This window comes from Acinetobacter yuyunsongii (assembly GCF_041021915.1).
Lineage (GTDB): Bacteria > Pseudomonadota > Gammaproteobacteria > Pseudomonadales > Moraxellaceae > Acinetobacter.
Genome location: NZ_CP157435.1, coordinates 1,672,471 through 1,730,141, shown reverse-complemented (window position 1 = coordinate 1,730,141; position 57,671 = coordinate 1,672,471). Strand labels below are relative to the sequence as shown.

The window sequence follows — 57,671 nt, the reverse complement described above, 5'->3', positions numbered from 1 at the left end:
GTAGAAGGCAAAACATTACCTGCGGTGGCTGTGTTACTTGAGCGTGCTTAAGTCAGGTTTAGCTTCCGTTATATAACAAGTGATTAAAAAAAGAGTCGATATCAATCGGCTCTTTTTATTGTGTCATTAAAATGTCATATATTTGCAATATAATCGTCATCAACTTAACCAAGTAACTGTGGAAAGCCGTGATGAAAATGAAATTAACCCTTGCCGCTTTAATTATTGCTCCAATCATGTTAACTGCATGTGGAAAGAAAGAAGAAGCAAAAAATGTTGAACAGCAAGAACCAGTAGCTTCAGAAGTATCAGCACCGACTACGCCAGAGCAACAAGCTGCGATCAACGCAATTGATAAGCCAGAATTACAAGATAAGAAAAATGCTGAAGCAGTAAGCCCAGCTTCAGAAGAGGCTGCGAGCGAAGCTCACTAAGCTGAATGTAATAAAAAAGCCGATATTAATATCGGCTTTTTTATATTTATGAATTTGCTTTACAATAGAAAGTCAGCGTTGTTTGATAGTCATCATCTTTGGCTAATGATGCATTTTTACCTGTAATCGTTCCAAGTACACCCGCAGCAGCTTCAACCAATTTGCCTGTTTGTTCATCGACTACACCTTTTAAAACGCCTTGATATGCGGTTTTCTCATCAACCACGATTGGTGATGTATTGCGGGTGCAAGTTTTTTGAGCGGCACTAATGGCATTATTTTTAGCGATCAAATTGGTTTTACCAATTCCTGTTACTTCATATTGATTATTTTCTTTTTGGATCGCTAGGGTGTTGGTTGGAGTTGATGCACATGCGGTCAGCCCAAGTACCAATCCGCCTAATAAAGTCATGATTAACGTTTTTTTCATTGCTTGTTCTCAAGTAGTTACCTAATTGGATTATTTGAACATATTATTTTTAATTGCTTTTGCAGGTTATGTACAGTTTGTAGTAGCGCTCTGTTAAATTTCTCAAATTGATGATTAAGCAAGGATTAAACGTGGTGGAAATTGGCTAGATTATGCTAATCTAAACAAATCCTTGTGTTAGTTAGATTCATGTCAATGACGGACTCAAATATAGAGACAATTCATCAAAATATTCATCAACGTCAATCTATTGGTCAGCTTGTTGAACCAGCGCCAAATTTACAACAACTCGAAAAAGCAGTACAAGCTGCATTAACCGCACCTGATCATCATCGTTTGAAACCAACACGTTTTGTGGTTGTAATACCTGAGCAACGAGCGGCTTTTGGTGAGTTTTTAGCAAATGCTTTAGCTGATATGGGCGAAAATGACCCTGCACAATTAGAAAGAGTGAAGCATCATCCATTTCGTGCGCCACTTTTGGTTTTAGCACTTACGACAATTCAGGATCATCCGAAAGTCCCGCATTTTGAACAAATTTTAAGTACGGGTGCAGCCATTCAGAACTTTTTATTGTCTTTGCAAGCACAAGGTTTTGCGAGTATGTGGCGTTCTGGTGCAGCTGTAGAATCCAATTGGCTTAAACAACAGTTGGGCTTAAAAGAGCAAGATTTGATTTCTGGTATTATTTATATTGGAACAGCTGCTAAAACGATTGCACCTCGTGCAGAAATAGAGAGTCAAGATTTTTTAAAAGTATGGCAACAAGTTTAATCCTATTGATGAATGATTAAAGAAAGAAATTGGTTTCAGGAAAAAAAATGACAGAGTTAAAATTTAGTGATTTAGTTGAGCCTGTGGCTGTAGATCAAAAAACAGCATTAAGAATTACTGTATTAGGTGGTGGAAGTTTTGGTACAGCAATGGCAAATTTAGCTGTACGCAATGGTTGCGATACCATGATTTGGATTCGAGATGCGGCTGTAGCAGAAGAAATTAATCAAACACATATTAATAAACGTTATTTACCTGATTATCCATTAGAGCCAGCTTTGCGTGCTGTTGCTGATTTAGAATTAGCAGTAAGAGATCGAGATATTATTTTGGTCGCAATTCCTAGTCACTCATTTCGTGATGTTTTAAAACAGATTGCGCCGTTTATTACAGCCCAAGCAGTAGTTTCATTAACCAAAGGCATTGAAGCAAAAACCTTTAGTTTTATGAGTGAAATTATTCGCGCAGAATTACCAGAAGTCCCTTATGGTGTTTTATCAGGTCCAAATCTAGCAAAAGAAATTATGGCAGGTATGCCATCAGGAACCGTGATTGCAAGTGAATCGGAATTGGTTCGCTATGCGGTACAACATGCTTTGCATAGCGCATTGTTCCGTGTTTTTGGTAGTGATGATGTACACGGTGTGGAACTTGGTGGTGCATTAAAAAATATCTATGCAGTTGCCATGGGAATGGGCGCAGCTTATAACATTGGTGAAAATACCAAGAGTATGATTTTGACCCGTGCTTTGGCTGAAATGAGCCGTTTTGCAGTCAAGCAGGGTGCGAATCCTTTGACTTTCTTAGGGCTTTCAGGTGTAGGTGATTTATTCGCAACTTGTAATAGTCCATTAAGTCGCAACTATCAAATTGGTTTTGCACTCGGTTCAGGCAAAACACTTGATCAAGCAACCAAAGAGTTAGGTCAAACAGCCGAAGGGATTAATACCATTGTCCAAGTACGTGCTAAAGCACAAGAACTGGATGTTTATATGCCGATTACCAATGCCTTATATGAAGTTATTTTTGAAAATGCACCACCAATGACGATCGCTTTATCATTGATGAAAAATGGTCATCGTAGTGATGTAGAATTTGTTTTACCACATCATGAAGTTTAATCAGAAAACTGTCATCAATCATTGTTAATATATAGGTATAAATAATAAGGTCGTTATATGCAGTTAACTTTAGTACGTCACGGTGAAGCATCTCCAGCAATCAACGGTAATGATACTCAACGCCCATTAACAGTGCGTGGACATCAACAAGCTGAGCAAACAGGACATTTTTTAAAAGATGTCATTCAGCCTGAAATTTTTATTGTTAGTCCGCTATTACGTGCCCAAGAAACTTTGGCACACATCAAGGCTCATTTTTACGGCATTCCTGTTTTAATTTGCGATAAAATTAAACCTGATGATGATGCTAAAGATGCAATTGAATGGTTATCTAAATTACCCTATGAATCTATTGCTGTGGTCTGTCATATGAATGTTGTGGCACATATTGCAGAGCAATTGACCCATGAGAATTTTAATCCGTTTGCATTAGCAGAAGCACGTATTTATGATCAAGCTGTGATTGCTAATGGTTTATCAACACAAAAGAATCGTTTTATACCAACACTATAATTTATATATCCGCGATAGGATAAGGGTACTGAACACCGATGCTGTATATATGGATGCCCGAAACCAATGGAACATGGTATTGGTCGGCAGGGGAAAATTGGTTGCAGGCAAATAGTCTTGAGCAGTTGATTCAGGACTTACAAGTGCATAATGGAAAAGAGGCAGTGGTCTATTTTCCAAGCCGTAATGCGCAAATCTTGCAACAGCCTATGACAAAAATGCACTACAAGCAGTTAGGGCAAGAAGGGCTTAAATACTTATTAGAAGAATATGTAACTTTGCCAATCGATCAAATGAAGGTGGTTCATCATTTTCAAAATGATCAGCTTAGTGTGATGGGCGTGGCTCATTCCACAGTTGAGACATGGCAACATGCGCTTAGTCTTTTGCCAATTCAAATTGCAGCGTTCTTACCTGATTTTCTAATTTTGCCAACGCCAGAAGAAAACCAAGTGGTGATTGCAAACCTCTATGATCACTTATTGGTAAGAGAATCGGAATGGTCTGGTAATTCAGTGGATGACTTGGGATTATTCCTTGAGTTTCAAACACCTGAAACGAATTATAAGCTGGCAAATCTTAGTTCAACTGAATTAGAAACAGTTATGGCTGCTTCAACCCAAGATCAATACACTGAATTTAGTTACCAATTTCAGCCCTTGGCAAAGGCAAAACAGCATCCATTTAATGTTTTGCCAAAATCCAAGAATGCAGAAGTTCAGTGGTCAGGTTATTGGAAAGCTTCAGCATTGGTTTTGGTTGCCGTCATTTTTGTTCAATTGGGTTATGACGCTTTACGTTGGTCTAAACTAAAAAAAGTGGCTGATCAGACATCGGCTCAGGCGATAGATCAATATAAATTGTGGTTTGGTGAAAATAGTCGCGTTACTGAGCAAAACATTAAAAGTCAGTTCGAAAGTCAATTACGAATGAGTCAGCTGGGTGATACACAAGCACTTTCGCTGTTGAGTCGAGTAGGACCGATTTTAATGCAGAAACAGATCATTGCTCAGCAAGTCAATTATGATGCTTCGACTTTAGCAATGTCATTAAAAGCTAAATCTGCAGATGACTTACAAGGATTAACTCAACAATTAAACCAACAAGGTTTCCAAGCTGAATTGGGTAATGTTCAAGCAGATTCGATTGGTGCGATTGGGGTGGTAAAAGTAAAATAATGAAAGCATTAACAAGTCTACAAAATAGTTTCGATCAAAAAATTGAAACCTTAAATCAATATTTACAGAGCTTATCTGTACGTGAACGCGTGATGGTAATTTTCACAACAGTTTTTTTAGTTGTTGTGATTATTGGTTTTGCATTATGGAAAATGCATGCTTTGGCCGAGCAACAGCAAAAACGTTTAAATGAATTAAAAGATTTAATGGTTTGGATGCAAAGTAATGCAGCAACAATGAAACCTGCAAATGATCTGGAGCTATCAGCAGCAGATAAAATTCAACGTACGGCACAACAACAAGGCTTATCAGTTTCTTCACAGCAGAATGGTGAGCAAATTCAAATTGTCGCTGAACATCAAAATTATGCTGTTCTTGCAAACTTCTTAATGCAACTTTCTCAAATGGGGTTAAGTATCCAGAAAATGGACTTGGTTTCAAATAACAATCAAATCAAGTTAACTGCGACCGTGCAATAACTATAAAGGAGCTTAAAGCTCCTTTATAGTTATAGACTCATCATGATGAGTATGATTAACTCTGAATGACTCTAATGATGGTTTGACCACGCTTGGATTGAACATCCATGACAGAATGAATTTTCTCAAGACGAATTTTCATGCTACGCAAACCAATATTGACATTTGCACTATTCACTTCATCGATATTAAAGCCGATACCATCATCTTCAATCTTAGGACTTACGCATTGACGGATTCAAAAAAGTATTAAAATAGTTTATAAAGTATCTGTGATCAGACGAACTAAACATGCTTCTACAGCAACTTGTACATTACCCATTTATATGGGCTTTCTCATGACAGAACCGAACTCTATTAGCTGCACACAACTTGCCGAGACTTATAATATCTCGCATGATAGTGTAAATCGCTTTCTGGAGCGTGAAGACTACACACCTCACGACCTATATCAAGAAGCAATTCAACATATTGATAATAATAAACTTATAGTCAGTATTGATGATACTGTTTTAGATAAACCATATAGTCAACATATGGACTTGGTTAGCTATTTTTGGTCAGGCAAACACCACCGATCCGTCAAGGGGATTAATCTCATTACCCTGTATGCGACAGATCAGAATGGTCAAAATATTCCAATTAATTTCCGAATTTATGACAAATCTGAGGGTAAAACCAAGAATGATTACTTTATGGATATGTTAAGTGAAGTACTTAGTTGGGGTGCAAAGATTCAATTTATTACAGGTGATAGTTGGTATTCATCGACTGGAAATCTAAAAACCATAAGAAAATATGGTATTCGATTTATGTTTGGTATCGACTGTAACCGTAAGGTTTCCCCAGAAAAAGGACAATGGTTTCAACTGCGTTTATTGCCAGATTTTCATCAGGGTCAAGTGGTCTGGCTCAAAGATTTTGGCTTTGTACAATTATTTAAGACTCAGTTAAAAGAACAGCAGAGGTTTTATATTGTGCATCAAGATGAAGATGATTTATTGTCCTTTGAGGGTTTTCATGAATTACATTCAAGTCATTGGAAAATAGAGCAATATCACCGAGTGATTAAACAGGTTTGTCATATTGAAAAGTTTCAAGTAAGACGATCTAAACTGATTTTGAATCATATTTTTGCAGCCTTGATGGCCTACGTCGAGATACAAAAGAACCAGTTTGAGCGGATCTTTGAAAATGTATATCGTTGGCAGAAGAAATTATTTAGACCAATCATCAAAGACTTCATTGATGACTTTATTCTCGATAAAAATCATCTCCTACCACAGAGAATCTATAAATAATAGTGCGTAAGTCCTAAATCTCTAAAATAATTTTTTTAAGATCAGAAAAATACAAATGAACAATGACTTTTTTGGCCTAGCTATGTTTGATGACGTTGGTAAGTGCTTCTTCTGTAATCCGCAATAATGTCAAACATTCCAATGCACTAGGTTGTGAATGCCAAAGTTCTGCAAAATCCCAAACAGAGACTAAGATTAAAAATTTGAATAAAACCAGAAAATTGTTTAATCAAGAAGCACTGAAGCAAAGACTCTACAAAATAAGCCTATGTCAAGCATGGTGTTTTGTTGAGCCTATGCCTATAATACGGCTACTTGAAAAATCAGTAGACTGTGATTGGTATGTTATATTCATTGGCTCGCCCTTTGTTGTTTACTTTGGCACCAGAGCGTGCACATGAACTCACACTTTCTATGCTCGATACAGCGCATAAATTTGGATTGATGCATCAGAAAACTGCACATAAACCAGTGAGCTGTATGGGTATCGAGTTTCCAAACCCTGTTGGTCTTGCTGCTGGTTTAGATAAAAATGGTGCGCACATTGATGCTCTAGCTGCTTTGGGTTTCGGTTTTATTGAAATTGGTACCATTACACCACGTCCACAAGCAGGTAATCCTCAACCACGTTTATTTCGTATTCCAGAAGCGAAAGCAATCATCAATCGCATGGGATTCAATAATGACGGTGTTGATCAACTGATTGAAAATGTTAAAGCTGCTAAGTTTAAAGGCGTTTTAGGAATTAACATTGGTAAAAATGCAGATACTGCCGTTGAAGATGCGGTTTCTGATTATTTGATTTGTTTAGAAAAAGTTTATAATTACGCATCATATATTACAGTTAATATTTCCTCACCGAATACAAAGAATTTACGTAGTTTACAAAGTGGTGATGCACTTACAGAGCTATTACAAACTTTGAAACAACGTCAACTAGAACTTGCTAAAGAAAATAATCATTATGTTCCTTTAGTACTCAAAGTAGCGCCAGATTTAACGCCTGAAGATATTACATTTATCGCTAAACAATTATTGAAATTTAAGATTGATGGCTTAATTGTTACCAATACAACATTAGGGCGAGAAGGCGTTGAAAATTTGCCAAATGGTAATGAGGCAGGTGGTTTGTCGGGCGCACCCGTTTTTGAAAAAAGCACCGAATGTTTACGTCAGTTCGCCGATGTTTTAGATAGAAAAATTCCTTTAATTGGTGTCGGGGGAATTGTTTCAGGTGAGCAGGCCGTAGCAAAACAAGAGGCGGGCGCGAGTCTCGTTCAAGTATACAGTGGCCTTATTTATACAGGCCCAACACTAGTAAAAGATTGTGTTAACGCGATGACTGTGTGACATGAACACACTTGATATCATCATCCTGATCATCTTGCTCATTGGAGGGCTGAACGGTTTGCGTCAAGGATTTATTAAAGCCTTTGCGAACTTGATCGGGTGGATATTCGCATTGGTCATTGGGGCTAAATACGCGGTCATTTGGGCACCTGCGATGAGCAGTCTAAGCCAAGACCCAGTTGTGCAAAAAATTGCTGCTTTTGCTTTTATTGTATTAGCCATCGTGATTTGCACTTGGGTTATTACCGCATTCCTGAATGGGCTCTTGAAAAGTTTAAAATTGGGCCCATTAAATCGTCTAGCAGGCGGTGCATTTGGTTCACTAAAAGGTTTATTAATTGTCTTGATTGCGATGCAGGGTGTCGGTCCTTGGGTGAATAGTTCACCGCATTGGAAACAATCAAAATTTGTACAGATCTTGTTGCCATACGCGCCATTAGCGACCGAAATATCAAAAGATGCTGCAAATGAAGCGATACATCAAATGACATCTGAAGGTGCGTTATTACATCGCCCTTCGACTGAAATGGAGGAGTCAGAACGCGCTTCAGTAGATCAACGTTCTGATCATTCCACGAAAAATCCTTTTTATTAATTGGGGTTAAACCCCGTTCCTAGCTTGTCGCGAGGTTGCTATGTGTGGAGTTGTTGGGATTGCCGGTAAATCGCCAGTAAACCAAATGTTATTTGATGCCTTGACGATGTTACAACATCGAGGACAAGATGCAGCAGGGATTGTAACTTGCCATCAAGGGCGTTTATTCCTCCGCAAAGATAATGGTATGGTGCGTGATGTATTCCATACCCGTCACATGCGTGCTTTGCTTGGTAACTATGGGATAGGACATGTTCGTTATCCAACAGCAGGTTCATCAAGTAGTGCTGAAGCACAGCCGTTTTATGTAAACTCTCCATATGGTATTACCCTTGCACACAATGGTAACTTGACCAACGCCGCAGAAATTCATGATGATCTGTTTAAAACAGATTTACGTCACATGAATACTGATTCTGATTCTGAAGTTTTACTCAACGTGTTTGCACATGAGTTACAGAAGATCGGTACACTCAACCCAACGCCAGAAAATATCTTCCACACCGTATCTCGTGTTCATGAGCGTTGTAAAGGTGCTTATGGGGTTGTTGCGATGATCACAGGTCATGGGCTTGTTGGTTTTCGTGATCCAAACGGGATTCGTCCTTTGGTTTATGGTTCTCGTGAAACTGAGCAAGGCACTGAATATATTATTGCCTCTGAATCCGTTGCGATTACAGCGCTAGGTTTTAAAGTTGAGCGTGATATTGCACCAGGTGAGGCAATTTTCATTAATTCAAATGGTGAATTGTTTACTAAACAATGTGCAGTAAATCCAGAATATCGTCCATGTATTTTTGAATATGTGTACTTTGCTCGCCCAGATGCAACAATTGATGGCATCTCAGTTTATAAAGCTCGTTTAAAAATGGGTGAAAAGCTGGCGTATAAAATTTTGAAGGAATGGGGTGAAGAGCACGATATTGATGTGGTCATTCCAATTCCAGATACCAGTCGTACTTCAGCATTAGAATTGGCTAATATTTTAGGCGTGAAATTCCGTGAAGGTTTTATGAAAAACCGTTACATCGGACGTACCTTCATTATGCCAGGTCAACAGCAGCGCAAAAAATCAGTTCGTCAAAAACTAAACCCAGTTGAGCTTGAATTTAAAGATAAAAATGTACTGTTAGTGGATGACTCGATTGTACGTGGTACAACGTGTAATGAGATTATTCAAATGGCACGTGATTCTGGCGCGAAGAAAGTATTCTTTGCTTCGGCTGCACCTATGGTGAAATATCCAAACGTGTATGGTATCGATATGCCAGCAAAATCTGAATTAATTGCTTCAGATCGTACAGTTGAAGAAATTCGTGAGATTATTGGTGCAGATCGTTTAGTTTTCCAAGATTTGGAAGATTTAAAGAACGCAGTGCGTACCAGCAAAGTACCTGATTTAAGAGAATTTGATTGTTCTGTATTTGACGGGATCTATGTGGCTGGTGGGATTGATAATGACTATCTGATAAATCTCGAGCAGAAACGTAATGATTCAGCAAAAAAGAAAGCAGATGGTTATATTGATGTAAATATCGATGCTTCTTCTGTTGATTTAACAGGTATTAAAGAAGAGTAATCATTTAAATCTATAGAAAAGCGGGAAATTCCCGCTTTTTTATTTTATGATACTTAAGGTTTCGAAGCCTCTAAGATCAACAATGTAATCAGGAAAATTTACATTGAAAGAAATGAGCCATTATTTAATTGAAAATAAAAATATTGCATGGTCGGTAAGTTTTTGCTTGCTCGCTATGTTGTCGACAGTTTTTATTCTCAATTTGATTTTGGGTTTAGTCGTTCATTTCTTTGACTACACTCAAGCCATTTGGTGGCATGTTCTTAGTCCATATTTTATCTTTCTTTTATTCTTCGTGATGGTTTGGTCGGTTGGTGCTGAACTGTATGTCTTACGTGAAGGCGGCCATTCACTTGCAAAACAACTTAAGGCAAGACGCCTTGTTTTTGACGAAAGTACGCCCGAAGAAAGCACAGCATTAAAAGTCGTAGAGCAAGTTGCTCAAAGTTTTGCGATCGATACTCCCGCTGTTTATGTGCTCCCAAATGAAGTTGGTGTGAATGCCTTAACCGCAGGCTTCAGATCTCAAGACATCGTAATTATTTTAACGTGGGGTGCTCTACAAAATTTGGATGAGCTAGAGCTATATGGCTTATTGAGTTATGAATTCAACCAGATTTTATCAGGCGAAGCAGTCGAAAATACTAAATTAAAAATCTTATACAGTGGTTTAACTACCTTTAGTCAATGGGGGAGTAAATTAGCTCAAGCAGGCTACAATCCTTATGCAACCTCTTATCGGAACAAATTCGAAACTATTTTTGTTGCGATTGGTGGAGTGATTTGGCTGATTGGTAGTTTAGGCATCTTAATTACGCGTTTAATTAAATATTTGACCTTAAGTGGGCGAACCTTTCGTAATGACCTGAAAACTATGCGTTTGATGAATAATAATGCCAATATTCAAACCTTGTTACGTATCTATGTCCACCATTCAGGTTCGCAAATTCATAGTGCGTATTCAGAATCGATTTCACATATGTGTTTCGCAAATTCTCTTAGTCCGCAAAGTTGGATGAATATTCATCCAAGTATCAAAGATCGAATTTATGAACTAAATCCTACTTTGCTACAGGATTTGCAATTAGAAAATTTAAAAAAGCTACGCAATCGTCCTTTATTTAGTCTGTTTCGTTCTTTGGAAGAGGAAATGACAGATATGACGTTACCTTGGAGCTCGCCACAGCCTTTACCTTTATTGCGTTTATCGCCGATCAGTTTTGCCTTGAATGATGCAATTAAGCCTTTAAACTCTGAAATGCGGAAGAATAAAAAGCGCCCAGAATTAATACAAAGAGCGATGCAAACGGCGACAGGTTCAAGGGAAGTGATGGTTGCAATTCTAATGATTCGTCAATATCGTGAATTCATTCCTCAAGAAGCTGCTGTAAGTCATGCAATTGTAGATTCTTTATTGAATTTAGATGGTCGTATTCACGTTCAAATCTTCCATGATGCCTGTAAGAATATTGGACACATGCCGACAAGTATTGCTCGTCAATTTTTGACTAAATTGGCTTGTATTATCCAAGAAGATGGTGAGGTGGGTTTGCTTGATGCCTTATTATTGGAGCGAGTAAAGCGTGAACTCAATCTTATGCCTGCACATTTACCAACATCATTTGAAGATGTGAAAGCACAAATTGTGCATTTAATTGATGCTTTATTGCATGTACAGCAAATTAATAGTCCAAATCAGCTTGAGGTGCGTGAGCGAATTCTTCAACAGATTTTAGCACCCGAAGAAATGCAAATTTATGCAGATATTTCTGATGAACCGCTTGATTTAGCAGAAATTTTAAATGATGTTTCAGGCTTGTTATTGCGTGATCGTCTCAATATTTTAGCAATTGCAGAGCGATGTTTATGGAGCGATCGTATCATCACGCAGGATGAATTAGATGTTTTAGAATTGCTTTATTGGCGTTTAGGATTCGATACGCGTGAAGTTGTTGAACAAATGCAAAAGAAAAATAGTTTGATGATTATTTAATGATAAATCCGTATTAGATCTATAAAGATCACGGTTAAAACGTTACGTGACAATCACATAAAATGATTTAATTTCAAGGTAAGCTTGCCGTTTATTTTAATCTTGAATTACGCATTTTTTGAGTAAGTTATGCAACATATTGAAATTTTAAAGGCTTTATTTTTAGGGTTTATTGAGGGTTTGACCGAATTTTTACCGATTTCAAGTACAGGTCATTTAATTTTATTTGGTCACATGATCGACTTCCATTCTGACGATGGGCGTGTATTTGAAGTTGTCATTCAGCTTGGTGCAATTTTGGCTGTTTGTTGGTTATACCGACAAAAGATTTTTGATTTAGTTAAAGGTTTTTTTAGTGGCGATTCAGAAGCACGTCATTTTGCTTTTAGCGTTTTAATTGCTTTTTTTCCTGCTGTCGTGATTGGTATTTTTGCAGTCGATTTTATTAAAAGCGTCCTATTTAGTCCTCTTGTGGTCGCAATCGCACTGATTGTTGGTGGTCTGATTATTTTCTGGGTTGAATCCAAGAATTTTGATCATAAAACAACTGAAGCGACAAAAATTACTTACAAGCAAGCTTTTTTAGTCGGTTGTGCACAATGCGTTGCAATGATTCCAGGGACTTCTCGTTCTGGTGCTACCATTGTGGGAGGAATGTTCTCAGGTTTGTCTCGTAAAGCGGCAACAGAATTTTCTTTCTTTCTCGCGATGCCAACGATGTTGGGGGCTGCAACTTTTGATCTTATTCGTAATGCAGATGTATTGACACAAGATAATATGTTGAATATCGGGGTTGGTTTTGTTGCTGCTTTTATTTCGGCATTATTGGTGGTGAGCGCATTAGTTAAATTTGTTGAACGCCACACTTTACGCGTATTTGCTTGGTATCGGATTGTACTGGGTATAATTTTATTATTTGTTTTTCTATAAAAATAAAATCTCCCTTTTAGAAAAATTACTAAAAGGGAGAGATTCTAAGTTAAAATTCTTATTCTTTATTTCTTTTTTCATGTTTAGAACTGGTTCGATTGTAAGATGACAATAGCTAAAATGAATGCCCGAGATTTAATCATTGATTTACTTTTAGGGCTACAAGGTCGTGAGATCTCGATTAAACAAATTATTATCGCAGCGAAGCTTTTTGAGATTAGCGAAAATAGTATTCGTGTCGCAGTAACCCGATTATCTAGTGATGGGGTGATTGAAGCGATTGAGCGGGGTATATATCAATTTACGGCTAAATCACATGAATGGGCCGATGTGATGTTGAACCGTAAAAACGGAATTAAACAAACAAAACAATGGGATCATCAATACTTAGCTGTCTTTACTGGTGAATTAGGGCGGGTTGATCGTACAGCTTTAAACCGCCGAGAACGCGCATTAAAGCACTTCGGTTTTAAAGAGTTAGAACAAGGCATTTATATTCGCCCTGATAATTTAGCCATTTCTTTTAAAGAGGTATTTTTGGCATTACAAGCTTCTGGCTTAGAAAAAAGCGCCAAAATTTGCCAAATTAATCATTTCGACACCACAACATTAAATAAAATTCCGAAGCTTTGGCCCACTCAAACACTTAACCAAAACTATAAAAAATATAGTCAAATGATTCAAAAGTGGTTGGAGACAGTTGAGCAATTAAGCTTAGATATTGCTGCTAAAGAATCGTTATTGCTTGGTCGGCAGACCATTTCTTTGCTGATGAATGATCCATTATTACCTGAGGATTTTGTTGATGTTCATCTACGTGATCAATTTGCATTAAGTGTTCAGCAATTGGATCAGACTGGACTGGAATTGTGGCAACGATTCTATGAAATTAGTTTAGTATAAATATTACTGAAAAATTAATTTTAATGTATTGACAGAAATATTACTTAATCTAAAATAAAAAATATATTTATGTATTTATAGAAATAAAAAAATTGTAGGGTAGGGATATGAATACACGTACATCAATAAGTGATTTGTTCACAAGAGAAGAAATCACAGAATTGACAACAAAGTCAGATTTACACGGTAGTTGGGCTGTTTTATCAACTTGGGCAGTCATTGGTGGAACCTTCGCTGCAGTTGCTAGTACATGGGAGTATTTACCTGTCTGGGGCAAATTACTGATGTGTATAGCTGCATTGGTAATATTAGCGGGTCGTCAACTTGCGCTTGCAATCATTATGCACGATGCTTCACACCAAAGCTTATTTAAAACCAAATGGCTGAATGATATTGCCACTGATTGGCTTTGTGCTCGTCCAATCTGGAATGATTTAAAGAAATATCGTGCCCATCATTTACGCCATCACAGTAAAACTTCTACCGTAGAGGATCCTGATTTGTCTTTGGTAGAGGGTTTCCCAACTTCGAAGAAATCGTTAATGCGTAAGTTTTTCCGTGATGTTTCTGGAATAACAGGATTAAAATTCGCGCTTGGACGAGTGCTTATGGATGTTGAGAAAATGGAGTGGACGGTATCTAACGACCGTCGTTGGATTTCTCAGGAGGGACGCCATTGGGTCGACTATCCAAAAGCATTTCTAAAAAATAGTGGTGGTGCAATAGCAACAAATGCTGCTTTGTTTTCAATATTATGGGCAGCCGGTCATCCTAAATTGTATGCGCTTTGGATATTGGCATATTTAACACCATTTCCATTATTTTTACGTGTTCGTTCGATGGCAGAACATGCAGGTATGCCAACCAGTAATAATGCATTAACCAATACACGGTCTACAAAAGCAGGTTATATTGCTCGTGCTTTAGTTGCGCCCATCCATGTCAATTTCCATAAAGAACATCACTTAATGGCAACAGTTCCATATTTTAAGTTACCTAAAATGCACCAGATGTTATTAGAGCGTGGACATGTTCCTGAGCCTCCTAGTTACTGGCAAGTCTTAAATGAACTTTCAGATCAAGCTGATTAAATGTTTGTTTATAGTTTTAGGCATAATTCAAAAATAATCTAAGTCAATTGGGATGTATTGTGATGGCGCTTAGTAAGCATGAAATTACTCATTTTTTGGCACAGGAATTTCCTCAAGCACTCGAAAAAACTAGTATCGAAGAGATTAGTCCTAAAGGGGCACAGTTACTTTATAAAATCGATCAGAACGATTTACGCCCAGGTCAAACCGTATCAGGTCCAACCTTGATGTTGGTGGCTGATTTCGCGCTTTATGTTGCGATTATGGGACATTTAGGTCTAATTGCTATGGCTGTTACAACCAACATGACCATTAATTTTTTTCGTAAACCGAATGGAAATCAAGATATTAAAGCTGAGTGTAAATTAATCAAAGTTGGTAAAACATTAGTTACAGGTGAAGTGTGGTTATATTCTTTGGATGATGAAGAACCAGTTGCGCATGTGATTGGAACATATGCGCTTCCACCGCGAATAGCTCAGTAATTATTTGACTAATTAGAATTGTTTAAAACGATCTTGTTTAGAGAGTAATTGAATGGAAATTCCTAAGATTTGAAACTTGGACAATGTGATGGTGCGATTATTAGTGGTTTGCGTGGTCGCCAATTCAATAAATATGTACATCATTGGATGCAATTGGTGCATGAACAGACTTAAAAACAGCAATACTTGCCTATCAATGATTGTTGCTTATAAACCCTTTGAACTCTATAAAGGTTTGGGGGATAAAGGTGGAATCGTAAAATTTCCATTAACACAAATTTCAGCAAATTTTATTATTCGAAAGGATAAGTTTCCTGAAGGATTTGGGCAAAAATCTCGTGAATGGGTAGCGGGTCAACTTGAGGGTACTTTTAATATCATCGCAAAATATGAAAAAGAAATTCCTGAAAAATATTGGATGAACATTCCCCCCGAAGAACAGCTTAATTATATGAAAATGATGCGCGAAGCTCGTATTTCTTTAACCAAAGCAGGTATTTATGATCCAAAAATGATGAACTTTTTGAAAAAAGTGCGTTGTAAGCAAAATCCAAATAGTTTTGAATACGCCCTGAATGATGAATAAAGCATCGTTTACAATTCTGAAAACTTCTTTATTCATTGTAATTAAGAGGTTTTTTATTCATTCCCAAATGTTAAATTTTAAAAAACATAACAACATTTAAGTATGCGAAAGAGTAAGAACATGCTAAAACTAACTATGTTCAAATTTATTTGTTCTTACTAAACTCGGCTAATATGACGCAATCGTTCGACTTCATACCTTTATCGCAAATTGAATCAAATCAAGAACATATTTTAGCGATTAAACGTAATGATTTACTTCCTCTTCTCAATGATCCACATCGTTTGAATCATTATGCAGACCATTTAGTTCAAGCTCAAAGTGTATTACTGAATGGTGTTGACCCTAGATTGAATCAGCAATTGAGTGAAGTGATTACCCAGATTATTCAGCAACTTTCAATTTCCAAAAAACATTTAGGTGGTCGTCGTTTTAACGCGTTGCAAAAATGGTTAGGTATAGATGTTGAATACGATGCTGGTCAAGTAAAGTTTGTCAAAGATCTTGAGCGTTTAATCAATGAAGCAAATCATTTAAGTCAGCTCTTACAGATCGAAATCCAAAAATCGCAATCACGACTACAGCAAGCTTTAGGTTTGAGAGAACAGATGGCCGCTTATATCCGCGCCGCTGATGAATTTTTAATAGAATATCCTCAATTTACTCAACAGCAAAAGCTTGACCATTTTGTTGAACGGCTCTCAAAAAAAATAAACACCTTACACACCTTACAAACGAGTAATGATATTGCGATGAAACAAATGCAGTTATCACAAGAGTTATCTTTTGGCTTGCTAGATCGATTTAAAGAAGCACAACAGGTTTTGATTCCTGCATGGCAATATCACGTTAAACAAAGTACAGCATCGACTTCAACAAATACACTTGATCAGCTTGATAAAAGTCGAGAAGATTTAATTAAAAATTTGAAAAAATCATTACAGAAATAAGAGGGAAAAAAGATGTCAGATTCAGAACTTAGCAAATTATCTCATGAGCTTGAAGTAAAGCCTGAGCAACGTTTTGAACAGTTGAATTTAAAAGATTTAGGATTGCAACCACATGATCTTGCAGAAGTAATGGATGCACATAAAGAATTGGCAGATATCAGTACCACAGTGGTAGCTGAATATGGCAAAAATATTGCCAGTAAAACTTCAACTTATACCGATGAACTGTTAAATCTGGTTCAGAATAAAGATTTGGATACGACTGGACAAAAACTTAATGAGGTCGTGCAAGTCGCACAGCAATTGAATACTTCAAGTATTTTGAATAAATCAAAAAGCTCTGGGTTTTTTGGCGGTTTACTGAGTAAGTTTAAAAATGCTAAACAAAATTTTGATCAGCATTTTAATACCACTAAAGAGCAGATTGATGTATTGCTTAAAGAAATTGAAAGCTCTCAATCAGGGTTGAAAGCTCGGGTTGGAACCTTAGATAAAATGTTTGATGCGGTACAGGATGAATATAAACAGCTTGGTGTTTATATTGCTGCAGGGCAATTAAAACAGCAGGATATTCAGCAACAGATCTCAATGCTCACATCACAAGAGCAGGATCAACAAACGACGCAACAGATTTATGATCTTAATCATTTGGCGAATAATCTTGAGAAAAGAGTCAGTGATTTGCAGGTTTTGCAACAATCTGCAATGCAGACTTTGCCGATGATTCGGATCATCCAGTCGAATAATTTAATGTTGGTAGATAAGTTCTATGCCATTAAGAACATTACGCTACCTGCATGGAAAAATCAGATTAGTTTGGCGATTTCATTACAAGAGCAAAAGAATAGTGTCCAGTTAGCAAAAGCGATTGATGACACAACGAATGAATTATTACGCCGTAATGCTGAATTATTGCATCAAAACTCAGTCGATACTGCGAAAGCGAATCAACGTTCAGTGATTGATGTGGAAACACTTGAACATGTACAAAACACCCTCATTAAAACAGTAAATGATGTGATTCAGATTCAGAAAGAAGGGATGCAAAAGCGTGCGGAAGCGACAACACGTTTACGTGCTTTGCAAGAGAGTTTAAATCATTTAGTGCTTGAGCATAGCCAACCACCCAAATCTTGATATTGTTAATTTTTGAAGGAAAAATCATTGTCACCCATAAACGATTTTAGTGTACAACCGATTGACCAACGTTTAGATGCATTAAAAAAACGTCAACGTCATTTAATGATCTGGTTCGTTTTAGCCTGTACATTGGTCGTTATTACAGTTGCATCGTTATTTTTGCAAAAAGAATTTATCTATCGGTTCTTTGATCTTTCCACGCATGTTCAGGCATTAGATTTGCCTTATCATGTTCAAGAATTGGTGCCATTTAAACAACCAGTCGATTATTTTTTTAATTTATTATCATGGTTTGGTTGGTTGTTTCTAAAAATTTTGGTTTCGTTCATTGGGGCATTTTTACTGCTCAATTGGATGAAGAAATTTAAGTTTTTTCAGCAACGTTTCCAAGCATGGACACAACGAGTTTTGGCTTGGATTATTGTCTTTATTTTGCTTTGGTCTGGTCTGAGCTACATTCAATACGATTGGAAAGATGAAACCAAACAGGCGTATCAACAATGGATGAGCTATCAAAATAATATTGTTGAAAGTCAAATTGCTCAAGATTTACAGCAGGCCAACATTTCATCGACTGAAAAAGCCTATGTGTTGGCACAAGTGGCTTTATTGCATCAGCCTGTCGATCGTAAAACTGCCAATGTCTATGTGAATCAATTGATTGTCGCTGAAAAGAATAACTCGATTCAGTTTAAACAATATGATTTTAAGCCTGAACAGTTATGGGTCATGCAGCAGCAACTATATGGTAAGAGTATCACCTCAATTACGCAGCCCTTAGATCTGCGTGCACAACAACCCGAACGTATTTCTCAGATTGTGAATGTAATTTTATGGGGCTTGATTGTGTTGGTTGTTGCTTTAAGCTCCATTTTATATGTACTCGCTAAACATTTGAAAAATCGTCGTGTGAGGATTGGTCAAAAACTGGATGTCTCTTAAATCTTAATTCGGTTTATCCGATTAAATTTATAAAAACATACTGTTTTACCTATTTATTAGTTTTGCGTACTATAGCTTCATCGAATGAATTTAGCTGATTTGAACTGCTTAGAATTTGGAGAAATACATGTTAGATCAAAATATTAAAACTCAATTAAAAGCTTACTTAGAACGTTTAGAAAGTCCAATTGAGTTAGTTGCAGCTTTAGATGAATCAGACAAAGCTGCAAAAATCAAAGAACTCGTGACTGAAATTGCGGAACTTTCTGACCAAGTTACGGCGCGTTTTGACGGTTCAAACGCTCGCCGTCCTAGTTTCGGTGTAGCTAAAGCAGGTGAACAACCACGTGTGTTCTTTGCTGGTTTACCGATGGGACATGAGTTTACCTCTTTGATCTTGGCTTTATTACAAGTATCAGGTTACGCACCTAAAGTCTCTGATGAAGTCTTGAACCAAATCAAAGGCTTAAACTTAAAAGCAAACTTTGATGTGTTTGTTTCATTGAGCTGCCATAACTGTCCAGATGTGGTTCAAGCACTCAACTTGATTGCAATCTATAACCCGAATACAACGGCGACCATGATTGATGGTGGTTTCTTCCAAGAAGAAGTTGAAGAGCGCAAAATCTTAGCTGTACCGATGGTGTTTCAAGACAATGAACATATTGGACAAGGTCGTATGACTTTGGAAGAAATCGTGGCGAAGCTAGATACCAACTCAGCTGAAAAAGATGCCGCAGCACTCAATGCCAAAGATGCTTTTGATGTATTGGTGATTGGTGGTGGCCCTGCAGGTGGTACAGCAGCGATTTATGCAGCACGTAAGGGTATCAAAACAGGTATCGTGGCTGAACGCTTTGGTGGTCAGGTCATGGATACTATGGACATTGAAAACTTCACCACGGTTCAAAAAACTGTAGGTCCGAAGTTCGCTCAAGATATGGAAGCCCATGTACGTGAGTACGGTGTGGATATCATGAATTTACAACGTGTCAGCAAGATCACAGGTGCAGATCAGACCGCCAATGGTTTGGTTGAAGTTGAATTGGAAAATGGGGCTAAGCTTGAATCGAAAACCATTATTCTTTCAACAGGCGCACGTTGGAGAGAAATGAATGTACCGGGTGAAGCAGAATACCGTACCCGTGGTGTGGCGTACTGCCCACACTGTGATGGCCCATTATTCAAAGGCAAACGTGTCGCGGTGATTGGTGGTGGTAACTCAGGTGTAGAAGCAGCGATTGACCTTGCAGGAATTGTTGAGCATGTAACATTGGTTGAGTTTGATACCAAGCTTCGTGCAGATCAAGTGTTGCAAGACAAATTAAACAGCTTACCGAATACCACTGTGATCTTAAATGCGCTCAGTACTGAAGTGGTCGGAGATGGTGCTCAAGTGACGGCGTTGAAATACAAAGATCGCGCGACTGATGTTGAGCATACGGTAGAACTTGCAGGAATCTTTGTGCAGATTGGTTTATTACCAAACACAGATTTCTTGAAGAACAGTGCGGTTGAACTCAGCAATCGTGGTGAGATTGTGATCAATGATCGTAATGAAACCAATGTCAAAGGTGTATTTGCTGCGGGTGACTGTACCACCGTGCCTTACAAGCAAATTATCATTGCGACAGGTGAAGGTGCCAAAGCGTCTCTATCCGCTTTTGATTATATGATTCGCTCTGATGTGTAAATGATTTGATTAAAAAAGCCCCAATTGTTTGGGGCTTTTTTATTGTACTTAATTCTTCGGTTTATATAAACCATGATCAACTAAATGTTGGCGTAAGATGCGACGAAGTTCTAACACAGCTTCGGGCGTTTCTTGAATAGAGTGACCACCCGTGAAGATCTTCTCGGAAACAGCACCATCTAAATGCGCACTCTTATAAGGAACAATCCCGTCTGTAATGACATTTGGATCATCACTTTTAGTAATATTGCCCATAATAGAATGAAAAACTAAGCCTTTTTCGGGTGGGATACTAGCTGTCAGTTCCATAAATTTAGATTTTTTACTTAGATCACTTGGTCCATTCTGAATGACATCATTCGTTAGTGTTTTGACAAAGTCTTTTAAATCAACATCATAACTGGTCAGCGTATCTGCGAGGGTCGTTAAGAAAGTTGCAGGAAGTTTAATAATTTTTCTTGCTGCTAGAGTAAACCATCGGTCTGCATAATCTGTACCTCGGTGTGGTGCTGCGAGAAAAATAGCTCGATCAAAATTTTCAATTGGTTTCATTTTGAGTCTTTCACCAATGACAGGGTGTTTTCTTAGACGTGTTTGTTGGCGATTATTCATCAATTCTAAAGCTTGTTTAGAAATATCTGCATCACTCACTAAAAGCCGACTAATAATTCCACCCATACTATGCCCAATTAAAACTGCATCTTGGGCTGCTGCATCTTTGGGATTAAGTGAACCAAATGCTTGTTTTAATAAAGCATAAATTTGAAAACGGCTTTCCAAAATTGGCATATTGGTAGAGTAAAAAATTTGCCAAACTTGATAATGTTCTCTTAATATTGCATCACCCATAATGTCATTAGTTACCGCAATCCATGCTTCAGGACTACTTGCCAGACCATGTACTAATACAATGATTTTCTTATTCGGGTTATAGGGTTCCAGCATATAGAGATGCGGCATTGCCAAATGCTGATCGCGGTCAATTAAGGTCAAATACGCAGCCGCACCTAAATTGTTTTCTGCTAGCCATAAACCATAGGGTGCAGAAAAATTTGCTGCTAATGAATATGGTTTACCGGCAATCTCTACTTTCTCAATGCTATAAGGATCATAAACCTTAATTTCAAAATTCGGATTTGTTAAAACATCTTCTATCGTTGCATTCGATTTTTTAGGTTGAGCAATAATTGTGGCTGCTAAATAGCGTGCTTTATGAATATTAGGATTTATCCCTTTAGGATAATCATGGGTTAAAGGATTAAGAATGTATTTATTTTCTTGTGATGATGAGTCTGTCGATGGAAAAACTGCGACAAAATCAGAACCGAAACCATCACGGCGGTTAATTGCCCTTAATCCAGAAAAATTCATGTTGTAACTGGAAATGAATTTTTCCAGTTTCATATTCTGTAGGCGTTGATATGCTTGAATATCAATTGTGTAAGTACTTTTTCCAATTTTAATCGTTGGGGTAAGATTGGTCGATGGATTCCTTAAACTATGACTACTCACCAATTGAGTAAGTGCCTGATTGTAGAAATCTCGAATTTGTACTTGGCGGTTATCAAAAAGTCGTTCTTGTGGCTGACGTGATGTTTTGAATAAATACGCATAACTATAACGAATACTTTTATCCAAAGCTTCAAACTTCTGATCTAAGCAACTTTCATAATTTTGCTGTATTAGCTTTTGTTCATCAGCAGGTTTATGTGTAGACAATTTACTGATTTTACATTCTGATGAGTCCGACAGTGACACGGCTTTAGCAAGATATAGTTCACTGGCTGTCGACAATAATTGTTCGTCTTGAATCTGAGGAATTTTATGTAGATCTGCAATGCATTCATTCGGAGATTGCATACAAATTTTTGCTTCTTTACCTGACATCGATAAGACATTCAGGCTTGCTTCACTTAACTTTTTCTGAGTTACTATACTATTACGTTCATTGGCTATGGTGACATCAACCGCTTGTTGCTTGAGGCTAACGACCTGACAGCCATTTAAAGCAATAGTTGATAACAGCGTAAAGGCAAATAGATATTTGTTTGAATTAGATGCTTGCATTATCAAGGAGCAAATTTAGCTGGAAGATTCTAGCTATAATACGAAAAAAAGATGTTTTTTCAATCAACTTAAAAAAATAGACTGTTCTGAACAGTCTATTTTTACAAAATCACAAATCTTTAATTTAGGACTTGCCAAACATTCCAACGTTTTCCAGATTCAACTTCTTTGATAAGTTGATCTGCAACTTCGGCTTCATCAGGATAATTAATTTTATAATTTTTGAGTGTTTGAATCGCATTTTTCTTTTGCTCTAACCATAAATAATTATTTGCAGCAGAAAGATACGCTTCTTGTACACCGCCTTTAATCGCTTTATCTAGATATGGAATCGCTTCACGTTGACCGCCACCTTCAGATAGACCAAAACCAAACCAGAAATTAGTTTCAGGGTCATTTGGGCTAATCGCAAGAATACGCTGTGCGTAGTTGAGTGATTTGGTTGTATAGGCTGTACCTAAGTCCATATTACGTGCCATAACGCTTGCTTTAAATGCACGAGTAAGTACATCCAGAGAAGCATTGGGCTTTTCTGCTAAAGCATCAAGTTTCTGCGTAATTTCACGAAGTTTTGCCTCATAACCTTTACGTTCTTGGCGTTCCGTAAAACGTGGTGGATAGTGACGCGCTTTACCTTCAACCAATTGAAGAAAATCATCAATTTCAGTGACATCTACTTCATTATCACCAGCAAGCACCGCATATTTCATATTACGTTGCTTTTGATCAGTCGTAGGGACAATTAATTTATTCACCTCAAGGGTGGTTGATTTTGATGGGTCACCTTGAAGTGAAACAACCATTTTTGTTACAGGTTGAGCCGATGCATCTTTAATTGCAACTTCAAAGCTTGGCGGAGCATCATATTTAACTGGATTTAAAGCATAAAATGGAGGAGTTGGATCAGGTTCTTTGAATACAAAAGGTTCAGCAGCTTTTTCTTTTTTTACTGGCGTAGTACCACAAGCTGTTAAAAAAGAAGTTGAAAGTACAAGAAGTGCCAAAGGCTTAAAATTCATGCTTTACATCCATTAATTTTAGTGAATTAACTAGGTCGGTCGTTGGTTTTACCAGTCTAGGAAAAGCAAAACCAACTTGCAACGAGAAGCTTGTTACATTTTTTATAAATTGGATTAGTTCGAAGAAGTTTTGCTCTGAGCTTCACATTCACGTCTAACTTCTTCAATAATTTTAAGTTCTTCTTTACTAAATGGCTGGGTCTTCTGTTTTTGACCGTTAAATGTTGGGTCCAGTAGCGAGAGGCGCTGGCAAAGGGTATTCATGCGCTTTTCATTTTGCTGCATCCGATCCAGTAAAACACGAATACCTTCTAAAATTGGGTCTGACTGATCCTGAGTGGTGGCATAAGGCTGGAAACCGATGCTTTCAGCATAATCACGGCGGCGTGCTTCATCCTGCTCAATCTGGGTTTTATCCTTGAAAATGTATCGTGCAGGGTTGCCAACGGCGGTTACGCCCTCAGGAACTTCTTTGGTGATGACTGCATTTGAGCCAACTTTTGCACCTTTATGGACGGTAAAGGGACCGAGGATTTTAGCACCTGCACCCACCACCACACCATCTTCAAGCGTGGGGTGGCGCTTGCCTTTATTCCATGTTGTGCCGCCAAGCGTTACTCCATGATAAAGCGTGACATCATCACCAATTTCAGCTGTTTCACCAATCACCACACCCATACCATGATCGATAAAAAAGCGTTTACCAATTTTTGCGCCAGGATGGATTTCAATTCCTGTGGCAAAGCGGCTAAATGAAGAAAGTAAACGTGCTGTACCTTTGTACTCTTTTTTCCAAAGCTCATGTGCCATACGATGCATGATCAAAGCATGAATACCCGGATAGGTGGTTAGAACTTCGAGTGTATTTCGAGCAGCAGGATCACGTGCAAATACAGCCTCGATATCTTCTTTAAGCTGTTTAATCATTGGGCATGATCCTCCGAATTGGTTTGTTTCCATGAGCCTTTGGCTAAAGCCTGTACACGGCTGAAAATTCCGCGCAATAAATGATATTCCATACGATCTAATTGTATCCTTCCGAACAGGCGACGCAAGCGTAATGGAAGTAAACGAGGATTATTTGGATCTAAAAATTCGATTTCAGTCAGCATTTTTTCTAGATGAGGATAGAATTCTTCCATTTGTTTTTGTGTTACTAATGGCTCATCCCATTCCATGCTCTGTTGTTGTTTAAGTTGCATGTGATCATCTGGAACAACAGTCATTTGTTGCGTATTTTGTTCGAGTGCAGCCATTCTCAACTCATAACAAATGACTTGAATCGCTTGTGCGACATTTAAAACACCATACTCAGGATTAACTGGGATGGTTAAGTGATAATTGGCTAAAGCAAGTTCTTCATTGGTGAGACCACGGTCTTCACGACCAAAAACAATAGCGATATTTTGTTGTTGAGTTGCAGCTTGTAACGCTTCTTTTGCAGCAGGACGTACGTCCAGTAACGGCCATGGAATGGTACGACTACGTGCGCTGGTTCCAAACACGAGATGACAGTCTTGAATAGCTTGCTCTAAAGTATCAACGATCTCAATTTTTTCAATTAAATCCTGTGCACCTGCGGCTAAAGCATCAATATCTGGGTGTGGATAGGTTTTAGGAGCAACTAAAACGAGTTGAGATAAACCCATCGTTTTCATTGCGCGTAAGGCACTACCAATATTGGCTGGTAGGGTGGTATTGACCATCACAATACGCACATGATCCAAGTGTTTGGACACGTTATTTGAGTCAAACAGATTCATATATCATCCAAAATTAAGAGTATTGAGAGATTTCAGCTTGATACAGATCAAGCGCTTCATCCATAGACATGTTTTCAGGTGGTGGTGCAACTGTCGTTACTTTAGGCGCTTCTGCTACTTTTGCAGCTTTTGACTTCACTTGATATTCAATAAAAATCGCGTCCTTACCAAAATAATCACGTAGCTTGCCTAGCAATTCATCTAAAGGTGCGACTTTCCATTGCGGACCTAGATGCAACTCTGCTGTCGCAAAGCTTTGTTCAAGTTGGATTTGTAAAGCAATATGCTGACACATATCGACATTGCAATAAGGTAATAAAATTGCCTGTAAATCTTTGGCTAAAGATTTGGTCATTAAATCTTGAGGGAGACGAATTTGAATACTTTGGGCACGCTTTTGGCGGATTTCATTTAAATTAAACGCTTTACTTAAACGCGCCATTGGGCGATCAAAGCCTTCACGTTCGTAGATTTCGCCTTCGATAACAATGACTTGTTCTAGACGAACGATTTCTTTATAACGTTGAAAACGCTCATGATTACAGCTGATTTCCACACGAGCAGTACCATCATCTAGTGTAATCATGATACGGTTCGGGAAGTTGGCAATATCAACGACTAAACCAGCAAAGACGGTCGTGACACCACGACGAGTAGGTGTTAGTTCATTTAATTTTGCTGGAATAAACGATTTTAATTCTGGACGATAGACATCAATCGGATGACCAGTGAGATACAATCCAAGCGTATCTTTTTCACCTTTAAGGCGAACTTCGTCTGACCACGGTTTCACAGGTTTAGCAGGTTTGCGTTGAACTTCTTCAACTTCACCAAATAAATCCATGATACCCGTCTCACGGTTACTTCGTGCTTGTTCCGCCGCTTGAACAGCTTCAGGCAATTGAGCCATTAAGCTTGAGCGTTCAATGCCTAAACAATCCAACGCACCTGCACGAATTAAGGCTTCTAAGGTACGTTTATTGATCTTTTTTAGGTCAATACGATGACAGAAATCGAATAAATCCTTGTATGGACCTTCATTGATGCGTGAGTCGATGACCGATTGCATCGCTTGTTCACCGACGCCTTTAATTGCACCGAGACCATAAACAATGGTTTTCTCATCACTGGCGTGGAAATGATACAAAGACATATTTACGGAAGGCGGTAGCACTTCTAATTTATTATTACGGCAGTCATCAATTAAGAATACGATACTGTCCGTATTCTGCATTTCTGATGATAAAACCGCCGCCATAAATTCTGAAGGATAATGTGCTTTTAACCATGCAGTGTGATAGGCAACAAGGGCATAGGCTGCGGCATGTGATTTGTTAAATCCATAACCTGCGAACTTTTCCATATAGTCGAAGATATGGTTTGCTGTCGCTTCATCAATCTCTTTTTTTGCAGCACCTTCAATAAAGATTTGGCGCTGTTTAACCATTTCTTCAGGTTTCTTTTTACCCATGGCACGGCGAAGTAAATCTGCACCACCAAGTGTATAGCCTGCGCAGAACTGTGCTGCCTGCATCACCTGTTCTTGGTAAACCATTATCCCGTAGGTAGGTTCAAGTACGCCTTCTAGCAATGGATGTAGATATTCGAACTCACCACCATGCATACGATGGATAAAGTCTGGAATTAGATCCATTGGACCGGGGCGGTATAAAGAAACGAAAGCAATAATTTCTTCAAATTTACTCGGTCTTGCTTCCTTGAGCATTTTTTTCATGCCGACGGATTCAAACTGGAACACCGCAGTTGTATTTGCGTCCGCAAAGACTAAATAAGCATCCTTGTCATCTAATGGAACATTTGCAATTTCGAGAGGAATTTCAGATTTGATTCTTTTATTAATATTTTGAACCGCATCTTCAATAACTGTGAGGTTACGCAAACCTAAGAAGTCAAATTTAACCAGACCTGCTGCTTCAACATCATCTTTATCGTATTGCGCAACACGACTTGTTCCATCTGCTTCACACAGTACCGCTGAATAATCGGTAATTTTTCCGGGTGCAATGACTACACCACCTGCGTGTTTCCCTGTGTTTCGTGTAATGCCTTCGAGCTTAAGTGCCATTTCCCAAATTTCAGCAGCATCATCATTATCAGGGTTTGATGGGTTGGTCACGATGTCTTTGAGCTGTGGTTCCATGTCAATCGCAGTGACTAGATCAACGCCAAGCGGCTTGGTCGGAATCATTTTGGAAATACGGTCAGCCAGACCATAAGACTTACCTAAGACACGTGCAACATCTCGGATTGCGCCTTTTGCAGCCATCGTACCAAAAGTCGCAATCTGTGAAACGGCTTCACGACCGTATTTTTGTGCGACATATTCGATTACTCGGTCACGACCTGCAATACAGAAATCGACGTCAAAATCGGGCATTGAGACACGTTCAGGGTTTAAGAAACGTTCGAAAAGCAAATCATAACGTAATGGATCTAGATCAGTAATTTTTAAACTGTAGGCAACTAATGAACCAGCACCCGAACCACGGCCAGGACCTACAGGCACACCATTATTTTTGGCCCATTGAATAAAGTCCATGACGATCAGGAAGTAACCCGGAAAACCCATTTTTAAAATAATATCAACTTCGTACTTGATACGATCATCATAAGGTTTACGAATTTCAGCCCAATCTTCATCACGTTCAGCAATAGGGTAAAGGTGATTTAAGCGTTCCTCTAAACCTGTACGAGATAAATGTTCGAAATAAGTGTCGATGGTATAGCCATCTGGGATCGGGAAATCAGGTAAGAAATAAGTCCCGAGTTGTAAGGTAACATTACAACGTTTGGCAATATGGTAGGTATTTTCAATGGCACTAGGGATGTCTGAAAATAGCTCAGACATTTGCTCACCAGTTTTAAAGTACTGTTCAGAGCTATAATTCTTAGGACGTTTATCGTCACCAAGGACATAACCATCGGCAATACACACACGTGCTTCATGTGCTTCAAAATCATCTTGTTCAACAAAGTGAACATCATTATGTGCAACGACACCAATTTGATATTTAGCAGCGAGTTTAACGGCTTGTTGAATAAAATCTTCTTCACCAACACGTTCAGTACGTGTTAAAGCTAAATAAACACGATTACCAAACTTTTCAATCCATGCTTCTAACAAAGGTTCTGCTTTTTGTGGATTGGATGAACAAAGCATTTTGCCAACATCACTATGCTGTCCAAGCAATACAATTAAATCTTCTGATTGTTCAAGTATCCATTCTTTTTGTACGCATGGGATACTAAGTTGTTGTCCTTCAATAAAGCCCCGAGATACGATTTCGGTTAGATTTCGCCAACCTTTACTGCTCATAGCTAATAAGGTTGCGCGGTGCTCTGGGTCATTTAGTCGAATGACACTGCCTAAAATAGGTTTAATGCCTTTTTTTAAACAAGCTTCATAAAATTTCACCGCAGCGTGCAAGTTGGATAAGTCAGTTAATGCAAGCGCAGGCATGTCATCTTTAACGGCAGCTTTGACCAAATCAGGTATGCGAACAATCGATTCCGTAATCGAAAATTCTGTATGGATACCGAGATGAACAAACCGCATAGAAGGACTATCCTTTTTCAAAGCAACGCATAGTTTAGCATGCAAACCGAAAATGGCATGCTTAATATTTTGGCAAACTGTCTATTTGTTCTGTGCTTTTTATAAATTAATAAAAATTAACTTTTGATTTATATGGAAATATAAATATACATTTACTTAAGTTGTTTAACCGCTAGAATGTATCTGCATAAAAATGTACCAAAGCAGGTTCAAGAATGAAATTAAAGAATATCGTATTTTCAATATTATTAAGTATGAGCGCAATTTCTTTAACTCAAGCTGAGGATGTATCTTTTAGTCAAGAACTCGTTCAACAAGCAAAAAGTGGTGATGCAATTGCCCAAAATAATCTTGGAGATGCTTATTATTATGGAAATGAGGTCGATCAAGATTTTGGTAAAGCATTAGAGTGGTTCAAAAAGGCGGCTGCAAAGGGAAATGCTGATGCACTTTTTTCCGTAGGGTATATGTATGATTATGGCGAAGGGACTGAAGAAGATAATCCCACAGCGTTAAAGTGGTATACACAGGCGGCACAAAAAGGGCAATTATACGCTCAGTATTATTTAGGTTTTTTATACCTCTATGGTGATGATGGCGTTAGTATTAATACTAAAAAGGGCTTGGAATGGATGACCAAATCTGCTGATGCGGGATTGGATCTTGCACAAGCTGAATTAGGTCATTTATATAGTGATGGGAATGATGAAGTCGCTCAGGACCTTAAAAAAGCATTACATTATTATCAGTTAGCTGTAAAGCAAGATGAATCTTCAGCAATTAACAATCTTGGTATTTTCTATTTGGAAGGCAAAGCAGGCTTAAAGCAAGATTACAAAGAAGCTTTGCGTCTGTTTACGTTAGCCTCTAAAGCTGAAAATGGCTTAGGTTCGTCAAATATTGCTTATGTTTATGAAGAAGGTAAGGGTGTTGAAAAAAATTATAAAAAAGCTGCAGAATATTATGCGCTTGCGGTAGAGCAGGGTGAAAATGAAGCATTGTTGGATTTGGCGCGTTTATATGAAAATGGCAGTTTTGGCTTAGCTAAGAATTTAAAGAAGTCGAAAGAGTATGAAGCGCAGTGGGATGAGTTGCAAACTGAGAAAAATTAATTTTTAAAATATTATAAAAGCAAAGAAGTATAGGTGACTCTTTGCTTTTATATTTATCTAGAAATGAGGAAATTGACAAATTATTCAGTCTATTAAGACACTTGAGTAGAATAAATTTTCATATATATCAGAAAAAGCATTTCGAGCATATAATCTGGAGTAGCAAGGAGATGCAGCTAGAGAGGGTTATTATAGGAAACTTCCAAATATTATCTTAGGGAGATGAACATAAAATGGAAGGTAAGTTGAGTATTCAAAATAAACATGCGAAAAATTCTTTTAGAAAATTAGGCTTACTTGTTTATAGATGAAATTAAAACAGACGTACACATGGTTACTTTTTTATGGCAACTTAGTATTCATGTTAAAAAAGGAAGCGATTTGCTTCCTTTTTCATTACTAATTCTGCTTAACGCATTTTCGCCAAGAAACGGCTTAAACGATTAATTGCTTCACGTAGCTCATTTTCAGCAGGTAAGAACACCACACGGAAATGGTCTGGTGTTGGCCAATTAAAACCTGTGCCTTGAACCAATAAAACTTTCTCCGCTTTTAATAGATCTAACATCAGTTTTTCATCATCTTCAACTGGATAAATCTCAGGATCAAGTTTTGGGAAACAGTACATTGCTCCGTCAGGCTTAACACAACTTACGCCAGGAATCTCATTTAACATTTCCCATGCAATATTACGTTGTTCATACAGACGACCGCCTGGACGAATTAAATCATTGATAGACTGATAGCCACCGAGTGCAGTTTGAATTGCATATTGTGCTTGATGATTCGCACACAAACGCATTGAAGCAAGCATGTCTAAACCTTCAATATAGTCTGCAGCACGTGATTTATCACCTGTGATCGCCATCCAACCTGCACGATAACCAGCAATACGATAGGCTTTTGATAAACCATTAAATGAAATGCAAAGTTGATTGCCAGCCAAAGCTGCAACAGCAACATGCTCAATGCCGTCATAAACGATTTTGTCGTAGATTTCATCTGCAAACAAAATTAAGTCATGCTTTTTAGCTAAAGCAACAATTTGCTCCAATACATGACGTGGGTAAACAGAACCTGTTGGGTTGTTTGGATTGATAATAACAATACCACGCGTATTTGCTGTGATTTTGCTTTCCATATCCGCAAGATCAGGATACCAATAGTTTTCTTCATCACATTTATAATGAACAGCTTTACCACCAGAGAGATTGACTGCTGCCGTCCATAATGGATAGTCAGGCATAGGAACGAGCATTTCATCGCCATCGTTCAATAAACCTTGCATTGCCATCACAATCAGTTCAGACACGCCATTTCCGACATACACATCATTAACGTGCATATCAAAAACGCCTTTTTGCTGATAATACTGGCAAATGGCTTTACGCGCAGGGAAAATCCCTTTGGAGTCTGTATAACCAATCGCATTCGGTAGGTTTAATGCAACATCATTGATAATTTCTTGTGGAGCTTCAAAACCAAAAGGTGCAGGGTTGCCGATATTGAGCTTAATGATTTTGTGTCCTTGCTCCTCCATTTCATTGGCGGCGCGTAATACTGGTCCACGAATGTCGTAGCAAACATGCTCAAGTTTCGATGATTTCTTAATTTCACGACTTGATTGAGCAGAGTGGGGTGTAACAGTATTTTTAGACATAGCTGGATTCACTTTTGCATATCGGTATAAATAACTTTTAAAGGTTTCGACACTTACCAAATCTAGATCATGTTGATCTCTAAGTAATTCAACAATTTTTTCATAGGTAAAACCTGATTGCTGATATTGTTTGATTGTTGGTAAGAGTTTTTGAAAAACCACACTTTTTTTCTGAGACATTTTTTGTCCTATACAACCGTGCCAAACAAGAATAACACTATCTTTGCTTACGAGAAAGATAGTTTTGTTAAAATTTGCTTACCTTTAAATTTAAAATTGCTTTCTTTTTGCTATTAAAATTAATGCTTAAATTTCACTAAATTGTACGTTATGAGACTAGAGTTTTTGTTATGAATGGCGTAAATATAAAACCTGATCATCGAGATATTTTTAACATCAGAATAAAAGGTGTAGGTTATGGGAAAAGTCAATAAAACAGACCGGGAATGGCAAAGAGAACTATCACCAGAAGAATATCGTATTACTCGTCAGAAAGGCACAGAACCAGCATTTACAGGACAATATTGGAATAACAAACAGCATGGTATTTATGTCTGCCGATGTTGTGGTGCAGAACTCTTTTCATCTGAAACGAAATACGATAGCGGTTGTGGATGGCCAAGTTTTTATAGACCGATTGATGGTGTTGCAATAGAAGAACATGAAGATTTATCGCATGGTATGGTCAGAACGGAAATTGTCTGCCATGATTGCGATGCACATTTGGGTCATGTGTTTGAGGATGGTCCACAGCCGACAGGACTGCGTTATTGCGTGAATTCGGCATCATTACAACTTAAAACAGAAGAAAAGAATGACGAGGAAACCTATCCATGAGTAACATTTATCAGTTTGAAGCTGAATTGTTAGAGGGAGAAACAAAAGCGCTCGCTGATTATAAAGGCAAGGTCATGCTGATTGTAAATACTGCAAGTAAGTGTGGTTTTACACCACAATTTGCAGGACTTGAAAAGTTGCATGAAAAATATAAAGCTCAAGGCTTAGAAGTTTTAGGGTTCCCTTGTAACCAATTTGGTGGTCAGGAGCCCGGCACGAATAAAGAAATTGGCGCATTCTGTCAAAGAAATTATGGTGTAAGTTTTCCAATGTTTGCTAAGGTCGATGTAAAAGGTCCTGAAGCACATGTTATTTTTCGATTTCTAACGCGTGAAGCGAAAGGCATCTTAGGTAGTCGCAATATCAAATGGAACTTCACCAAGTTTCTTGTTGGGCGTAATGGCGAAGTTCTAGGCCGTTATGCTCCGACGACTAAACCAGATGCCTTAGAAGCTGATATTGAAAATGCATTAGCAAAAAAATAATATTGAGCAACAAAAAAGACGGTCATTTGACCGTCTTTTTTGTTGAATATTGCTTAAGACTGTTCAATTGATGTGGGCTTTGCTTTTCTAAAGCTGTGTAATTTACGATTGATATCATCAATAAACGTATAGACTACAGGAATAACCAATAACGATAAAAAGGTACTGGTAATTAACCCGCCAATAACAGAAATTGCCATTGGTGCACGGAAACTCGGATCTGTTCCGATACCCAACGCAATCGGTAACATACCTGCGCCCATTGCTAGAGTTGTCATGATAATTGGGCGTGCTCGCTTATGGCAGGCATCCAATAATGCATTCAACCGAGAATAATCTTTTTCTTTTCTGGCAATAATTGCGTAATCGACCAATAGAATCGAGTTTTTACTTGCAATTCCCATTAACATAATCAAACCGATCAAACTTGGCATCGAGAAGCTACTTTTTGCTAAAAGTAAGAGTACGAATGCGCCACCGAGTGATAGAGGTAGAGCGACCAGAATAGTGATCGGTTGTAGGAAGTCTTTAAATAAAAGAACCAGAACAACATAGATACACAATACACCTGTCAGCATCGCCAAACCAAAGCTTGAGAATAACTCTTGCATGACTTCAGCATCACCAATATTGGTACGTTTAACTGTTGGTGGTAGGTTTTTCATGGTTGGAAGTTGGTCAACTTTAGCAGCAATATCACCTAACGGTTGATTATTCAGCTCGATATTAAAATTGATATTACGCAAACGATTGAAACGATCAATTTGCGATGGCCCACTTTCAATATTGACATCTGCAATCGTCCCTAACATCACAGGGCCGTGGCTGCCTTTGATCATCAAGCGTTTCATTAACTCCTGATCTTGGCGAGCAGCCAAAGGCAGTTTAATCACAACGGGAACTTGACGTTGAGATAAGTTTAATTTTGCTAGATTCTGATCAAAATCACCTGCGGTGGCGATACGCAAAGTTTCAGCAATATCATAGGTGGTGACACCTAAATCTGCGGCTTTAGCAAAATCAGGACGAATGACCAGTTCAGGACGAATTAAAGCCGCGCTTGAAGTAATACTCCCAATATTTGGAATAGTGCGTAATTCTCGTTCAAGCTTACGTGCTGTAGACATTAAAGCTTCAGGATCATCACCTGAAAGAGCAAGTTGGTACTGACTATTATTTCCAGCTAGACCAACTTGTATTCGAGCACCTGGTAGTGGAGCTAATCGTTGCCGAATCTGATTTTCAATCTCTTGTAAACTTGCACTACGATCAGAACGTCCAGTAATTTGAATGGTTAATGTTGCTTTTCTTGGTTCGCTTGAAGCGCCACCTGAAAAAGGATCTGTTCCTGCTGCACCACCACCAATCGTTGTGTAGATGCTCTTGATTTCTGGATGATCTTTAATCAGATTGCGTGCGTATTCTGCTGTTTTTAAGGTATCAACAAATTGCGAACCGGGTGCAAGCTCTAAACGAACTTGAGTCTGTCCTGTATCAGGTGGTGGAACGAAACCTGTTGGCAGTAAAGGAATCAGCATCACTGAGCCAACGAAAAAGGCAATTGCCCCAAATAAAGTGACCCAACGATGATTTAAACACCATGTGACTAAACGCATATAGCCACACATGACACGTCCATCGTTAGCGCGATCTTTAGCTAGTTTTGTTGTACCATGATCTAGTTTTGCTTGGTTATCTAAAGTTTCATCTTGCTTTTCAACTTGACCTATCCATGGTTTTAAAATGTAAGCAGACATCATTGGTGTAAGCAGGCGTGCAACTAAAAGAGAAGCAAAAATTGCCAATGCAGCCGTCCAACCGAATTGAACAAAGAACTTACCCGCAATTCCACTCATAAACGCTGTTGGTAAAAATACTGCAATTAACGTGAAGGTGGTTGCAATGACCGCTAGACCAATTTCATCCGCTGCTTCCATTGCCGCTTCATATGGGGTTTTTCCCATTCGCAGATGCCGAATAATATTTTCAATTTCTACAATTGCATCATCAACTAGGATACCAACCACTAATGACATGGCGAGTAAAGTCACTGTATTTAGGGTAAATCCAAAATAATACATCCCAATCAGGGCGGGTAATATAGACAGTGGTAGGGCAGTTGCAGCGATGATTGTTGCACGCCAATCACGTAAAAATAGCCAAACCACCAAGATTGCTAAAATTGCCCCTTCATAAAGAAGCGACATTGAACCTTTATAGTTATCTGCAACTGGTTTAACAAAGTTAAAAGCTTCTGTAATTTTAATGTCTGGATGTGCAGCCTTGAGTTTATCCAGTGCTTCAATTACACCTTTCTCAACATCAACCTCACTGGCACCCTTGCTACGGGTAATTTCAAAGCCAATCACAGGTTGTCCATTCAGCAATGCGGCAGAGCGTCGTTCTGCAATTCCATCACGAATAGATGCAACTTGATCAAGGCGAATATGGCGACCATCACTGAGCGCAAGATCCATTGCACCAATCTCTGCAGCCGTTTTGACGGTTGCAATAGTACGAATTGACTGTTCGCTGCCCCCAATTTTGGTTTGACCGCCTGAGGCGTCTTGCTGAATCAAGCGTAATTGACGGGTAATATCTGTAGCAGTTGCATTCAATGCCAGTAATTTTTCAGGGTCGAGTTCAACTTCAACTTGACGGGTAACACCGCCCACACGGGCGACTGCACCTACACCTTTAACCTGTAGCATGGCACGTGCAATATCATAGTCAACGAACCATGACAGTGCTTCTTCATCCATTTTCGGTGATTGAATGGTGTAGGTGAGAATTGGCGAGCCTGATAAATTTATTTTACTAACAATCGGATCTCTTAAATCAGCAGGTAAATCTGATCTCACCTGTGATACAGCATTACGAACATCATCAACCGCTTCTTGTAGCGGTTTTTCGAGTTGAAATTCTGCTGTAACCGTAACAACACCATCTTGAATATTGGTGTATTGATTTCTCAAACCTTGCAAAGAGGCAATCGAGTTTTCAATTTTACGTGCAACTTCTGTTTCAAGTTGAGGTGGGGCTGCGCCGGGTAATGCCGCACTTACGGTGACCATCGGAAGTTCAATATCTGGGAATTGTTGTATTTTCATCCATTTAAAACATAACAATCCTGCCAAACCAAGCATGATAAACAATAAAATGCCCGGAATTGGATTACGGATTGACCAAGCAGAGAAATTCATTTTATTTCTCCTGTGTATTCACAAGTTGTTTGGTCAATGGGGTGTCAGGTATGTCTTTGGCAACAGTAACTAAATCTCCATCCGTTAAGAAACCTGTTCCAGAAGAAACCAATTTTACTTGTGTTGGTAAATCCATGATTTCTACACGATCACCTAGACGGCGACCTATAGTGACTTTCTGCTGTGTTACACGATTATTTTGATCAACAATAAAAACATAAGAAAAACCATCCCGCAGTAATAATGCCGTTTGTGGAATAGTTAATGCTGGTTTCTCACCTAAATCAAATTCACCTTTCACAAACATGCCCATCCGAACAGCTTGAGTCGTTGGAATATCGACATAAACTAGACCGTAACGAGTTTGTGGGTCAATCACAGGTGCTATCATTCGAACCTTGCCTGTAACTGTCGCTTGAGCAGGATCAGGTGAAATGATGCGTGCAGTCATCCCTTGTTTAAGTTTATATAAATCAGAAGAAGTGACTTCGGCACGCCATTCGAGTCGATGATCACGAATCAAACGGAATAATTCTTGTCCTGTTTGTGCTAAAGATCCAACCGTGGCAGTTCGTGCTGAAATAACACCATTATCAGGTGAAACCACTTGAGTTTGAGCTAAGCGTAATTGATTACTTTTAATTTGAGCTTTAGCTGCATCAAGACGAGCTTGTGCAGTCGCTTGTGAGGTTTGATATTGCGTGGATTCTTGAGCAGAAATTGCACCCGTATTTTTAAGCTGTTGAATACGTTTGTTATTGGTAATCGCATCAGCTAAAACAGCTTGCGCTTCAGCATAACTTGCTTGAGCTGCTGCGAGGTCAGCACGTATTGTTTCACTATTGACTTCAGCTAAAACTTGACCGCGTTTTACCTCATCACCGACATTGACATTGACGCGAGTAAGCCGTTGACCTGATAGCTCGCTCCCAATGACAACTTCTTGCCATGCCGCAATGTTTCCATTTGCAGTAAAGCTTTGTTTCCAATTTTGCTGTTCAGGTTGAACAACCGTCACCGTCAGGGCTGCTTTTTGCTCTGCTGAATTTGCCCCTTTGCGCTTTTCCATATTTGCTGAGTTTTTGGCTTTGTTTGTTTGCCAAAACATGACTGTAAGAATTAAAAGAACAACAATGATCGCTAAAATAAACCAAATTTTTTTCTTAGTTTTCTGGGGAGTTTGAGAAGCCATCTTTCCATAATCGCCAAATATTGATGGCCTAAGTATAGACGAAGATTTCAACAGATGGTCAATAGTAAACTGACAGATGAAAAAATTAATAAAGGGCGAGTTTCAACACAATCTAATAGGATGCGGCTTATAAAGTGATCACTCGCTATAATTTCAGATTGCTATAAAGGAAGTAAGCGATTAGTCACTACGCTTTTCATTACAATCGTTGAAGTAAGGCGCTGTACATTCGGTAAAGCAGACAGACTGTCGTCATAAAGTTTTTGAAAACTTGCCAGATCTTTGGTCACCACATGCAACAAATAATCAGGATTGCCAAACAGTCGCTGTGCTTGAATCACATTGGTAATTTCACTGACCTTTTCTTCAAAGCTAGACAAAGCCCGCTTATCACCATCTTTTAAAGTCACAAAAATAATTGCCGCAAAATTAAAGCCAATTTGAGATGCTTCAAGATCGGCATGATAGCCCTTAATGACCCCAGATTCTTCTAAAGCTTTCACTCGGCGATGACAAGGGGATAGACTTAAGCCTATTCTTTCAGCCAATTCGGTGATAGATAATCGCCCATTTGCCTGTAGTTCAGCAATAATTTTCTTATCAATACGATCCATTTGGAATAATCTACCTTTTAGTTTTGAAAACAAGCAAACATTTGGAATAACATTTTAAGCATTAAAGTCTATTCTCTCAATTCTATTTTCACCAAATGGTGAAAAATAACAATGATGAAGAGTAGGTGTCTGATATGGATCTAAGTGTAATTTTTGCTTTTTGGTGTGTTTCAATTTTATTTGTTTTAACACCGGGTGCAGATTGGGCTTATGCGATTCTAGCTGGCATAAAGGGGAAGTTTATTGTTACAGCTGTTTCAGGGCTTGTACTAGGGCATTTTTTAGCGATTTTGTGTGTTGCAGCTGGAGTGGGCACTTTAGTTAGTCATTATCCAATTTTATTGACATCTTTAACGATTGTTGGTGCATGTTATTTATTGTGGATGGGAATAAGCTTGTTGATTCGACCAGCTATCATCTCAAGTACTGAACAGCAGATATCTGCGTTTGATTCAGCAAAGTCTTGGTTCGTTAAAGGTGTGGGAATTAGTGGGTTAAATCCAAAAGTTTTATTGCTCTTTTTTGCACTATTACCGCCATTTATTCACCCAAATTTGCAATTTTCAGCTACAGCTCAGATCCTTTCTTTAGGTATTATTCATCTAATTAGTTGCGCGATTGTTTATGTATTGGTTGGAATCGCAGCGAAGAAATTATTAAGTACACGACCTCAAGCTGTAAAAATAGTCAGTCGTATTTCGGGGAGCTTAATGATTTTGATTGCCACCATATTGATGATTGGACAGCTTTCATAAGTTGCTGAAGAATCCATGCTTTGACATAGATTCTTCAGATATTTCATGGATTAAAGAATTGCTTTTAGTCGTTTTACCACTTCTTCACACTGTGCTAAATCTGCGACGAGTGCCATCCGAACGTGTCCTTCGCCCGGATTACCTTGTTCGGTATCACGAGATAAATATCGACCTGGTAACACCTTAATATGGGCTTTTTCCATCAACATTTTGGCAAAAGTTTCATCATTATCAACTTTTAACCAATAATAAAAACCTGCATCAGGTTTTTGTAACGGTAGTAAATGTCCTAACTCTGTTTGGAATAAATCAAATTTAGCACGGTATTGTTGACGATTTTCTTCTACATGTGACTCATCATTCCATGCCGCAACCGAAGCCAATTGATGTTGAACAGGCATCGCAGCGCCGTGATAGGTACGATATTGCAAATAAGGTTTTAATAATGCTGCATCACCCGCAACAAAACCAGAACGCATACCCGGGAGGTTTGAACGTTTAGAAAGGGAATGGAACACGATACAGTTTTTATAGTCATCGCGTCCCAATTCAGCACAAACTTCTAAAAGCCCAATCGGTGCTTCATCAAACCATAACTCTGAATAACATTCATCAGAAGCAATCACAAAACCATATTGATCAGAAAGTGCAATCAACTTTTTGAATTGCTCTTTTGAAAGTACAGTACCTGTTGGATTACCCGGTGTGCAAACGAATAATAATGCTGTTTCTTCCCATACTTCCGCAGGAACGGCATCAAAGTCGCCTAAATAACCATTTTCCTCGGTGCAGTTGATAAAGTAAGGCTTTGCACCTGCCAATAATGCAGCACCTTCATAAATTTGATAGAACGGATTTGGCATCACGATATAAGGCGCATCTTCACGTTTAATCAATGCCTGAACAAAAGAAAAGATACCTTCACGTGTACCAGAAACAGGCAAAATATGTTCTTCTGCACTAATATGGTTCAGTTTGAAACGATTGCTCAGCCATTGTGCAATACTTTGGCGCAGTTCAGGTTGCCCTTTACTATTAGGATAAGTCGACAAATGTGCAAAATTATCAATGATTGCTTGTTTAACGAACTCTGGTGCAGGATGTTTTGGTTCACCAATTGATAATGGAATCAATGGTAAATTGGCAGGTTGCACATCTTTAAAAAGTTGATTTAACTTTTCAAAAGGATAGGGATGCAATAAAGACAAGCTGGAGTTCATTTAAACAATTACCCAAAATAAGCGTTATAAGTCCCCAAAGATACGACATGATCATCATACCCAAGGGGGATTCAGGGGATTTTAAGATGGATTACAAATTTGATTCGATGCTTCATCTAAAGCTGCTTTGAGCGTTTCCGCAAAAGCTTTCACCTCTTCATGGGTGAGTAATATACCGTTTTTCTTGGTCACAAAGAAAATATCTTCTGCTCTTTCACCTAGTGTTGCAATTCTAGCGGAGTGAATATCCAATCCTTGTAGCATAAACAAGGCGCCAATCCGAGCTAAGAGACCCGGTTGATCGAGCGTTGAGATTTCAACCATATGTTGCTGTAAAGTTGGGTTGAGTACGATATCCACGGTATTTTGCACATCGAAATGACGTAAATGGCGTGGAATACGGCGTTGCATAATACCTGGGTATTGATCTGAATGGCTGAGCGCATCTACAAGTGCAGCTTTGACTTTGCGTTCACGCTCTGGATCGGTAAGCAATGTGCCAAAACGATCAAGAACTAAGTAGGTGTCTAAACTAAATGAGGTGGTTGCAGTAATAATTCTTGCATCTTGAACGTCAAGATTCATGCGGTCTAAGACAGCAACCGTTGTTGCAAATAAGTTCGGTTGATCACGGGTATAAATAAAGATTTGAACGGCGTCATCCGCAGCATTACGATGTGCGCGTAATAAAACCAAAGGCTCTGGGTTATCGCCATGCTGTAAAATCGCTTGAGTATGCCATGCAATTTCATTGGCTGATTCTTTAACGAAATATTCATCACCGAGTTCTTGCCAAACTTTTTCGACTTCGGCGAGAGAGAAGTTATTGACCAATAATTCACTGGCAGCAAATTTGGTGTCTTCAATCAACATTTGATAGTCAACAGGACGACCTAAGCCTGAACGAATGACATCTCGCGCATAGGTATATAACTGGCGCATAAGGGAAGCACGCCATGTATTCCAAAGTTTAGGATTCGTGGCATTAATATCAGCGACCGTTAAAGTGTATAGATAGTCTAAATGTTCCATATCACCGACTTTTTCGGCAAACTCTTTCACTTCATCTGGATCAGAAATATCTTTCTTCTGTGCAGTAAGGGACATGAGTAGATGATTGTTAATCAACCATGCTACAAGTTTACATTCACGTTCAGTAAAACCATGCGTGCGACAGAACTCGATGGCATCTAATGCCCCTAATTCACTATGATCGCCGCCACGACCTTTCGCAATATCATGGAAAATTGCTGCCATATAGACAATATCGTGACGCGCAATACGTTGGAATACTGAACTCACCACAGGGAATTCTTTAGCGAATTCGGGTTCTTTAAAGCGACTTAAGTTTCTGAGTAATAATAAGGTGTGTGCATCTACCGTGTAGATATGGAACAGATCGTACTGCATTAATCCTGTAATCTGTCCAAACGAAGGAATGTAGTTCCCTAGTACGCCATAACGTTTCATCGCCACCATCGTGTCATATAAGTGCGGTGAGCGAATAATTGACATGAATAATGCTTGATGTTCTGGATTGTCCCTGAAACGTTGATCAATTCTTTTTGCTGCGAGCACAAGAAGACGCAAGGTACGAGCACGAATGCCTGTAATTTCTGGTCGATTGGCTAACAGATAGAATAGTTCTAAAATTGCACTCGGTTCTTCAGAAAATACTTTGTGATGCTGAACAGCGAGTTTACCGTCTACAATTTTAAAGCGGTCATTAATGTCAATAATTTGGCGTTCATAATCAGGCAGACGAGGGGTAATCACCGACTCATTGAAATAGGCGAGTAACATTTCATTGAGGGTGGAAACCTGTTGCGCTGTTCGATAATAACGTTTCATGAATTGTTCAACTGCAAAGTTCACAGGTTGACCTTCTTCGCGGACATAACCAAATTTTGCTGCTATATCTCTTTGATATTCAAATAATAAGCGATTCTCATCTCGTTTTGTGATACGATGCAAATGGGTTCTAATCTCCCATAAGAAACTTTCAGCTTCTTCCAGCACGCCTAATTCAAATTCAGTAATAAAGCCTAAGTGAACTAAATCATAAATACGATTGACACGGAAGTGGCGTTTAGCAATCCAACCAATCTGATTAATATCACGAATACCGCCAGGTGCATTTTTGATATCTGGTTCTAAATTGCTTTCAGTATTATTGTGTTGAGCGTAGCGCTTGGTCTGTTCCGCCATTTTGGCATCATAGAACGTTTTATCTGTCCATGTTTGGGCGACAATACGACGTGGCCATTTAGCCAGTTGTTCATTGCCTGAAATTAAACGTGCTTCGATTAAAGTTGAAGCAACAGTTAAATCATTTGTTGCTTGTTCAACACAGTTTTGAATCGTACGAACGCTAATTCCAGGTTTAAAATTACCAACATCCCATAAGGATGAAATAAAAGTTGAGATCAGTTTTTCTTGTTCTTCGCTGATTTCATCTTCAGATAAAATCATGATGTCAGTATCGGAATATGGCAGCATTTCGCGACGACCATATCCTCCGACCGCAAATAAACCTAATTCAGTTTTATTTAATTCAGCATGATTCCATAAAAAGACTAAGGCCTCATCAATCGAGTTTGAACGAGCCTTAATCACTTCACGAATGGCTTGTCCATTTTCATAACTCTCTTGTAATTGCTTTTCTACATCTGTTCGCCATTGATTAATGGCTTTAATATCATGATGACTGGTGACATAGTTCAGCAAAGGAGATGTATTGATCATGAAAATGGGTCTACTCAATTTAAGTTAAGAGTTTGTGTGTACGCTCACTTGGTCAGCAGCTTGTTGCGCTAATTCACGTGCTTGGTCTGTTGTTTCAGCGCGTGCTGTTGCAACTCCCATACGGCGACGTTTAAAACCTTCAGGTTTACCAAATAAACGTAAGTCAGTATTCGGATTGGCTAAAGCAAGATTCAAGCCATCAAAGCTGAGGTTGTTCGCATCCACACCTGCATAAATCACGGCACTTGCAGCAGTACTATGGCGAGCTGTATTAACAGGTAAACCTAAAATAGCACGTGCATGCAATTCAAATTCGCTTTGGAATTGAGAAGCTAAAGTTACGAGACCCGTATCATGTGGGCGAGGGGAAACTTCGCTGAACCAAACTTTATCGCCTTTGATAAATAGTTCTACCCCAAAGATACCACAGCCACCTAATGCAGTTGTTGCTTTGTGTGCGATACGTTTAGCTTCTTGTAAGGCAGGAGCAGTCATTGGTTGAGGTTGCCAGCTTTCGACATAGTCACCCGCATCTTGACGGTGTCCAATCGGATCACAGAAATGGGTTTCGATTTCGCCAGTCTTAGGATTTTTTGCACGAACTGTTAATAAGGTGATTTCAAAATCAAAATCAATTTGTGATTCGATAATCACGGTACCTTGATTCACACGACCGCCTTGCATCGCATATTCCCAAGCGGCATCAACTTCATCAAAGCTTTTAACGCGAGACTGACCCTTACCCGATGATGACATCACTGGCTTTACAAAGTTTGGATAACCGATGTCATCACATGCTGCGCGGAAACTTTCTAAAGTACTGGCAAAGCGATAAGCGGATGTCGGTAGACCGAGTTCTTCAGCAGCTAAACGACGAATTCCTTCGCGGTTCATTGTGAGATTGACTGCTTTAGCTGAAGGAATAACGGTTGCTGTTTGGCTTTGTTCAATTTCTACAAGTACTTCAGTTGCAATCGCTTCAATTTCAGGAACAATCAAATTGGGTTGAATTTTTTCAATGAGTTGTTTTAATTCAGTTGGATCAGCCATATTCAATGTATAAGAAAAATGTGCAACTTGCATGGCTGGTGCATGATCATAACGATCTGCGGCATGAACTTCGACACCTAAGCGTTGTAAAGAAATCACAACCTCTTTACCTAGCTCCCCAGAACCTAACAGTAAAACCTTAAATGCAGAAGATTGAAGTGGAGTTCCAAGAGTGACGCTCATGCGTGTAATCCTATCCTGAGTAATTTGTGGTTAAGCATAGCAGAACTTTTTGATGAATTAAGCTTGCCTGATACAAAAAAACAAGGTTTTGTTAGACAAAAAATATGACTTATCATCGTGTTGATCTGTTTAGACATTGACTTGATAGTTAAGTAGTAAGTCATCTGCATTTTGACCACGGATTCCCCAATTTGATTTTGGGGTTTCAAAAATTGTAATTTCAATATCTTGTGGGGAAATACCGCATTGCTGCTGAATATTAGAAAAAATTGACTGAATAAATTGTTTTTTTGCCGAAGTTGTTCGCCCTTCAAACATTGAAATTTCAATAATCAAATATTGTTCACTGCGATCATTTGGATATATAAAATCTTCTGGGGCTAAAGCAATAAAGCGCTGAAATTTTTTTTCTACAGGATAATCGAGGCTTGTGACCAGTGCTTGATGAATAGCATCTGACAATTGAATTCTAAATTGTTGAATCGTTTGATGTAGTGCATAAATTTTGATTTGAGACATAAATAAGTTATTCCAAAATTAAGATTAGAAATTTTGATTCACATGATATTTTTATTTCACCACTTTAAATGATATTGGCATTAAATCAATTCTTTAGAACGCAGATTGTTCTATGCGATAAATAAGTAACAACGATTGAGTATTGTTGCTGAATTGACTAGCATAATGCGCAAATGTTCCATTGGCGATTTGATATGTTTAATACAAAAACTCATGTAGCGACAATAATGTTGTTTAGCAGCCTTTTATTGACTGCATGTGATCATTCAAGCAATCAGCCAGAAAAAAAAGTGGAAATTAAAGCAGCACCCAAACTTAATAATGATGCAACAAGTTACGCACAAGCTGCTTGGAAGCTGATTAATGAAATTGATCCAATTGTCTACAATAAACAATCTGCTGAGATCGAAGATAAAGTTAGAAAACCATTACGACAACTCAGTACCGATTGGCGAATTAATGTCAAAATGACGGATTCTGTGACTGAAGGAAAATATGCGCTATGCCGTAAAGCATTGACCAGTCTGGATACTTGGGCAAGAGATGTCAAAGATAATGTGAGTTCATCAACGCAAAAGCGAGCTGACTACGAACGAGACAAGGCACAGTGTAAAGATGCAATTGATAATCCAGCTTTAGGCAATACCTCACCTAAATAAAAAAGCGAGATGATGAATCTCGCTTCAGCTGGTTAAAGCTATCATGAGTTTGGGTTTATGACGTTTTTCCTGTTTTTGCGGCTTCCTGCTTGATTTGTGTGGTTGATGTCGTTGCTGCTTTTTTAGTATCCGATGACATTTTCATGGTGTCATGTTTCATTGTCTCTTTTGCTTTCGTGGTTTCTTTTTTGGTTTTTACGACATTTGCTGCTACACATTTGCCACCTTTATGATTTGGTCCTGTGCCACCCTGTAACTGAGTTCCTTTTGGGCAGGCAAATGCATTTGCGCTTAATACGGTGAATAAGCCTGCTGTTAGAATTGTTGCGACTTTTTTCATAATTGTCATCTGAATCAGGTAAGCGATAGTGCTTAGGATTAATTTAGACGAGTTTTTAACAACAAAGCAGAATGATTTTGTGAATAATTTAAATTGAAGCGTAGTGTTTTATAGCGAGAGTTTATCTTTTAATTTATGTTTAAGATTAAGAGGATATTGCATAATAGATGATCTAATTTTCTAAATAAGATTATACTATCGCCGTAATACTTTATTGTTTTAGATAACCGACAGCAGCGACTTTCTTTAACTTTTCAATATCAATCACCTCAATTTTTTTAAAACCAAGTTGGATGATTCCTTGTTTTTCAAATAGATTTAATTCTTGATTAACGGTTTGTCTTGAGATTGTTAGCATATTAGCAAGTTGATCTTGTGAAATTTGAATATTGAAATCTTCGATACAAGCGCGATTGCCATAGCCTTCAAGAATAAATAATAAACGTTGTGCAAGACGCTGGCTGATACTTTGAGTCTGAATTGCAATTTGTTATAAAAAAACATAACGGAGTTTTTGACTGCTAAGCAAAGCAAAGCAAAGCAAAGTAATACCAGTAATAGGGATTTTGCAGTAGAAATGCTTTAAGTGGTTGTGCTGGAATTTGTAAAACGACACTTTTCTTGAGTGCAATAGCATCATGAGAGCGTGGTTTCTGGTCAATAAGAGAAATTTCGCCAAACCACATGATGGGTTCAGCAATTGCAGCAATCGCTTCATTCCCATTCACATCGATGTATCCCAAACTAATCGATCCTTCAAGCACACCATAAACACCATCAAAAAGGTCTTGAGCATGAAATACGGCAGCATTTTTTTCTATGCTATATTTTTTTCCATGCTCGATGATGAAGTTTTGAAATGGTAAATCTAGGTGACTGAACCAAGCATTTTCCTTGATGTTTTGAATAATCAGTTGCGGTTATTCTCGATGAGTAACATGCCCACACGCTTCAATTAAATGTAATTCTGCATTCGCATATTGAGCTAATCGTTCATGTTGCGCTAAGCTGGCATGTGCTGCGTAAAAACCGGATTGCCGATCTGGCCCAGCAATTTAATTTTAGTGAGCGGAATTTGAAACGGCGTTTTCAATTGGCGACGCAGATTTCTCCCAATCAATATTTGCAACAGGTGAGAGTTGATAAAGCCAAGAAGTTATTATTAACCACAGATATGAAGATTCAGCAAATTGCTTATGAAGTGGGCTATGAAAATGTAAGTTTTTTTATTCGAATATTTAAAAAGGTCACAGCTTGTACACCAACGCAATGGGTCAAATAAATGATTGAATCGTGGTTTGTGATTTACCTAAAGATTTTGATTGATACATGAGCTGATCTGCCGTCTTGGTTGCATCTTCAAGGTTTTCTGGTAATTCGGATAAAATGGCTAAACCCATACTAAAATCGACGCCATATTTTTGATTTAAGCCACTTTCTGCAAATAATGTTCGCAAGTGATGATCACAAAGATATGCTTGGGTTTCATCAATATCTAATAAAATAATTGCGAATTCATCACCGCCTAAACGGGCAACAATGTCTGAAGAACGACATGATTTTTTTAGAATTTGTGAAAATTGTAATAAAACTTCATCACCACGATGATGCCCATGAGTATCATTCACTGCTTTAAAACCATCGAGATCAATAATTCCAACAGCGAACAGCGACTGTTTACGAAAATTTAATTTACGCAAAATACGATATTCAATATCGAGAGCACGGCTATTATCGAGAGAGGTGAGCTGATCTTTCATTGCTAATTTTTTCATTTCTTGCCAGTTTTTTCGAACATGGATCAGCAAAAATGCAACAATTGAAAAAAAACCTAAACGAACGAAAGCATTCCAAAGAGGGATAAATGTATTGGAATAATGATGACCAGCATGAATGTCTGCAATCAACCAAGTCATGCCTGACAGCATAATGGTCAGCACAGTGATCTTATATTGGTCGTACCATGCTGCAATTGAAACAGGCAGTAGATAGAACACCGAGAACGAATACTCATAACCTGTTGCCAAGTCAATCATACCAAGCACAGCAGTGATGAGCAGAATCAACAACCGCCGTATCATTGGATTATGTGCGAATAATCGTTCTAATGTTCTTTCCATAGTGTCTTTATGTTGAAATAATTACACGTTAAAACGGAAGTGTAATACATCGCCGTCTTGTACGACATAAGTTTTACCTTCTAAACGCCATTTACCTGCTTCTTTGGCACCGCTTTCACCGTTGTATTGAATGAAGTCATCATAAGCAACACATTCAGCACGGATAAAGCCTTTTTCGAAGTCGGTATGAATCACACCCGCTGCTTGTGGCGCAGTCGCACCGACTTTAACCGTCCACGCACGAACTTCTTGTACGCCCGCAGTGAAGTAAGTCTGTAAGCCAAGTAAGCTATAACCTGCACGAATCACCACGTTTAAGCCTGGTTCTTCCATACCCATCGCTTCCAGAAATTCAGCACGGTCTTCATCTTCTAATAATGAAATTTCAGCTTCGATCTGGTTGCAAAGGGGTACAACAATCGCATTTTCTTCAGCAGCCAGTTTTTTTACTGCATCAAGATGTGGGTTATTTTCAAAACCGTCTTCTGCCACGTTGGCAATGTACATAGTTGGTTTAAGCGTCATTAAACCGAAACCGCGTACCGCTTTACGTTCATCATCCGAAAGGTCAGCCGCACGTGCTGGTTTGCCTTCATCGAGTAAAGGTTGAATTTTTTCTAAAGCTGCTTTAGTGGCAATCGCATCTTTATCGCCACCTTTTGCCGCTTTAGTTAAACGTAACAAAGCTTTTGCAACGGTATCAAGGTCAGCAAGCGCAAGTTCAGTATTGATGGTTGCGATGTCATCTAATGGGTCAATTTTACCATTTACGTGAATCACGTTTTCATCTTCAAAACAACGTACAACGTGTGCAATTGCATCAGTTTCACGGATATTGGCAAGGAATTGGTTACCCAAGCCTTCACCTTTAGATGCACCAGCAACTAAACCTGCGATATCAACAAATTCCATCGTAGTTGGAATAACACGTTGAGGTTTAACAATCGCTGTAAGTTTATCTAGGCGTGGATCTGGAACAGGGACAATGCCTGTATTCGGTTCAATGGTACAGAACGGAAAGTTTTCAGCTGCAATCGCTGCCTTTGTTAATGCATTGAACAATGTAGATTTACCTACGTTTGGCAGACCAACAATACCGCAATTAAAACCCATGAAACCACTCACAAATGTGTTATTTAAAAATTGCTGATGATTTTACATGAAAGCCATGACAAAGTCAGGTCATGGCCGTAATGAAAACTTGATCTTGCCCAAATTACAGGAGATAGGAAAAAAACGACATTGTAATCATTCATTTTTACTTCTAAAGTAGAGCAAACCTTAGGTTTGATCGAGTAGAAAAATAAATTTGGAGAGTTTATGCGGGTTTTATACCAATTTCCTTTGTCTCATTATTGTGAAAAAGCTCGCTGGTTGTTAGATCATAAGGAATTGGACTATGTGGCACATAATTTAATTCCTGGTTTTCACCGAGCATTTACCTATCTCAAATCTGGGCAATATCTATTGCCGATGTTGAAAGATGATAAACGCTGGGTTGCTGATTCAACACAAATCGCTTTATATCTTGATAGTACTTATCCTGAACATGCATTATTGAGACGTGATGAACAGTTACGTGAGCAAGCTTTAGAAATTGATAAATTATCGGGTGAACTGGGTGTGCATGTCCGACGTTGGTCATTGGCGCAAGCGTTATCTGTTGGCGATCATCCACTCGAAATTATGATGGGTGAGCAAGGCTATTTACGTCAGTTTGAAAAAATTTCTAAACCAATTTTAAAGAGTTTAGTTTCTTCAAACTATAAGTTAAATCCTCAGAAAGTCGCAAAATCTAAAGTGAGAATGACTGAGCTGATTACCGACCTCAATCAACGCTTGATTGATAATCAAGGGCGTTATTTGGTTGGCGATCGTCTAGGTTTAGCAGATATAGCAGTTTGTTCAATTCTTGCGCCTTTACTCGTGATTAAGGGTACGCCGTGGGAATTGGAAAATGATGATATTGAACAATTCACGGGTGAATTGAAGGAATATCATGACTATTTATTAGATTTACCGCTTGGACAATATGCACAGCGTATTTATGCGACTGAACGTAATGCACGGGTTGATTGGCGCGGTTTATAAGATTTGTTGATGAATAAAGCCCTGATTGAAAATAATCGGGGCTTTTTTATGCGAAAGAAAAGAGCAAAATAGTCAATAAAGTAAAAAATTATCGGTGAATAAAATTAATTATTAAAAGAAAATTCGTTATAAATAGAAAATATTAGAAATTATTGCCAAATTTACTTTAAAAAAACTGAAAAGAGGGAAATAATTATAAAAAGTCTTTGCTATCTTATGTTTCAGGGTGTGATGGGGATCGAAACGAGTTGTTCACTATTGGGAGATGAGTTGAACAGTTGCTCAAAAGGTCTTGTTTCGGCTTTGAGACAAAGATAAACCAAAAGTTTATCGGAATCATGTTTGCGTTATCCATGCAGCATCGTCAAAAGTTAAACGAATGTTTTCCCTTGACCCTTAAAAATTACTGAGTGAGCAGTTCCGATAGAAGCATAAATTCAGAGTGAGAACTGTAGAATGGAATTGGATCGTTTTGATAAACAAATTCTTGAAATTTTGACCCATGAAGATGTCAATCTAAATGAGCTTTCAGAGCGTATTAATCTCTCAGTGAGTTCGGTGCATCGACGCATTAAAAACCTGATTGAATCCCAAGTGATGGGACAGCTCAAACGAGAAATTAATTTTAATAAGCTCGGTTTTAGTTTACATATACTTTTACAGGTTTCTTTGAGCAAACATGACAGTGAAACCTTTGATAAATTTCTACAAGAAATTGAAGATATTCCTGAAGTCACCAATGCCTTTTTAGTGACAGGGCAGAGCGCCGATTTTATTTTGGAATTGGTGGCTCGTAATATGGATGACTATAGTGAAATTCTATTACGCCGTATTGGTAAAATTGACAGCGTCGTTGCGCTACATTCTAGTTTCGTGATCAAAGAATACAACGTATTTAACTGCTATAAACTGTTAAATAAGTTATAAAAAATGCATCTAAAAAGATGCATTTTTTACTGATCTGAATGAATTAAGCATCAAGTTGCGTTAATACATCTTCAGAGAATTCAACATTGGTATAAACGTTTTGAACATCATCAAGATCTTCAAGCATATCAATCATTTTCATGATTTGTTTGGCTTGATCAATATCATTGATTTCAGCTTTAGTTGATGGGCTCATCACAACTTCAGCATTATCAGATTTTAGACCTGCTGCTGTAAGTGCATCCTGAACATCACCAAAGCTCTCTGGACTGGTGATTACCAAGATACTATCTTCATCGATCTCGATATCATCAGCACCCGCTTCTAAAGCGACTTCCATGATTTTGTCTTCTAAAGAAACATCTTCAAAAGAAATTTCGCCACGTTTTGTGAACAGGTAAGCCACCGAACCGTTGGTTCCCAAGTTACCATTGGTTTTAGAAAAACAGTGGCGAACATCTGGGACAGTACGGTTTAAGTTGTCTGTCATGGTTTCAACGATAACCGCAACGCCACCAACGCCATAACCTTCATAGGTTACTTCTTTTAAATCATCGTTATCATCACCGCCAGCACCACGCTGAATTGCACGATTAATCGTGTCGCGTGTCATATTCACTGAAAGTGCTTTTTCAACAACAGCACGTAAACGAGGGTTACTCGCCGCATCTGGGCCGCCCAATCTAGAAGCGGTTACGATTTCACGGATATATTTGGTAAAAACTTTACCGCGACTTGCATCTTGTTTAGCTTTACGATGCTTAATATTGGCCCATTTAGAATGACCCGCCATGGAAGTAACTCCAAAAAATTAAAACTCAAAAAAGTGCGTGAATATTAGCATAGCGATAGTTTTCTTGAAAACTGCCATAGCTCATATTCAAAATTTAAAATTTTGATTAAGCATCAAAAAATGATCAGATGGTTCAGACGATTTAGTTAATTTTTACATCAATATCATATTCGGTATATAGTGCTTTGATTTTTTCTAAATCTTGTTGCAGATCAGTAGGGTGAATTTTACCTAAAATGCCACCTTGTTTATTTCGGGCATTTGCATACATCAAGATGATGGGTACGTTGGCTGCTTTTGCAATATGTCAAAAACCAGTGCGAATGGGTTTTCGCGCTTCACCATCTTTTGCTCGTGTCGCTTCAGGAGCTATAACCAAATTAAAATTATCATTTTGATTAAATAGATCAACCATTTGAGTCACGATATCTTTGTTGGCTTTGCGATCAACAGGAATACCACCAAGTTTTTCTAAAATAGGCTTGAGAGGGCCTTTGAATAGTTCTTTTTTTATCAGTGTATGTATTTTTAATTCTAAAATTTCAAATAAAGCCAGAGAAAGGATGGTATCTAGGTTTGATGTATGCTCGAATCCAATAATAACTTGTTTTTTTTCTAGAAGTTTTGGATCAACATTGTATTGCCAACCTGTTGCTTTAAAAATAGATTTTCCTAAAAAATTTTTCATGTTTATCATCATAGGCTTTGAGTTGCAGCAGTGTAATACGACTTTTTAGGAAAGCACATATCCGACAAGACCAGATCAAAATAAATTTAGATGTCTTATTAATGATCAAAATAGTGCAATATCATCTTTACTCAAGCTGTAAAGATCATATAGAATCAGCTCAGTTTATGATTTTTAACACTATTTTAGTAATTTGATAAAATCATCTGCTTGTAATTTAAGTTAAATTTAACTAAGATCAAGTCGCATTTTTCATATCAAATATATGATTAAAGTTTAGGGCCTATAGCTCAGTTGGTTAGAGCAGCGGACTCATAATCCGTTGGTCGACAGTTCAAGTCTGTCTGGGCCCACCATATAAATCAACCACTTACGTGTACTAATCGTAAGTAGTTTTTTTGTTTTTGCATTTTAATCGCTTAGGTGCACCACGCTTTTTAGCATAATCACTACTCAACTCAATATATTCATCCGTAAGAATCCCCTTACTGGCTAACACATCTTGTTTTGATTTCACCTCATAAACTGTCTTTGATCTCAACCGAGTAACAAACCTGACTTTTTGGTTGGTCATTTCTGCAAACCATTGATAATCAACATACCCTTTATCAAATACAGCGATACTTCCAGATCGTAATTTAAGTGTTCTGCCTTGAACGATGTCATTTTCAATACCATAACCAAGCGCAACAAACTCAGGAATAGTGTTGTTATGATTTAATCCAACTGTAAGTTTTATGCTTGCTTTGGACTCATGTACTTTTGCCCATTCACACAATGACAGTGAAAGATCAATATGACTCGCATCAAGTGAATAGAGTGGATTTTTAAATCGAAATTTATGAGCAATCTTGGAATTTTCACAATGTTGAAATGGGCTTGAGTAATTGATGAAATACCGTATTCTGATGTGAAAAAACCTGAATCCTTGTAGTTGAAGTGTTTGTTCGCACTTATATTTTAACTACTTTGGACTCAGGCTTTTTTATTTAAGTCTAACTATGTTACTTTGAAGAATACTTCATCATAATGTCCGAATACAGCTATATTTTTTTGATTTCTATAATATCACTTGATTCAATGAGCGATTGGATATTACCAAATAAACTTTGAATATAATCAGAGGCTAGATGGATATCTAAATCCTCTCTGCTACGCCATTCTTCTAAGAAGAAATATCTACTCGAGTCATTTTCGCTAATATAAAGCTCATATTTCAAGCATCCTTCTTCTTGAAGCGTAGGCTCTATTACACTTTTTAAAAGCGCTTCTAACGTCTCTTTTTGATCTGATTTTGCCTTAAAGTTCGCAATTACTGAAATAGTCATTATTTCACCTTTAATTTGTTTCAGAAGTTTTCTAGTACAATTTTGCCTTTTGACTTGCCTGATTCAAGCAACTTATGCGCCTTCTCCAAGTTTGCAGCGTTAATTTTGCCTAGATTTTGGTTAAGCGTACTTCTAATTTTTTGCTGGTCAACTAATTGGGCAACCTGTTGCAAAAGATCACCTTGCTTTTCAATATCATCGGTTTCATACATTGAACGGGTGAACATCAACTCCCAATGGATAGAAATAGATTTAGTCTTAAACGGCATAATATCAAATGTTTGTGGATCATCGATCAATCCAAGCTTGCCTTGTGGTGCAATTAGAGAAACGATTTGCTTGATATATGTTTCTGTATGATTGGTAGAGAATACGTATTTTGGTTTTGCAATGCCTAGTGCTTCGATTTGTTCGTTTAAATCTTTGCTATGATCAATAACATGGTCGGCACCAAGTGATTCCACCCAAGATTTCGTTTCTTCACGTGAAGCTGTTGCTATAACGGTCAGATTTGTTTTTGCTTTTAGGAGTTGGATAGCGATTGATCCTACACCGCCTGCACCACCGATAATTAGAATACTGCCAACTTCTGTTTCTGAAATTTGAAACCGATCAAACAGCATTTCCCATGCCGTTATTGCAGTTAATGGCAATGCTGCGGCTTCTGCATTAGATACTGTAATTGGTTTAAGGCTGATGATGCGCTCATCGACTGCTTGAAACTCAGCATTACTACCATCTCGGGTTAAATCGCCAGCATACCAAACAGAATCTCCTACTTTAAAAGAGGTAACTTTTGAGCCAACTTCAATAATTTCACCAACGGCATCCCAACCTAAAATACGATTATTTGCTTCAGACGAATTTTTTCTCACTTTGGTATCAACTGGATTAACAGAGATTGCCTGAACTTTTACCAGTACATCACGCTCCTTAAGCGTAGGCTTCGCTTTTTCAATATCTACCAATGAATTTTTAAAATCATCATGGTGATTTATAACATACGATACGGCTTTCATAGATTTGTCCTTAACTTTAAAAATATAGTAAAAATGGGAGCGAGGTGCTCCCATTTTTTGTTATTCAATTATTAAAACTCTTGGCTCGTTGGGCGTAAAACAATTTCATTAATATCTACATCCGCAGGCTGTTCAATTGCATAAGCAATTGCTCGAGCGACTGAGTCAGCTGGTATAGCTTGTTTGTAGAAATTGGTAACAAACTCTGAACTTTCTTTATGAGAAGAACCGAATTTTAGTTCTGACTCAACTGCACCAGGCTCAATAGTCGTCGTTCTAATTGTTCCCCCAACTTCATGACGAAGTCCTTCTGAGATGGCTCTTACAGCAAACTTAGTACCGCTATAAACAGTACCTCCTGGACTAAATACTTTTATCCCTGCAACAGATGCGAGATTAATAAAGTGTCCAAAGTTTTGTTTTTGGAAAACAGGTAGGGTAGCTGCTATACCATAAAGAACACCTTTAATATTGATGTCGATCATACGATCCCATTCATCAACTTTTAGCTCACTTAATGGTGCAATAGACATTAATCCAGCATTGTTTACCAATACATCGATTTGACCAAATGCGCTTAATGCCTTTTCAATAAGTGCTTGTACTTCCTGTGGTTTGGTTATATCCATACCAATAAATTCAGCTTGACCACCTTTAGCACGAATGTCGTGAACAATAGCCTCTAATTTTTCAGTACGTCTAGCACCAAGTACAACCTTTGCACCTTTTTTAGCAAGTAAGCGAGCAGTAGCTTCACCTAAACCACTACTTGCACCAGTGATAACAATAACTTTATTTTCTATATTATTCATACAAGTAACCTTCAACCTATCTGTCAATCATATTTAATGGGTTAAGTATTACAGCCTTGTTATATATAATAAATGAATAATATTATCTTTCAGAATTCCTATTTAAGGAATAATTACCATAACACAGGATTGGACATGCATAACAAATTGGAAATGATGCGTATCTTTTGTGTCGCAGCAGAGTCTCGAAATTTTAAAGAGGCAGCAACTCAGCTAGGTATTTCCCCACAGGCAGTGACACGGGCAATAAAAGAGCTAGAAGAGCAGCGCGGAGAGATTCTGTTTTACAGGAGTACTCGACAAATTAAAATTACCGCTGATGGTGAGCATCTGGCAAAGCAAGCACGTTTTGCGGTGGGATCGATCGATGCTTTGTTTGTAAAAGACACCAAGGAAAAACGAGATGAAATGCGTGGGACTGTCCGTCTTACTGTGTCGTCTGTGTTAGGGCGCAAATTGGTAGTACCCGCACTAGCAGAATTTGCCACACGTTATCCAGATATTGTCGTGGATTGTGTGCTAACAGATTCACACTCGGATGTGATCGATGAGCGGATAGATATCGGGATCAGATTTGGATTTTTGCCGGACAATCGATATGTGGCAAGGGAATTGGCTAAAGTGAACTTTTATTCTGTGGGTACGCCAGAGTTAATTGATAAGGTTGGAATGCCTAAAAAAATTATTGACCTAGATAAATACCCTCTAACAGCACTAGTCGATCATAAAACAGGGCGTTACTGGCCATGGACATTCACCGAAAGTCGAAGCTTTACGCCATCAAATCCCCGTTTTATTACAGATGATCTAGAAGCTGAATTTCAAGCTATTCTCGCTGGAGTTGGATTCGGACACATGCCTGGATTTCTAGTTTTGCCGTGGCTTAGGAGTGGTAAGCTCATTCAGATACTTCATGAGGAAACCTCTCCTGTTTGGCGCCTGTATTTATATCGTCCACAGCGGGGCCCGACACCTTTGCGAATCCGAGCATTGTTTGATTACTTAGCGGAAGTGCTGGGCCATATAGAAACCTGAATCAGATAAGACCATCATGTATCTAGAGTAACTACAATTTTTCCTATTTGCTGATTTGATTCAAGATAGCGCTGAGCGTCATGCATGTCCTCAAAGTTAAAGCAACGGTCGATCACTGGACGAAGATATCCTGCACCTATACTGCTAAGAATAAATCGTCTGGCTTGCTCCCTTAGAACAGGGTCATGCAGAACCTCAAGGAACAAAAAACCTCGCATGGTTAAGCTCTTGCGTAATGCAACTTTAAGGGGAAATGGTGTGATCTCAGGGCTAAGTGCACCATGCATAACCATAGTTCCTCCCACAGACATCGCTTTTGCAATCTGTTCAATATGTGGCCCTCCTACAGCATCGAAGGCGACATCAAGATATTCTCCACCCAAACGTGAAACAAGAGCCTCATACAAATCGGGTTCATCTTCACTGGCTATAACATTTTTAACACCGAGATCCAGTAAACGTTGCTTTTTCTCTACCGTCTGTGTACTTGCAATGACCTTAGCACCCGCTGCTTCAGCTATCTGTATCGCAGCTAGTCCTACGCTACTTGAAGCTGCTGTGATCAAGATCGTTTTTCCTTTCGAAAGTCCACCAGCATGGATTACACCACCCCAAGCCGTCAAATACTGCATCCAGATTGAAGAAGCTTCTTCCCAGCTTAAACTATCGGGTTTGTGAACTAAAAAAGTTTCTGGAATCAGAAGCTTGTCCGCATATGTCCCATATTTGGCTAGATTGTCAGTCGGAAGAATCGATACTGCATCTCCTGGAGAAAATTGGCGTACACCTTCACCTATCGCTAGAACTATGCCTGCTCCCTCATATCCCAGACGAGAAGGGAATACTGCCTTTTGAATATAAGTACCACGCCGAAACATTACATCAGCCCGGTTGAGTCCGATCGTTTTCATCTGGATTAGAACTTCTCCTGCGGCTGGTAAAGCAACAGGAAGTGTTTCTAATGTCAGAACATCTGTATCTCCAATACTATTGAAGCGCCAAGTCTTGGCCTGAAGTGCATTAAATGACATCAATAACGACCTTAATATTGGCAGAGCGATCTTGAACAGCATCATGAGCATCAATCGCTTGGTCTAGAGTAAAATGACGAGGATCAACAATAGGACGCAGTTTACCTTCCTCAACGAGACGAGTCGCGATCTTAAGGATATCACCATGATGAGCACGACGATTGCCTGTTAACATCGGCATTAGGACGAATACGCCAGACACTGTGGCACACCGTAGAGATGAACTCGCTAAATTATGGTTACCAAATGCAGCACAGCTGGTAATGTGGCCATAGTGAGTTGTCATAGAAAGTGAAGCTTCGAGTACTGGACCACCCACAGTGTCGTAAACAATGTTAAAACCTTGACCCTCAGGGCTTG

52 protein-coding genes, 1 tRNA gene and 4 pseudogenes (2 of these 57 only partly in view) are annotated in these 57,671 nt (G+C 38.5%); 31 read left to right on the top strand and 26 right to left on the bottom strand.

Annotation, left to right across the window (positions count from 1 at the left end):
• Both ABLB98_RS08320 and ABLB98_RS08315 read left to right on the top strand, forming a co-directional pair.
• Positions 1-51, top strand: partial view of a phosphoglycerate kinase gene (locus ABLB98_RS08320; RefSeq protein WP_348882420.1) — the 3' portion only. 1,137 nt of this gene lie to the left of the window's left edge; only the last 51 of its 1,188 coding nucleotides appear in the window; its start codon lies beyond the left edge, outside the window; its stop codon occupies positions 49-51.
• A 140-nt stretch (positions 52-191) separates the two neighbouring features.
• Positions 192-434 (top strand): hypothetical protein, encoded by a 243-nt coding sequence (locus ABLB98_RS08315; RefSeq protein ID WP_005160734.1) that lies wholly within the window; start codon positions 192-194, stop codon positions 432-434.
• Positions 435-480: 46 nt separating this feature from the next.
• Here the strand turns inward: ABLB98_RS08315 and ABLB98_RS08310 are convergent, their stop codons facing one another.
• Positions 481-864, bottom strand: a complete 384-nt coding sequence (locus ABLB98_RS08310) for a hypothetical protein (protein WP_348882419.1) — start codon at positions 862-864, stop codon at positions 481-483.
• Between the two features lie 195 nt (positions 865-1,059).
• Here ABLB98_RS08310 and ABLB98_RS08305 point away from each other — a divergent pair, with 195 nt between their 5' ends.
• From ABLB98_RS08305 to ahpF, 19 genes and pseudogenes are all read left to right on the top strand, one after another.
• Complete coding sequence (locus ABLB98_RS08305) at positions 1,060-1,638, top strand: nitroreductase (RefSeq protein ID WP_348882418.1); 579 nt, start codon at positions 1,060-1,062, stop codon at positions 1,636-1,638.
• 47 nt (positions 1,639-1,685) lie between these two features.
• Positions 1,686-2,759 carry an NAD(P)H-dependent glycerol-3-phosphate dehydrogenase gene (locus ABLB98_RS08300; RefSeq protein WP_004661512.1) on the top strand — a complete coding sequence of 358 codons (1,074 nt, stop codon included), beginning with the start codon at positions 1,686-1,688 and terminating at the stop codon, positions 2,757-2,759.
• A gap of 57 nt (positions 2,760-2,816) precedes the next feature.
• The gene (locus ABLB98_RS08295; protein WP_087536875.1) at positions 2,817-3,272 is read left to right on the top strand and encodes a histidine phosphatase family protein; all 456 of its coding nucleotides are present in this window, start codon (positions 2,817-2,819) and stop codon (positions 3,270-3,272) included.
• A gap of 38 nt (positions 3,273-3,310) precedes the next feature.
• Positions 3,311-4,450 (top strand): type II secretion system protein GspL, encoded by a 1,140-nt coding sequence (gspL, locus tag ABLB98_RS08290; RefSeq protein ID WP_348882416.1) that lies wholly within the window; start codon positions 3,311-3,313, stop codon positions 4,448-4,450.
• Positions 4,450-4,929 carry a type II secretion system protein GspM gene (gene gspM, locus ABLB98_RS08285; protein ID WP_256414881.1) on the top strand — a complete coding sequence of 160 codons (480 nt, stop codon included), beginning with the start codon at positions 4,450-4,452 and terminating at the stop codon, positions 4,927-4,929. Before gspL ends, gspM begins: the two co-directional genes overlap by 1 nt.
• A gap of 272 nt (positions 4,930-5,201) precedes the next feature.
• Positions 5,202-6,230, top strand: a complete 1,029-nt coding sequence (locus ABLB98_RS08280; RefSeq protein WP_081399852.1) for a transposase — start codon at positions 5,202-5,204, stop codon at positions 6,228-6,230.
• 342 nt (positions 6,231-6,572) lie between these two features.
• Positions 6,573-7,580, top strand: a complete 1,008-nt coding sequence (locus ABLB98_RS08275) for a quinone-dependent dihydroorotate dehydrogenase (protein WP_348883667.1) — start codon at positions 6,573-6,575, stop codon at positions 7,578-7,580.
• 1 nt (position 7,581) lies between these two features.
• Complete coding sequence (locus tag ABLB98_RS08270) at positions 7,582-8,175, top strand: CvpA family protein (RefSeq protein WP_005215519.1); 594 nt, start codon at positions 7,582-7,584, stop codon at positions 8,173-8,175.
• A gap of 40 nt (positions 8,176-8,215) precedes the next feature.
• Entirely contained in the window at positions 8,216-9,754 is a 1,539-nt protein-coding gene (gene purF / locus ABLB98_RS08265; protein ID WP_288402472.1) for an amidophosphoribosyltransferase, read from the top strand.
• Positions 9,755-9,857: 103 nt separating this feature from the next.
• Positions 9,858-11,747, top strand: a complete 1,890-nt coding sequence (locus tag ABLB98_RS08260) for a peptidase M48 (protein ID WP_348883666.1) — start codon at positions 9,858-9,860, stop codon at positions 11,745-11,747.
• A 129-nt stretch (positions 11,748-11,876) separates the two neighbouring features.
• Positions 11,877-12,677, top strand: a complete 801-nt coding sequence (locus ABLB98_RS08255) for an undecaprenyl-diphosphate phosphatase (protein ID WP_005160682.1) — start codon at positions 11,877-11,879, stop codon at positions 12,675-12,677.
• Between the two features lie 105 nt (positions 12,678-12,782).
• Entirely contained in the window at positions 12,783-13,580 is a 798-nt protein-coding gene (locus tag ABLB98_RS08250) for a PaaX family transcriptional regulator C-terminal domain-containing protein (RefSeq protein ID WP_004661533.1), read from the top strand.
• A gap of 107 nt (positions 13,581-13,687) precedes the next feature.
• The gene (locus ABLB98_RS08245) at positions 13,688-14,671 is read left to right on the top strand and encodes a fatty acid desaturase family protein (RefSeq protein WP_348883665.1); all 984 of its coding nucleotides are present in this window, start codon (positions 13,688-13,690) and stop codon (positions 14,669-14,671) included.
• A 62-nt stretch (positions 14,672-14,733) separates the two neighbouring features.
• On the top strand, positions 14,734-15,156 hold the full coding sequence (locus ABLB98_RS08240) for a PaaI family thioesterase (protein WP_050039557.1): 423 nt from the start codon (positions 14,734-14,736) through the stop codon (positions 15,154-15,156).
• 66 nt (positions 15,157-15,222) lie between these two features.
• Positions 15,223-15,742 (top strand): annotated as a pseudogene (locus ABLB98_RS08235) (putative solute-binding protein); the annotation flags it as partial.
• Between the two features lie 173 nt (positions 15,743-15,915).
• A complete protein-coding gene (locus ABLB98_RS08230; protein WP_348883664.1) occupies positions 15,916-16,692 on the top strand; it encodes a tellurium resistance protein in 777 nt (258 codons plus the stop codon).
• Positions 16,693-16,704: 12 nt separating this feature from the next.
• The gene (locus ABLB98_RS08225; protein ID WP_348883662.1) at positions 16,705-17,829 is read left to right on the top strand and encodes a toxic anion resistance protein; all 1,125 of its coding nucleotides are present in this window, start codon (positions 16,705-16,707) and stop codon (positions 17,827-17,829) included.
• A gap of 27 nt (positions 17,830-17,856) precedes the next feature.
• Positions 17,857-18,774, top strand: coding sequence for a hypothetical protein (locus ABLB98_RS08220; protein ID WP_348883661.1), 918 nt, complete (start codon positions 17,857-17,859; stop codon positions 18,772-18,774).
• A gap of 127 nt (positions 18,775-18,901) precedes the next feature.
• Entirely contained in the window at positions 18,902-20,467 is a 1,566-nt protein-coding gene (gene ahpF, locus ABLB98_RS08215) for an alkyl hydroperoxide reductase subunit F (protein ID WP_111313917.1), read from the top strand.
• 48 nt (positions 20,468-20,515) lie between these two features.
• On the opposite strand, the gene ABLB98_RS08210 is transcribed toward ahpF, so the two are convergent.
• From ABLB98_RS08210 to dnaE, 5 genes are all read right to left on the bottom strand, one after another.
• The gene (locus ABLB98_RS08210; RefSeq protein WP_348883102.1) at positions 20,516-22,534 is read right to left on the bottom strand and encodes an alpha/beta fold hydrolase; all 2,019 of its coding nucleotides are present in this window, start codon (positions 22,532-22,534) and stop codon (positions 20,516-20,518) included.
• Positions 22,535-22,653: 119 nt separating this feature from the next.
• Positions 22,654-23,553 carry an ABUW_2363 family tetratricopeptide repeat lipoprotein gene (locus ABLB98_RS08205; protein WP_269238110.1) on the bottom strand — a complete coding sequence of 300 codons (900 nt, stop codon included), beginning with the start codon at positions 23,551-23,553 and terminating at the stop codon, positions 22,654-22,656.
• A 114-nt stretch (positions 23,554-23,667) separates the two neighbouring features.
• Complete coding sequence (cysE, locus tag ABLB98_RS08200; RefSeq protein WP_005160644.1) at positions 23,668-24,480, bottom strand: serine O-acetyltransferase; 813 nt, start codon at positions 24,478-24,480, stop codon at positions 23,668-23,670.
• Entirely contained in the window at positions 24,477-25,316 is an 840-nt protein-coding gene (locus tag ABLB98_RS08195) for an RNA methyltransferase (protein WP_005160643.1), read from the bottom strand. The genes cysE and ABLB98_RS08195 overlap by 4 nt, the downstream gene beginning before the upstream one ends.
• 13 nt (positions 25,317-25,329) lie before the next feature.
• Complete coding sequence (gene dnaE / locus ABLB98_RS08190; RefSeq protein WP_348883103.1) at positions 25,330-28,893, bottom strand: DNA polymerase III subunit alpha; 3,564 nt, start codon at positions 28,891-28,893, stop codon at positions 25,330-25,332.
• 215 nt (positions 28,894-29,108) lie between these two features.
• On the opposite strand from dnaE, the gene ABLB98_RS08185 reads away from it, so the two are divergent.
• The gene (locus ABLB98_RS08185) at positions 29,109-30,005 is read left to right on the top strand and encodes a tetratricopeptide repeat protein (protein WP_348883104.1); all 897 of its coding nucleotides are present in this window, start codon (positions 29,109-29,111) and stop codon (positions 30,003-30,005) included.
• A gap of 409 nt (positions 30,006-30,414) precedes the next feature.
• On the opposite strand, the gene ABLB98_RS08180 is transcribed toward ABLB98_RS08185, so the two are convergent.
• Entirely contained in the window at positions 30,415-31,845 is a 1,431-nt protein-coding gene (locus ABLB98_RS08180) for a pyridoxal phosphate-dependent aminotransferase (protein ID WP_348883105.1), read from the bottom strand.
• A 237-nt stretch (positions 31,846-32,082) separates the two neighbouring features.
• Between ABLB98_RS08180 and msrB the strand changes: the two genes are divergently transcribed.
• Both msrB and ABLB98_RS08170 read left to right on the top strand, forming a co-directional pair.
• Entirely contained in the window at positions 32,083-32,502 is a 420-nt protein-coding gene (gene msrB / locus ABLB98_RS08175; RefSeq protein WP_005215543.1) for a peptide-methionine (R)-S-oxide reductase MsrB, read from the top strand.
• Positions 32,499-32,987, top strand: a complete 489-nt coding sequence (locus ABLB98_RS08170; protein WP_348883106.1) for a glutathione peroxidase — start codon at positions 32,499-32,501, stop codon at positions 32,985-32,987. Before msrB ends, ABLB98_RS08170 begins: the two co-directional genes overlap by 4 nt.
• Positions 32,988-33,040: 53 nt before the next feature.
• On the opposite strand, the gene ABLB98_RS08165 is transcribed toward ABLB98_RS08170, so the two are convergent.
• The 3 genes from ABLB98_RS08165 to ABLB98_RS08155 all read right to left on the bottom strand — a co-directional run bounded on the left by ABLB98_RS08165 (position 33,041) and on the right by ABLB98_RS08155 (position 37,996).
• A complete protein-coding gene (locus tag ABLB98_RS08165; protein ID WP_348883107.1) occupies positions 33,041-36,190 on the bottom strand; it encodes an efflux RND transporter permease subunit in 3,150 nt (1,049 codons plus the stop codon).
• Position 36,191: 1 nt separating this feature from the next.
• Positions 36,192-37,382 carry an efflux RND transporter periplasmic adaptor subunit gene (locus tag ABLB98_RS08160; protein WP_348883108.1) on the bottom strand — a complete coding sequence of 397 codons (1,191 nt, stop codon included), beginning with the start codon at positions 37,380-37,382 and terminating at the stop codon, positions 36,192-36,194.
• 161 nt (positions 37,383-37,543) lie between these two features.
• Entirely contained in the window at positions 37,544-37,996 is a 453-nt protein-coding gene (locus tag ABLB98_RS08155) for an Lrp/AsnC family transcriptional regulator (protein WP_087536207.1), read from the bottom strand.
• Positions 37,997-38,130: 134 nt separating this feature from the next.
• Here ABLB98_RS08155 and ABLB98_RS08150 point away from each other — a divergent pair, with 134 nt between their 5' ends.
• Positions 38,131-38,751, top strand: a complete 621-nt coding sequence (locus ABLB98_RS08150; protein ID WP_348883109.1) for a LysE family translocator — start codon at positions 38,131-38,133, stop codon at positions 38,749-38,751.
• Between the two features lie 50 nt (positions 38,752-38,801).
• Here the strand turns inward: ABLB98_RS08150 and dapC are convergent, their stop codons facing one another.
• The 4 genes from dapC to ABLB98_RS08130 all read right to left on the bottom strand — a co-directional run bounded on the left by dapC (position 38,802) and on the right by ABLB98_RS08130 (position 44,468).
• Positions 38,802-39,971 (bottom strand): succinyldiaminopimelate transaminase, encoded by a 1,170-nt coding sequence (dapC, locus tag ABLB98_RS08145; protein ID WP_348883110.1) that lies wholly within the window; start codon positions 39,969-39,971, stop codon positions 38,802-38,804.
• An 81-nt stretch (positions 39,972-40,052) separates the two neighbouring features.
• The gene (gene glnD, locus ABLB98_RS08140; protein WP_348883111.1) at positions 40,053-42,716 is read right to left on the bottom strand and encodes a [protein-PII] uridylyltransferase; all 2,664 of its coding nucleotides are present in this window, start codon (positions 42,714-42,716) and stop codon (positions 40,053-40,055) included.
• 24 nt (positions 42,717-42,740) lie between these two features.
• Positions 42,741-43,958 (bottom strand): formate-dependent phosphoribosylglycinamide formyltransferase, encoded by a 1,218-nt coding sequence (gene purT, locus ABLB98_RS08135; RefSeq protein ID WP_348883147.1) that lies wholly within the window; start codon positions 43,956-43,958, stop codon positions 42,741-42,743.
• A gap of 120 nt (positions 43,959-44,078) precedes the next feature.
• Positions 44,079-44,468, bottom strand: a complete 390-nt coding sequence (locus ABLB98_RS08130; protein WP_348883112.1) for a tautomerase family protein — start codon at positions 44,466-44,468, stop codon at positions 44,079-44,081.
• Between the two features lie 194 nt (positions 44,469-44,662).
• On the opposite strand from ABLB98_RS08130, the gene ABLB98_RS08125 reads away from it, so the two are divergent.
• Positions 44,663-45,127, top strand: coding sequence for a hypothetical protein (locus tag ABLB98_RS08125; RefSeq protein ID WP_348883113.1), 465 nt, complete (start codon positions 44,663-44,665; stop codon positions 45,125-45,127).
• Between the two features lie 55 nt (positions 45,128-45,182).
• Here the strand turns inward: ABLB98_RS08125 and ABLB98_RS08120 are convergent, their stop codons facing one another.
• Together ABLB98_RS08120 and ABLB98_RS08115 are read right to left on the bottom strand one after the other, a co-directional pair.
• On the bottom strand, positions 45,183-45,467 hold the full coding sequence (locus ABLB98_RS08120; RefSeq protein ID WP_348883114.1) for a hypothetical protein: 285 nt from the start codon (positions 45,465-45,467) through the stop codon (positions 45,183-45,185).
• 211 nt (positions 45,468-45,678) lie between these two features.
• Positions 45,679-46,381: pseudogene (locus ABLB98_RS08115) on the bottom strand (Crp/Fnr family transcriptional regulator).
• 101 nt (positions 46,382-46,482) lie between these two features.
• Between ABLB98_RS08115 and ABLB98_RS08110 the strand changes: the two are divergent.
• Positions 46,483-46,749: a helix-turn-helix transcriptional regulator gene (locus ABLB98_RS08110; RefSeq protein WP_348883115.1), complete on the top strand. Its 267-nt coding sequence runs from the start codon at positions 46,483-46,485 to the stop codon at positions 46,747-46,749.
• Here ABLB98_RS08110 and ABLB98_RS08105 read toward each other — a convergent pair.
• A complete protein-coding gene (locus tag ABLB98_RS08105) occupies positions 46,742-47,587 on the bottom strand; it encodes a GGDEF domain-containing protein (protein ID WP_348883116.1) in 846 nt (281 codons plus the stop codon). The genes ABLB98_RS08110 and ABLB98_RS08105 overlap by 8 nt on opposite strands.
• 21 nt (positions 47,588-47,608) lie before the next feature.
• Positions 47,609-48,700: a redox-regulated ATPase YchF gene (gene ychF / locus ABLB98_RS08100; RefSeq protein WP_004661588.1), complete on the bottom strand. Its 1,092-nt coding sequence runs from the start codon at positions 48,698-48,700 to the stop codon at positions 47,609-47,611.
• A gap of 207 nt (positions 48,701-48,907) precedes the next feature.
• Between ychF and ABLB98_RS08095 the strand changes: the two genes are divergently transcribed.
• Together ABLB98_RS08095 and ABLB98_RS08090 are read left to right on the top strand one after the other, a co-directional pair.
• Positions 48,908-49,678 carry a glutathione S-transferase family protein gene (locus tag ABLB98_RS08095; RefSeq protein WP_087536195.1) on the top strand — a complete coding sequence of 257 codons (771 nt, stop codon included), beginning with the start codon at positions 48,908-48,910 and terminating at the stop codon, positions 49,676-49,678.
• Positions 49,679-50,134: 456 nt separating this feature from the next.
• On the top strand, positions 50,135-50,605 hold the full coding sequence (locus tag ABLB98_RS08090; protein WP_004661600.1) for an Lrp/AsnC family transcriptional regulator: 471 nt from the start codon (positions 50,135-50,137) through the stop codon (positions 50,603-50,605).
• Between the two features lie 43 nt (positions 50,606-50,648).
• Here ABLB98_RS08090 and ABLB98_RS08085 read toward each other — a convergent pair whose 3' ends face one another.
• Positions 50,649-51,398, bottom strand: coding sequence for a YebC/PmpR family DNA-binding transcriptional regulator (locus tag ABLB98_RS08085; RefSeq protein ID WP_004661603.1), 750 nt, complete (start codon positions 51,396-51,398; stop codon positions 50,649-50,651).
• Positions 51,399-51,540: 142 nt separating this feature from the next.
• A pseudogene (locus tag ABLB98_RS08080) lies at positions 51,541-52,098 on the bottom strand (1-acyl-sn-glycerol-3-phosphate acyltransferase).
• Between the two features lie 267 nt (positions 52,099-52,365).
• On the opposite strand from ABLB98_RS08080, the gene ABLB98_RS08075 reads away from it, so the two are divergent.
• Positions 52,366-52,442 (top strand) — tRNA-Ile (locus ABLB98_RS08075).
• Positions 52,443-52,477: 35 nt separating this feature from the next.
• On the opposite strand, the pseudogene ABLB98_RS08070 reads toward ABLB98_RS08075, so the two are convergent.
• The 4 genes and pseudogenes from ABLB98_RS08070 to ABLB98_RS08055 all read right to left on the bottom strand — a co-directional run.
• Positions 52,478-52,948 (bottom strand): annotated as a pseudogene (locus tag ABLB98_RS08070) (transposase); the annotation flags it as partial.
• A gap of 181 nt (positions 52,949-53,129) precedes the next feature.
• On the bottom strand, positions 53,130-53,414 hold the full coding sequence (locus tag ABLB98_RS08065; protein WP_348883117.1) for a putative quinol monooxygenase: 285 nt from the start codon (positions 53,412-53,414) through the stop codon (positions 53,130-53,132).
• 20 nt (positions 53,415-53,434) lie between these two features.
• Entirely contained in the window at positions 53,435-54,433 is a 999-nt protein-coding gene (locus ABLB98_RS08060) for a zinc-binding alcohol dehydrogenase family protein (protein ID WP_348883119.1), read from the bottom strand.
• A gap of 71 nt (positions 54,434-54,504) precedes the next feature.
• Positions 54,505-55,245 carry an SDR family oxidoreductase gene (locus tag ABLB98_RS08055; protein ID WP_348883120.1) on the bottom strand — a complete coding sequence of 247 codons (741 nt, stop codon included), beginning with the start codon at positions 55,243-55,245 and terminating at the stop codon, positions 54,505-54,507.
• A gap of 135 nt (positions 55,246-55,380) precedes the next feature.
• Here ABLB98_RS08055 and ABLB98_RS08050 point away from each other — a divergent pair, with 135 nt between their 5' ends.
• On the top strand, positions 55,381-56,280 hold the full coding sequence (locus tag ABLB98_RS08050; RefSeq protein WP_348883122.1) for a LysR family transcriptional regulator: 900 nt from the start codon (positions 55,381-55,383) through the stop codon (positions 56,278-56,280).
• Between the two features lie 14 nt (positions 56,281-56,294).
• Here the strand turns inward: ABLB98_RS08050 and ABLB98_RS08045 are convergent, their stop codons facing one another.
• Positions 56,295-57,311, bottom strand: coding sequence for a zinc-dependent alcohol dehydrogenase family protein (locus ABLB98_RS08045; RefSeq protein WP_348883123.1), 1,017 nt, complete (start codon positions 57,309-57,311; stop codon positions 56,295-56,297).
• Positions 57,301-57,671 carry the 3' portion of a zinc-dependent alcohol dehydrogenase family protein gene (locus tag ABLB98_RS08040; RefSeq protein ID WP_348883124.1) on the bottom strand. The gene runs 625 nt beyond the window's last position, so 371 of the gene's 996 nt are visible here — the last part of the coding sequence; its start codon lies beyond the right edge, outside the window; its stop codon occupies positions 57,301-57,303. The genes ABLB98_RS08045 and ABLB98_RS08040 overlap by 11 nt, the downstream gene beginning before the upstream one ends.

What these genes read in the sequence shown, in the direction of transcription:
- ABLB98_RS08195 (WP_005160643.1), bottom strand. Translation starts at nt 25,316, where the DNA reads ATGAATCTGTTTGACTCAAATAACGTGTCCAAACACTTGGATCATGTG.
- ABLB98_RS08180 (WP_348883105.1), bottom strand. Translation starts at nt 31,845, where the DNA reads ATGTCTCAGAAAAAAAGTGTGGTTTTTCAAAAACTCTTACCAACAATC.
- ABLB98_RS08295 (WP_087536875.1), top strand. Translation starts at nt 2,817, where the DNA reads ATGCAGTTAACTTTAGTACGTCACGGTGAAGCATCTCCAGCAATCAAC.
- ABLB98_RS08045 (WP_348883123.1), bottom strand. Translation starts at nt 57,311, where the DNA reads ATGTCATTTAATGCACTTCAGGCCAAGACTTGGCGCTTCAATAGTATT.
- ABLB98_RS08060 (WP_348883119.1), bottom strand. Translation starts at nt 54,433, where the DNA reads ATGAAAGCCGTATCGTATGTTATAAATCACCATGATGATTTTAAAAAT.
- ABLB98_RS08185 (WP_348883104.1), top strand. Translation starts at nt 29,109, where the DNA reads ATGAAATTAAAGAATATCGTATTTTCAATATTATTAAGTATGAGCGCA.
- ABLB98_RS08160 (WP_348883108.1), bottom strand. Translation starts at nt 37,382, where the DNA reads ATGGCTTCTCAAACTCCCCAGAAAACTAAGAAAAAAATTTGGTTTATT.
- glnD (WP_348883111.1), bottom strand. Translation starts at nt 42,716, where the DNA reads ATGATCAATACATCTCCTTTGCTGAACTATGTCACCAGTCATCATGAT.
- ABLB98_RS08240 (WP_050039557.1), top strand. Translation starts at nt 14,734, where the DNA reads ATGGCGCTTAGTAAGCATGAAATTACTCATTTTTTGGCACAGGAATTT.
- ABLB98_RS08105 (WP_348883116.1), bottom strand. Translation starts at nt 47,587, where the DNA reads ATGGAAAGAACATTAGAACGATTATTCGCACATAATCCAATGATACGG.
- ABLB98_RS08230 (WP_348883664.1), top strand. Translation starts at nt 15,916, where the DNA reads ATGACGCAATCGTTCGACTTCATACCTTTATCGCAAATTGAATCAAAT.
- ABLB98_RS08210 (WP_348883102.1), bottom strand. Translation starts at nt 22,534, where the DNA reads ATGCAAGCATCTAATTCAAACAAATATCTATTTGCCTTTACGCTGTTA.
- ABLB98_RS08270 (WP_005215519.1), top strand. Translation starts at nt 7,582, where the DNA reads ATGAACACACTTGATATCATCATCCTGATCATCTTGCTCATTGGAGGG.
- ABLB98_RS08085 (WP_004661603.1), bottom strand. Translation starts at nt 51,398, where the DNA reads ATGGCGGGTCATTCTAAATGGGCCAATATTAAGCATCGTAAAGCTAAA.
- gspM (WP_256414881.1), top strand. Translation starts at nt 4,450, where the DNA reads ATGAAAGCATTAACAAGTCTACAAAATAGTTTCGATCAAAAAATTGAA.
- ABLB98_RS08225 (WP_348883662.1), top strand. Translation starts at nt 16,705, where the DNA reads ATGTCAGATTCAGAACTTAGCAAATTATCTCATGAGCTTGAAGTAAAG.
- ABLB98_RS08205 (WP_269238110.1), bottom strand. Translation starts at nt 23,553, where the DNA reads ATGAATTTTAAGCCTTTGGCACTTCTTGTACTTTCAACTTCTTTTTTA.
- ABLB98_RS08275 (WP_348883667.1), top strand. Translation starts at nt 6,573, where the DNA reads ATGTTATATTCATTGGCTCGCCCTTTGTTGTTTACTTTGGCACCAGAG.
- ABLB98_RS08055 (WP_348883120.1), bottom strand. Translation starts at nt 55,245, where the DNA reads ATGAATAATATAGAAAATAAAGTTATTGTTATCACTGGTGCAAGTAGT.
- dnaE (WP_348883103.1), bottom strand. Translation starts at nt 28,893, where the DNA reads ATGCGGTTTGTTCATCTCGGTATCCATACAGAATTTTCGATTACGGAA.
- ABLB98_RS08095 (WP_087536195.1), top strand. Translation starts at nt 48,908, where the DNA reads ATGCGGGTTTTATACCAATTTCCTTTGTCTCATTATTGTGAAAAAGCT.
- purF (WP_288402472.1), top strand. Translation starts at nt 8,216, where the DNA reads ATGTGTGGAGTTGTTGGGATTGCCGGTAAATCGCCAGTAAACCAAATG.
- ABLB98_RS08300 (WP_004661512.1), top strand. Translation starts at nt 1,686, where the DNA reads ATGACAGAGTTAAAATTTAGTGATTTAGTTGAGCCTGTGGCTGTAGAT.
- msrB (WP_005215543.1), top strand. Translation starts at nt 32,083, where the DNA reads ATGGGAAAAGTCAATAAAACAGACCGGGAATGGCAAAGAGAACTATCA.
- ABLB98_RS08090 (WP_004661600.1), top strand. Translation starts at nt 50,135, where the DNA reads ATGGAATTGGATCGTTTTGATAAACAAATTCTTGAAATTTTGACCCAT.
- cysE (WP_005160644.1), bottom strand. Translation starts at nt 24,480, where the DNA reads ATGATTAAACAGCTTAAAGAAGATATCGAGGCTGTATTTGCACGTGAT.
- ABLB98_RS08245 (WP_348883665.1), top strand. Translation starts at nt 13,688, where the DNA reads ATGAATACACGTACATCAATAAGTGATTTGTTCACAAGAGAAGAAATC.
- dapC (WP_348883110.1), bottom strand. Translation starts at nt 39,971, where the DNA reads ATGAACTCCAGCTTGTCTTTATTGCATCCCTATCCTTTTGAAAAGTTA.
- ABLB98_RS08065 (WP_348883117.1), bottom strand. Translation starts at nt 53,414, where the DNA reads ATGACTATTTCAGTAATTGCGAACTTTAAGGCAAAATCAGATCAAAAA.
- gspL (WP_348882416.1), top strand. Translation starts at nt 3,311, where the DNA reads ATGCTGTATATATGGATGCCCGAAACCAATGGAACATGGTATTGGTCG.
- ABLB98_RS08165 (WP_348883107.1), bottom strand. Translation starts at nt 36,190, where the DNA reads ATGAATTTCTCTGCTTGGTCAATCCGTAATCCAATTCCGGGCATTTTA.
- ABLB98_RS08120 (WP_348883114.1), bottom strand. Translation starts at nt 45,467, where the DNA reads ATGAAAAAAGTCGCAACAATTCTAACAGCAGGCTTATTCACCGTATTA.
- ABLB98_RS08155 (WP_087536207.1), bottom strand. Translation starts at nt 37,996, where the DNA reads ATGGATCGTATTGATAAGAAAATTATTGCTGAACTACAGGCAAATGGG.
- ychF (WP_004661588.1), bottom strand. Translation starts at nt 48,700, where the DNA reads ATGGGTTTTAATTGCGGTATTGTTGGTCTGCCAAACGTAGGTAAATCT.
- ABLB98_RS08310 (WP_348882419.1), bottom strand. Translation starts at nt 864, where the DNA reads ATGAAAAAAACGTTAATCATGACTTTATTAGGCGGATTGGTACTTGGG.
- ABLB98_RS08305 (WP_348882418.1), top strand. Translation starts at nt 1,060, where the DNA reads ATGACGGACTCAAATATAGAGACAATTCATCAAAATATTCATCAACGT.
- ABLB98_RS08315 (WP_005160734.1), top strand. Translation starts at nt 192, where the DNA reads ATGAAAATGAAATTAACCCTTGCCGCTTTAATTATTGCTCCAATCATG.
- ABLB98_RS08050 (WP_348883122.1), top strand. Translation starts at nt 55,381, where the DNA reads ATGCATAACAAATTGGAAATGATGCGTATCTTTTGTGTCGCAGCAGAG.
- ABLB98_RS08125 (WP_348883113.1), top strand. Translation starts at nt 44,663, where the DNA reads ATGTTTAATACAAAAACTCATGTAGCGACAATAATGTTGTTTAGCAGC.
- ABLB98_RS08250 (WP_004661533.1), top strand. Translation starts at nt 12,783, where the DNA reads ATGACAATAGCTAAAATGAATGCCCGAGATTTAATCATTGATTTACTT.
- ABLB98_RS08170 (WP_348883106.1), top strand. Translation starts at nt 32,499, where the DNA reads ATGAGTAACATTTATCAGTTTGAAGCTGAATTGTTAGAGGGAGAAACA.
- ABLB98_RS08255 (WP_005160682.1), top strand. Translation starts at nt 11,877, where the DNA reads ATGCAACATATTGAAATTTTAAAGGCTTTATTTTTAGGGTTTATTGAG.
- ABLB98_RS08150 (WP_348883109.1), top strand. Translation starts at nt 38,131, where the DNA reads ATGGATCTAAGTGTAATTTTTGCTTTTTGGTGTGTTTCAATTTTATTT.
- ABLB98_RS08130 (WP_348883112.1), bottom strand. Translation starts at nt 44,468, where the DNA reads ATGTCTCAAATCAAAATTTATGCACTACATCAAACGATTCAACAATTT.
- ahpF (WP_111313917.1), top strand. Translation starts at nt 18,902, where the DNA reads ATGTTAGATCAAAATATTAAAACTCAATTAAAAGCTTACTTAGAACGT.